52 protein-coding genes and 2 pseudogenes (1 of these 54 running past the window's edge) are annotated in these 57523 nt (G+C 69.6%); 23 read left to right on the plus strand and 31 right to left on the minus strand.

From position 1 onward, the window contains the following. Positions 1-62 precede the first annotated feature (62 nt). On the minus strand, positions 63-752 hold the full coding sequence (locus LCL61_RS15025; RefSeq protein WP_340687389.1) for a FadR/GntR family transcriptional regulator: 690 nt from the start codon (positions 750-752) through the stop codon (positions 63-65). A gap of 48 nt (positions 753-800) precedes the next feature. Between LCL61_RS15025 and LCL61_RS15030 the strand changes: the two genes are divergently transcribed. After that, positions 801-2048 carry an MFS transporter gene (locus LCL61_RS15030; protein WP_340687390.1) on the plus strand — a complete coding sequence of 416 codons (1248 nt, stop codon included), beginning with the start codon at positions 801-803 and terminating at the stop codon, positions 2046-2048. 93 nt (positions 2049-2141) lie between these two features. Next, the gene (locus LCL61_RS15035) at positions 2142-2615 is read left to right on the plus strand and encodes a hypothetical protein (protein WP_340687391.1); all 474 of its coding nucleotides are present in this window, start codon (positions 2142-2144) and stop codon (positions 2613-2615) included. A gap of 33 nt (positions 2616-2648) precedes the next feature. Here the strand turns inward: LCL61_RS15035 and LCL61_RS15040 are convergent, their stop codons facing one another. Beyond that, on the minus strand, positions 2649-4043 hold the full coding sequence (locus tag LCL61_RS15040) for a mycothione reductase (protein WP_340687392.1): 1395 nt from the start codon (positions 4041-4043) through the stop codon (positions 2649-2651). Between the two features lie 76 nt (positions 4044-4119). Then, positions 4120-4650, minus strand: coding sequence for a M15 family metallopeptidase (locus LCL61_RS15045; protein WP_425342044.1), 531 nt, complete (start codon positions 4648-4650; stop codon positions 4120-4122). Positions 4651-4953: 303 nt separating this feature from the next. Between LCL61_RS15045 and LCL61_RS15050 the strand changes: the two genes are divergently transcribed. Further along, positions 4954-5787, plus strand: a complete 834-nt coding sequence (locus LCL61_RS15050; RefSeq protein ID WP_340687393.1) for a serine protease — start codon at positions 4954-4956, stop codon at positions 5785-5787. A 33-nt stretch (positions 5788-5820) separates the two neighbouring features. After that, the gene (locus LCL61_RS15055; protein ID WP_340687394.1) at positions 5821-6303 is read left to right on the plus strand and encodes a GNAT family N-acetyltransferase; all 483 of its coding nucleotides are present in this window, start codon (positions 5821-5823) and stop codon (positions 6301-6303) included. Here LCL61_RS15055 and LCL61_RS15060 read toward each other — a convergent pair. Together LCL61_RS15060 and LCL61_RS15065 are read right to left on the minus strand one after the other, a co-directional pair. Beyond that, entirely contained in the window at positions 6269-7456 is a 1188-nt protein-coding gene (locus LCL61_RS15060; protein WP_340687395.1) for an 8-amino-7-oxononanoate synthase, read from the minus strand. The genes LCL61_RS15055 and LCL61_RS15060 overlap by 35 nt on opposite strands. A 203-nt stretch (positions 7457-7659) precedes the next feature. Further along, positions 7660-10485 (minus strand): ATP-binding protein, encoded by a 2826-nt coding sequence (locus LCL61_RS15065; protein WP_340688588.1) that lies wholly within the window; start codon positions 10483-10485, stop codon positions 7660-7662. A 311-nt stretch (positions 10486-10796) separates the two neighbouring features. On the opposite strand from LCL61_RS15065, the gene LCL61_RS15070 reads away from it, so the two are divergent. From LCL61_RS15070 to LCL61_RS15080, 3 genes and pseudogenes are all read left to right on the plus strand, one after another. Further along, complete coding sequence (locus LCL61_RS15070; RefSeq protein ID WP_340687396.1) at positions 10797-11960, plus strand: S8 family peptidase; 1164 nt, start codon at positions 10797-10799, stop codon at positions 11958-11960. Continuing rightward, a complete protein-coding gene (locus LCL61_RS15075; RefSeq protein WP_340687397.1) occupies positions 11960-13507 on the plus strand; it encodes a S8 family serine peptidase in 1548 nt (515 codons plus the stop codon). Before LCL61_RS15070 ends, LCL61_RS15075 begins: the two co-directional genes overlap by 1 nt. A 72-nt stretch (positions 13508-13579) precedes the next feature. Beyond that, a pseudogene (locus tag LCL61_RS15080) lies at positions 13580-15094 on the plus strand (phytoene desaturase family protein); the annotation flags it as partial. 130 nt (positions 15095-15224) lie between these two features. Here LCL61_RS15080 and LCL61_RS15085 read toward each other — a convergent pair. Then, a complete protein-coding gene (locus LCL61_RS15085; RefSeq protein ID WP_340687399.1) occupies positions 15225-16676 on the minus strand; it encodes a trypsin-like serine protease in 1452 nt (483 codons plus the stop codon). 87 nt (positions 16677-16763) lie between these two features. Further along, entirely contained in the window at positions 16764-17519 is a 756-nt protein-coding gene (yaaA, locus tag LCL61_RS15090) for a peroxide stress protein YaaA (RefSeq protein WP_340687400.1), read from the minus strand. 59 nt (positions 17520-17578) lie between these two features. Here yaaA and LCL61_RS15095 point away from each other — a divergent pair, with 59 nt between their 5' ends. Together LCL61_RS15095 and LCL61_RS15100 are read left to right on the plus strand one after the other, a co-directional pair. After that, the gene (locus tag LCL61_RS15095) at positions 17579-18547 is read left to right on the plus strand and encodes a GNAT family N-acetyltransferase (protein ID WP_340687401.1); all 969 of its coding nucleotides are present in this window, start codon (positions 17579-17581) and stop codon (positions 18545-18547) included. Between the two features lie 73 nt (positions 18548-18620). After that, positions 18621-19556 (plus strand): aminoglycoside phosphotransferase, encoded by a 936-nt coding sequence (locus LCL61_RS15100; protein WP_340687402.1) that lies wholly within the window; start codon positions 18621-18623, stop codon positions 19554-19556. Between the two features lie 222 nt (positions 19557-19778). Here LCL61_RS15100 and LCL61_RS15105 read toward each other — a convergent pair whose 3' ends face one another. Both LCL61_RS15105 and LCL61_RS15110 read right to left on the minus strand, forming a co-directional pair. Further along, positions 19779-20693, minus strand: coding sequence for a 2-hydroxyacid dehydrogenase (locus tag LCL61_RS15105; protein WP_340687403.1), 915 nt, complete (start codon positions 20691-20693; stop codon positions 19779-19781). A gap of 28 nt (positions 20694-20721) precedes the next feature. After that, the gene (locus tag LCL61_RS15110; protein ID WP_340687404.1) at positions 20722-21078 is read right to left on the minus strand and encodes a VOC family protein; all 357 of its coding nucleotides are present in this window, start codon (positions 21076-21078) and stop codon (positions 20722-20724) included. A 126-nt stretch (positions 21079-21204) separates the two neighbouring features. Here LCL61_RS15110 and LCL61_RS15115 point away from each other — a divergent pair, with 126 nt between their 5' ends. After that, complete coding sequence (locus LCL61_RS15115) at positions 21205-22953, plus strand: proline--tRNA ligase (protein ID WP_340687405.1); 1749 nt, start codon at positions 21205-21207, stop codon at positions 22951-22953. Further along, on the plus strand, positions 22953-23879 hold the full coding sequence (locus LCL61_RS15120; protein WP_340687406.1) for a hypothetical protein: 927 nt from the start codon (positions 22953-22955) through the stop codon (positions 23877-23879). Before LCL61_RS15115 ends, LCL61_RS15120 begins: the two co-directional genes overlap by 1 nt. A 32-nt stretch (positions 23880-23911) precedes the next feature. Here the strand turns inward: LCL61_RS15120 and LCL61_RS15125 are convergent, their stop codons facing one another. The 4 genes from LCL61_RS15125 to LCL61_RS15140 all read right to left on the minus strand — a co-directional run bounded on the left by LCL61_RS15125 (position 23912) and on the right by LCL61_RS15140 (position 28652). Continuing rightward, positions 23912-26125 (minus strand): DUF2156 domain-containing protein, encoded by a 2214-nt coding sequence (locus LCL61_RS15125; protein WP_340687407.1) that lies wholly within the window; start codon positions 26123-26125, stop codon positions 23912-23914. Between the two features lie 71 nt (positions 26126-26196). Then, the gene (locus LCL61_RS15130) at positions 26197-27048 is read right to left on the minus strand and encodes a hypothetical protein (protein WP_340687408.1); all 852 of its coding nucleotides are present in this window, start codon (positions 27046-27048) and stop codon (positions 26197-26199) included. Next, positions 27045-27956 carry a hypothetical protein gene (locus tag LCL61_RS15135; protein WP_340687409.1) on the minus strand — a complete coding sequence of 304 codons (912 nt, stop codon included), beginning with the start codon at positions 27954-27956 and terminating at the stop codon, positions 27045-27047. The genes LCL61_RS15130 and LCL61_RS15135 overlap by 4 nt, the downstream gene beginning before the upstream one ends. Before the next feature lie 9 nt (positions 27957-27965). After that, on the minus strand, positions 27966-28652 hold the full coding sequence (locus tag LCL61_RS15140) for an HAD hydrolase-like protein (protein WP_340688589.1): 687 nt from the start codon (positions 28650-28652) through the stop codon (positions 27966-27968). Positions 28653-28779: 127 nt separating this feature from the next. On the opposite strand from LCL61_RS15140, the gene LCL61_RS15145 reads away from it, so the two are divergent. After that, the gene (locus tag LCL61_RS15145; RefSeq protein ID WP_340687410.1) at positions 28780-29778 is read left to right on the plus strand and encodes an ABC transporter permease; all 999 of its coding nucleotides are present in this window, start codon (positions 28780-28782) and stop codon (positions 29776-29778) included. On the opposite strand, the gene LCL61_RS15150 is transcribed toward LCL61_RS15145, so the two are convergent. The 3 genes and pseudogenes from LCL61_RS15150 to LCL61_RS15160 form a co-directional block, all read right to left on the minus strand. Then, entirely contained in the window at positions 29716-30126 is a 411-nt protein-coding gene (locus LCL61_RS15150; RefSeq protein ID WP_126736027.1) for a secondary thiamine-phosphate synthase enzyme YjbQ, read from the minus strand. The genes LCL61_RS15145 and LCL61_RS15150 overlap by 63 nt on opposite strands. Positions 30127-30131: 5 nt before the next feature. Next, positions 30132-30829 (minus strand): annotated as a pseudogene (locus LCL61_RS15155) (DUF3626 domain-containing protein). A 10-nt stretch (positions 30830-30839) separates the two neighbouring features. Then, entirely contained in the window at positions 30840-31403 is a 564-nt protein-coding gene (locus tag LCL61_RS15160) for an XRE family transcriptional regulator (protein ID WP_340687411.1), read from the minus strand. Positions 31404-31434: 31 nt separating this feature from the next. On the opposite strand from LCL61_RS15160, the gene LCL61_RS15165 reads away from it, so the two are divergent. After that, positions 31435-31965, plus strand: a complete 531-nt coding sequence (locus LCL61_RS15165; protein ID WP_340687412.1) for an N-acetyltransferase family protein — start codon at positions 31435-31437, stop codon at positions 31963-31965. Positions 31966-32283: 318 nt separating this feature from the next. Here the strand turns inward: LCL61_RS15165 and LCL61_RS15170 are convergent, their stop codons facing one another. The 5 genes from LCL61_RS15170 to LCL61_RS15190 all read right to left on the minus strand — a co-directional run bounded on the left by LCL61_RS15170 (position 32284) and on the right by LCL61_RS15190 (position 36817). Continuing rightward, on the minus strand, positions 32284-32928 hold the full coding sequence (locus LCL61_RS15170) for a response regulator transcription factor (RefSeq protein WP_340687413.1): 645 nt from the start codon (positions 32926-32928) through the stop codon (positions 32284-32286). Between the two features lie 8 nt (positions 32929-32936). Beyond that, positions 32937-34199, minus strand: a complete 1263-nt coding sequence (locus tag LCL61_RS15175) for a sensor histidine kinase (RefSeq protein WP_340687414.1) — start codon at positions 34197-34199, stop codon at positions 32937-32939. A gap of 186 nt (positions 34200-34385) precedes the next feature. Then, on the minus strand, positions 34386-34586 hold the full coding sequence (locus LCL61_RS15180) for a hypothetical protein (RefSeq protein WP_340687415.1): 201 nt from the start codon (positions 34584-34586) through the stop codon (positions 34386-34388). A 10-nt stretch (positions 34587-34596) separates the two neighbouring features. Continuing rightward, positions 34597-35712 carry an acyl-CoA desaturase gene (locus tag LCL61_RS15185; protein ID WP_340687416.1) on the minus strand — a complete coding sequence of 372 codons (1116 nt, stop codon included), beginning with the start codon at positions 35710-35712 and terminating at the stop codon, positions 34597-34599. 13 nt (positions 35713-35725) lie between these two features. Continuing rightward, positions 35726-36817 (minus strand): ferredoxin reductase, encoded by a 1092-nt coding sequence (locus tag LCL61_RS15190; RefSeq protein ID WP_340687417.1) that lies wholly within the window; start codon positions 36815-36817, stop codon positions 35726-35728. Between the two features lie 89 nt (positions 36818-36906). Between LCL61_RS15190 and LCL61_RS15195 the strand changes: the two genes are divergently transcribed. The 5 genes from LCL61_RS15195 (at position 36907) to LCL61_RS15215 (ending at position 41262) form a co-directional block, all read left to right on the plus strand. Further along, on the plus strand, positions 36907-37563 hold the full coding sequence (locus LCL61_RS15195) for a TetR family transcriptional regulator (RefSeq protein WP_340687418.1): 657 nt from the start codon (positions 36907-36909) through the stop codon (positions 37561-37563). A 180-nt stretch (positions 37564-37743) separates the two neighbouring features. After that, positions 37744-38850 carry a Re/Si-specific NAD(P)(+) transhydrogenase subunit alpha gene (locus LCL61_RS15200; RefSeq protein WP_340687419.1) on the plus strand — a complete coding sequence of 369 codons (1107 nt, stop codon included), beginning with the start codon at positions 37744-37746 and terminating at the stop codon, positions 38848-38850. Continuing rightward, complete coding sequence (locus LCL61_RS15205) at positions 38850-39149, plus strand: NAD(P) transhydrogenase subunit alpha (protein ID WP_007032801.1); 300 nt, start codon at positions 38850-38852, stop codon at positions 39147-39149. The genes LCL61_RS15200 and LCL61_RS15205 overlap by 1 nt, the downstream gene beginning before the upstream one ends. Then, positions 39146-40531: an NAD(P)(+) transhydrogenase (Re/Si-specific) subunit beta gene (locus tag LCL61_RS15210; protein ID WP_340687420.1), complete on the plus strand. Its 1386-nt coding sequence runs from the start codon at positions 39146-39148 to the stop codon at positions 40529-40531. The genes LCL61_RS15205 and LCL61_RS15210 overlap by 4 nt, the downstream gene beginning before the upstream one ends. Further along, complete coding sequence (locus tag LCL61_RS15215) at positions 40528-41262, plus strand: lipoate--protein ligase family protein (RefSeq protein WP_340687421.1); 735 nt, start codon at positions 40528-40530, stop codon at positions 41260-41262. Before LCL61_RS15210 ends, LCL61_RS15215 begins: the two co-directional genes overlap by 4 nt. Positions 41263-41412: 150 nt before the next feature. Here the strand turns inward: LCL61_RS15215 and LCL61_RS15220 are convergent, their stop codons facing one another. Then, positions 41413-42141, minus strand: coding sequence for an Lsr2 dimerization domain-containing protein (locus LCL61_RS15220; RefSeq protein ID WP_340687422.1), 729 nt, complete (start codon positions 42139-42141; stop codon positions 41413-41415). A 156-nt stretch (positions 42142-42297) separates the two neighbouring features. Here LCL61_RS15220 and LCL61_RS15225 point away from each other — a divergent pair, with 156 nt between their 5' ends. Then, positions 42298-43671: an NAD(P)/FAD-dependent oxidoreductase gene (locus LCL61_RS15225; RefSeq protein ID WP_340687423.1), complete on the plus strand. Its 1374-nt coding sequence runs from the start codon at positions 42298-42300 to the stop codon at positions 43669-43671. On the opposite strand, the gene LCL61_RS15230 is transcribed toward LCL61_RS15225, so the two are convergent. After that, the gene (locus LCL61_RS15230; RefSeq protein ID WP_340687424.1) at positions 43668-45113 is read right to left on the minus strand and encodes a hypothetical protein; all 1446 of its coding nucleotides are present in this window, start codon (positions 45111-45113) and stop codon (positions 43668-43670) included. The two genes, LCL61_RS15225 and LCL61_RS15230, sit on opposite strands and share 4 nt — an antisense overlap. A 193-nt stretch (positions 45114-45306) precedes the next feature. On the opposite strand from LCL61_RS15230, the gene LCL61_RS15235 reads away from it, so the two are divergent. Then, positions 45307-46779, plus strand: coding sequence for a S8 family peptidase (locus LCL61_RS15235; RefSeq protein WP_340687425.1), 1473 nt, complete (start codon positions 45307-45309; stop codon positions 46777-46779). Positions 46780-47093: 314 nt separating this feature from the next. Here LCL61_RS15235 and LCL61_RS15240 read toward each other — a convergent pair whose 3' ends face one another. Next, positions 47094-48056: a hypothetical protein gene (locus tag LCL61_RS15240; protein ID WP_340687426.1), complete on the minus strand. Its 963-nt coding sequence runs from the start codon at positions 48054-48056 to the stop codon at positions 47094-47096. Between LCL61_RS15240 and LCL61_RS15245 the strand changes: the two genes are divergently transcribed. After that, complete coding sequence (locus tag LCL61_RS15245; RefSeq protein ID WP_340687427.1) at positions 48033-48338, plus strand: hypothetical protein; 306 nt, start codon at positions 48033-48035, stop codon at positions 48336-48338. The two genes, LCL61_RS15240 and LCL61_RS15245, sit on opposite strands and share 24 nt — an antisense overlap. Before the next feature lie 2 nt (positions 48339-48340). Here the strand turns inward: LCL61_RS15245 and LCL61_RS15250 are convergent, their stop codons facing one another. The 5 genes from LCL61_RS15250 to LCL61_RS15270 all read right to left on the minus strand — a co-directional run bounded on the left by LCL61_RS15250 (position 48341) and on the right by LCL61_RS15270 (position 53253). After that, positions 48341-49591 (minus strand): beta-ketoacyl-[acyl-carrier-protein] synthase family protein, encoded by a 1251-nt coding sequence (locus LCL61_RS15250; protein WP_340687428.1) that lies wholly within the window; start codon positions 49589-49591, stop codon positions 48341-48343. Between the two features lie 40 nt (positions 49592-49631). Then, positions 49632-49877, minus strand: a complete 246-nt coding sequence (locus tag LCL61_RS15255) for an acyl carrier protein (protein WP_004559006.1) — start codon at positions 49875-49877, stop codon at positions 49632-49634. A gap of 68 nt (positions 49878-49945) precedes the next feature. Then, positions 49946-50929, minus strand: coding sequence for a beta-ketoacyl-ACP synthase III (locus LCL61_RS15260; protein WP_340687429.1), 984 nt, complete (start codon positions 50927-50929; stop codon positions 49946-49948). Next, entirely contained in the window at positions 50926-51804 is an 879-nt protein-coding gene (locus LCL61_RS15265; RefSeq protein WP_340688590.1) for an ACP S-malonyltransferase, read from the minus strand. The genes LCL61_RS15260 and LCL61_RS15265 overlap by 4 nt, the downstream gene beginning before the upstream one ends. Before the next feature lie 234 nt (positions 51805-52038). Further along, positions 52039-53253: a helix-turn-helix domain-containing protein gene (locus LCL61_RS15270; RefSeq protein ID WP_340687430.1), complete on the minus strand. Its 1215-nt coding sequence runs from the start codon at positions 53251-53253 to the stop codon at positions 52039-52041. Positions 53254-53734: 481 nt separating this feature from the next. Between LCL61_RS15270 and LCL61_RS15275 the strand changes: the two genes are divergently transcribed. Then, positions 53735-54472, plus strand: coding sequence for a mechanosensitive ion channel family protein (locus LCL61_RS15275; protein ID WP_063271853.1), 738 nt, complete (start codon positions 53735-53737; stop codon positions 54470-54472). A gap of 216 nt (positions 54473-54688) precedes the next feature. Continuing rightward, on the plus strand, positions 54689-55330 hold the full coding sequence (locus LCL61_RS15280; protein WP_340687431.1) for a nicotinamide mononucleotide transporter family protein: 642 nt from the start codon (positions 54689-54691) through the stop codon (positions 55328-55330). A 74-nt stretch (positions 55331-55404) separates the two neighbouring features. Here LCL61_RS15280 and LCL61_RS15285 read toward each other — a convergent pair whose 3' ends face one another. Both LCL61_RS15285 and aceE read right to left on the minus strand, forming a co-directional pair. Then, a complete protein-coding gene (locus tag LCL61_RS15285; RefSeq protein ID WP_340687432.1) occupies positions 55405-56616 on the minus strand; it encodes an alpha-hydroxy acid oxidase in 1212 nt (403 codons plus the stop codon). A 125-nt stretch (positions 56617-56741) separates the two neighbouring features. Next, positions 56742-57523 carry the 3' end of a pyruvate dehydrogenase (acetyl-transferring), homodimeric type gene (gene aceE / locus LCL61_RS15290; RefSeq protein ID WP_340687433.1) on the minus strand. 2014 nt of this gene lie beyond the right edge of the window, so the window shows 782 of its 2796 coding nt (coding positions 2015-2796); its start codon lies off the right edge, out of view; it ends in the stop codon at positions 56742-56744.

The raw sequence follows: 57523 nt of genomic DNA on the forward strand, positions 1-57523 counted from the left end.
GATGTCGGCATCCGATGCGGTGAAGGGCCCTTTCGTCTCGTCCTATGCGGGGAAAGTCCCCTTCAGCTCTCGTCCTGCTCCACGCGGGCCAAGAGCTCGTCCAGGAAACCGCACGCCTCGCTGGCGGCCCGGTCGGCGTCGCGGTCGGCGATGGCCTCGGCGAGGCCTTCGTGCCCTATCTCCGGCAGGTACTCGCGCCCCGGCGTCACGTTCGACGTGGCGGCCACGCTGGCCGTGATCACCTCGGTGAGCCCGCGGTACATCTCGGTCAGCAGCGTGTTATGTCCACTTTGGACGACGGCGAAGTGGAATTCCGCGTCGAGGCGGGCGAAATCCTCCCAATGGCCATCGCGCAGCTCGGCGTTGCGGCGTTCGAGCAGTGTCTTCAGCTCGGCGACCTCCTCGTCGGTCCGCGACGCGGCCGCGAGCCGGGCGCCTTCGACCTCGAGGATGCGCCGCACCTGCAGCACCTCGCGCAGTTCCGAACCGCACAACCGCCGGATGGCGCCCGAGACCTCGCTCGTCGCCCGCACGTAGGTCCCGTCGCCCTGCCGGACCTCGAGCAGCCCCGTGTGCGCGAGCGCGCGCACGGCCTCGCGGACGGTGTTACGCCCGACGCCGAGCTGTCCTGCCAGCTCCGGTTCGGTCGGAATCCGCTGACCGATGGGCCATTCTCCCTGCGTGACGGCGTCACGCAGCTGCTCGATGACCTGATCGACCAGGCCGGCACGGCGCGTGGTGGCCAATGGCACAGCGTTGTCCCTTCATCCAATCATCCTATGTATGTGATACTAGCCGACGTGCGTGTCGACTCCCGAGAACCCGTTTCCCCGTTCGACGAAAGTCTTGAACTCGAAGGCTCGATCGAAACGGAGTGGCGGCCGGGGGTGATCACCGGCGGCGTGCTGCTCGGTGTCGCGGTGATCCTGGTGGCGCTCAACCTGCGCCCGGCCATCACCAGTGTCGGCCCGATCCTCGGCGAGATGCGCGACGACCTCGGTGCCACGGCGACCTGGGCCGGTGTGCTCACCACGCTCCCCGGCCTCTGTTTCGCCGCCGCCGGTCTCGCCGCGCCCCTGCTGGCCCGCCGATTCGGCATCGGCGCGGCCATCGCTTCCGCGCTTTCGGTGCTGGCCGTCGGCCTGGTGCTGCGGGTGCTCGACGGACCGTACGTCGTGCTCGGGGGAACCCTGGTGGCCACGGCGGGAATCGCCCTGGCGAACGTACTGATCCCGGTCGTCATCAAGGACTCCTTCCCGGCACGTGTCGGCATGATGACCGGCGTGTACACCGCCGCTCTGCAGGGCGGGGGCGCCCTGGGGTCCGCGCTCACCCCTCCCTTGGAGAACGCGTTCGGCGGCTGGCGCCAAGGTCTCGGCGCCTGGTCGGTACTGGCGGTGCTCGCACTCCTCGTCTGGATTCTCGCAGCCCGCGGTGCGGGGCGTGCGCCCGTTGTCGAGGCAGGCAAGCAGGGTAGCGGGCGATCGCTCCTGCGTAGCCCCCTTGCGTGGATGGTCACGCTTTTCTTCGGAACTCAGGCCTTTTTGGCCTACGTCGTGATGGGCTGGCTGCCGGAAGTGATGATCGACGCGGGGGTGAGCAAGGGGGATTCCGGGCTGCTGCTCGGCCTGATCTCGCTCATCGCCGTCCCGATCAGTCTCGTGGTGGCGCCGATGGCCGCGCGGCACAAGAGCCAGAGCCCGTGGATCGTCGGACTGGGTGTTCCCGGCTTCGTCGGCATGGTCGGCATGATGGTCGCTCCGGCCGCCTCGCCGCTGCTCTGGTGCATCCTCATCGGGCTCGGGATGAGCGTCTTCTCGCTCGCGCTGACGGTGATCGCGCTGCGGGCGCGCACCGGCGAGGACACCGCGCGGCTGTCGGGGATGGCGCAGGGCATCGGTTACCTGATGGCCGCCGTCGGGCCGTTCCTCTTCGGGCTGCTTCACGATCTCACCCACGGCTGGACCGTTCCCTGGATCATGATGCTCGCCGTCTTCGCCGCGCAGATGACCTTCGGCGCCTTGGCCGGCCGCCGCCGCTTCGTCTGAACGCGTTCAAAAAACATCTTGACCCGGCTAGGGGCGGAGCCATAGCCTGATTGAGTTGAACCTGTTCAAAACTCGGTTCTGGGGGTCGGCGCGGTGGAGGGACTGGCGTACGGGGCGGCTCTGGCCTGTTTCGCCGCGGTGTGCGTCGCCGTGGCGCCGGAGCGGCCCGCGGCGGTGGCTTCGCCGCACGAGTTCTACCGCGCCGTGGACCGGGTGTGCGTGTGGGTATGGAAGGACAGCGGCGCGGATATCGAGCGCTACTGGCCGGATCCGAAGGGGGACGCCGCGACGGAACTGCGCAAGTGGCAGCACTACGTCGCGACGCGGGTGGACGACGCCAAGGACGTCCTCAAGGGGGCGACGGGGGTCCGCGCGGTGCCAGGAGGGGCGGCATCCGCGCGGGAGGAGTTCTTGGCGGCGATCCGCCGGTACGTCGAGGCGGGCGAGCGGTTCTCGGAGGACGGGGCCCGCTCGGCCGTCTTGATGGGCGCCTCGGACGCCGAGATGAACGCGGTGAGCGCGCTCGCGGCGCGGAACGGCGCCCGCGCCTGCGATCGCGTCGTCTGAGAGCGCGTTTAGAGGACTAAATGCGGCGAAGGGTCAGTCCAGCGGAAGGTTCAGCAGCGCGTTCTCGACCAGTTCCGGCATCGCCGGGTGGATCCAGTACTGCCCGCGCGCCATGCTCTTCGCGTCCAGCCCGAAGCTCATCGCCTGGATCAGCGGCTGGATCACCGAGGACGCCTGCGGGCCGATGATGTGCGCACCCAGCAGCTGCCCGGTGGCCGGGTCGGCGAGCAGCTTCGCGAAGCCGGTGGTGTCCTCCATCGCCCAGCCGTACGCGATGCCCGCGTAGTCCTGGTGCGACGTCACGTACGAAACGCCACGCTCGCGCGCCTCGCGTTCGGTCAGCCCGACCGAAGCGACCTGCGGCGAGGTGAACACCGCGTGCGGGACGAACCGGTGGTCGGCCTCGATCCGCTCGTCCGGGTGCAGCAGGTTGTGCTGCACGACGCGCTGCTCGTGGTTCGCGACGTGCTTCAGCTCGAAGACCGACGAGATGTCGCCGAGCGCGTAGATCCCGTCGACCACGGTCTGCTGGTACTCGTCGACCACGACGTGCCCGCGCTCGCCCGTGGTCACGCCGGTGGCGGCGACGTCGAGGAGGTCGGAGTTCGGCGTGCGGCCGGTGGCGACCAGGAGCACGTCGGCCTCGACAGTCTCGGCGCCTTCCGGGCCTTCGAGGTCCAGAGCGACGCCCGACGCGGTCTTGCGCGCGCGGACGGTCTTCCGGTCGAGCCGGACGTCGAACCGCTGCGACGCCAGTTCGGTGAACCGGGCGCTGACGTCGTCGTCCTCGGAGCGCAGCAGCGCGCCGGACCGGTTGACCACGGTCACGTTCACCCCGAACGAGGCGAAGACGTGCGCGAACTCGGCCGCGATGTACCCGCCGCCCAGAATCACGATGCTCGACGGCAGCTCGGCGAGCCGCATCACCGTGTCGGAGGTGTGGTAGCCGGTTTCGGCGAGACCGGGGACGTCCGGGATCACCGGGCGCCCGCCCGCGGCCAGCACGAACTTGTCGGCGGTGATCGTCTCGGCAGGGCGGCCGTCGGAGTAGGAGACCCGCAGCTCCTTGTGCCCGGTGAAGCGGCCTTCGCCCTCGTACACGGTGACGTTCTTGTTGTCCTCGTGCTGGACGCGGTATTCGCGACCGCCGGCGGCGATCGGATCGATCCGGCCGAAGATCCGGTCGCGCACGTCGCGCCAGCGGACCCCGGTCAGCTCCTCGTCGACGCCGAACTTCGACGACGTGGCGGGCGTGGCCGCGACGTTGGCGGCGTGCACGAACATCTTCGTCGGGATGCAGCCCACGTTCAGGCAGGTCCCACCGAACGTGCCCTTCTCCACGATCGCCGTGTTCCAGTCCGCGAAGCGCGGGTCGAGGATCGAGTTGCCCGATCCGGTACCGACGATGACCAGGTCGTAGTGGGGCACGCTGTCTTCCTTTGCGGCGGGGGAGCGGGTGGTTCCGACTCTAGCCAACTTGTCACGGCGTGCGGTTGTTCCCGGTTCAGCGCCCGTCGGCGCTGAAGTGCATCCGGTCCGTCGGCGTCGTCCAGGTGCCGCCCCAGGTCCAGCCGATCGCGGAGAAGGCGGCCACGGTCCGGTCGCCGGCGGTGATCATCCCCGGCCGCCGGTTTCCCCGGTCGAGGTACGCCGACGCCAGCTCGGGCAGCACGAGGTCGCCCTTGGTGTACGGGTTGCAGAAGGGGTCGACGTCGATCGCGAGCCCGTAGGCGTGCGCGGACCAGTTCGTCTGGCCGCGCGCCGCGGCGAACAACTGCCCGAATACGGTGATTTCCCCCGTATGCGCACGGCCGTCGAAACCCCAGAACGAGAGCGTGAGATAGCTCAGTTCGCCTGCCGAGACGGGGCAGTCCGCCTGCCAGCTGCTGCGCGCGAGCACGTCGGCGGGAACGGGATTCACCGTGCCCGAGAACCGGTTTCCGGCGGGCGGCGGAAGCAGGTCGGTGGTCGGCAGGGAACGGTTCGCCAGCACAGGAGGAGTCGGGAGGATCTGCCCGAAACCGTCACCGCGCAAGGGAAGCGGCTTCGCGCCGACCTGCCAGGCAGGTGCGGCCGATGTGGACGGTGCGGGTGCCGAGGCAGGCGGGGCGGGACCGGAACACGAGAAGAGCAGAAGGGCCGTAGCCGCCAGAACCGTCGCCGTAGCCCGCGCGGGTCCAGGGTGACAGATGCGTTCGGTGAGCACAGGTCCACCCGTTTCAGTGACACCACATCGGGCTTTCTCCGATTAGGGTATTCGCGATCGCTCGTGTACGCGCTGGAGTCGAATGACTTCCCAGGGTTTGACCGTACGTACGCCCCGGTGAAGGGACAGAACATGCCCAAGAAGTCACGTCGCACGCTGCTGCTCGCGGTCGGAGCGGTGCTCGCGACGGCCGTGATGGTGCCGGTCGCGGTCAACAGCGCGTCGGCGGACGACAGCTCGATGAGCGGCCCGGAACAGGCTGCCCAGCCGAGGATCGTCGGCGGCGGCAAGGCTTCGGTCTCGCAGTACCCGTACGCGGTGTATCTGGCCGATCGCGGCGGCAACCAGTACTGCGGCGCGGTGATCGTCAGTTCCACCACGGTCGCGACGGCGGCGCACTGCGCGGTCGCGGTCAAACGCGCCGATGTCCGCGTGGTGGCGGGGCGGGACAACAAGCGCTCCCGGGACGGCGTGGAACTGCGGGTTTCGCGGATCTGGGTCAGCCCCGACTACAGCGGCGATCCCGGCAAGGGTGACGACATCGCGGTGATGACGGTCAGCGGCCAGCTGCCGTACCGGCCCGCGAAGGTCGCGGACAACGGCGACGCCGACCTGTACAGCGAAGGCACCAAGGCGACCGTCCTCGGCTGGGGCCGGGTCGCCGAGGGCGGCGCGCGATCGGACTACCTGCGCAGCGCGGTCGTCCCGGTCGTCAGCGACAAGACCTGCCGCACCGCGTACTCGGGCTACGACCCGAGCGACATGGTGTGCGCCGGCTACCCCGAAGGCGGCGTCGACGCCTGCCAGGGCGATTCGGGCGGACCGCTCATGGTGGGCGACACGCTGATCGGGATCGTTTCGTTCGGTGAAGGCTGCGCGAAGGCGGGCAAACCCGGCGTTTACACCCGTGTCTCCCACTTCGCGGACGAGATCTCCCAGCAGAAGAACCGGGGCCTGATCGGCTGATCGATGCCTTCTTCACGTCCGATGTGCTAACAAGTGGGCGTGAGCACCGACACCCCGATCATCGAGACCACGTCGTTCCCGCTGTCCGTCGCCGGTGACGAGATCACCGCCGCGCAGCTGCACGGCATCCTCCGCCTGCGCGTGGACGTGTTCGTCGTCGAGCAGGACTGCGCCTATCACGAGATCGACGGGCGTGACCTCCTGCCCGGCACCCGGCATCTCTGGATCGGGGGTTCCGTCGCCGTCGACTCGTACCTGCGGGTGCTGCAGGACGCCGGCGGCACCTTCCGCATCGGCAGGGTGTGCACGGCCGTCCGCTCACGCGGCAAAGGCCTGGCGGGACGGCTGATGGAGACCGCGCTCGCGGGCATCGGGGACGCGCCGTGCGTCCTCGACGCGCAGACGTACGCGACGGATTTCTACGCCAAGTACGGCTTCGTGGTCGAAGGCGAAGAGTTCATGGAGGACGGGATCCCGCACCTCACGATGTGGCGCCGAGAGGCGCCGCGGCCGTGATCACCCCGACCGCGCGGTCCACGTCGGCCTCGGTGAGGTCGGCCCGCGCGGTCAGGCGCAGGCGGGAGATGCCGTCGGGCACGGACGGCGGGCGGAAGCAGCCGACCCGCACACCCTGATCGGCGCACGCGGCCGCCCACGCGACGGCCGATTCCGGTGACGGCGCCTGCACCGAGATCACCGCGGCGTCCGGGAGACTGACTCGGAAACCCGCCGACTTCAGCCGCATCGCGAGGTTTCCGGCGGCTTCGGTCACCTTGGTGGCCAGCTCGGGCTCGGCCTTCAACGCGCTGAGCGCGGCCAGCGCGGCGGCGGCACTGGCGGGCGCGAGGCCGGTGTCGAAGATGAAACTGCGCGCGGTATCCACGAGATGCTTGATCACCCGACGCGGCCCGAGCACCGCACCGCCTTGCGCCCCAAGGGATTTCGACAGGGTGATCGTGGTGACGACGTCCGGCGCGCCGGAGAGTCCCGCCGCGTGGACGGCGCCGCGGCCGCCCTCGCCGAGGACGCCGAAGCCGTGCGCGTCGTCGACCAGCAGTGAGGCGCCGTGCTCCCGGCAGACACCGGCGAGCTGCTCCAGCGGGGCGATGTCGCCGTCGACGGAGAACACGGAATCGGTGACGACGAGCGCGCGCGGTTTGCGGCGGGTCGCGAGCGCGTGCTTGAAGGCGCTCGGGTCGCTGTGCGCGACGGCGGCGATGTCCGAGCGGGACAGGCGGCAGCCCTCGATCAGCGACGCATGGATGTACTTGTCCGTGACGATCGCGGAATCCGCGCCGGACAGGGCCGTGACGGCGCCGAGGTTCGCGGTGAAGCCGGACGAGAAGACCAGCGCGGCCTGTGTGCCGCAGAAGCGGGCGAGCTCGTGCTCGAGTTCGGCGTGGACCTCTGTGGTGCCGGAGACGAGCCGGGAACCTGTCGCCCCGGCGCCCCAGCGCAACGCGGCCGCCGCGGCGGCACCGGCGACACGCTTGTCCCTGGCGAGCCCGAGGTAGTCGTTACCCGCGAGATCCAGCTCCGGTTCCTGCGCCTGCCGGATGCGCAGCTTGCGCACCAGCCCGGCCTCGGCCCGCTTCTCCGCCTCCACGTCGAGCCAGTCGAAGACCTGGTCGGGCGGGAGGTTCTGGGAAGCGGGGCCGGAAGAAGTCACGTCCCGCAGTCTCCCATCCGGGCCAGGGCGGCCGGTGTAGTGGTCCCTGCTGCGGATGCGATGAAGGGGCCTTTCATCGCGAAATCTGCGATGAAAGGCCCCTTCATTGCGGGCTAGGGCCGGANTTCGGCACCATCGGGTTCTAACCCGAATCGCCACTCACGACCACCCGCACCGAAGCCTCACCGCCACGCCCGAAGCCCCTATGCCGACCGCAGTCCCGCCAGCTCGCTCCGCGACCGCACCTTCAGCTTCCGCAGGACACTGGCGACGTGCTGTTCCACCGTGCGCCGGGACAGGAACAGCACCTCGGCGATCTCCCGGTTCGTATGCCCGGCGGCCAGCAGGCGGGCGACGTCGCGCTCGCGGGGGGACAGCTCGTCACCGTACCCACGGCGGCCGCGCCGCGACGGGGCCACCGCGCCGGTGGACCGGAAGGCGTGGCGGCAGCGCGCGGCGTCGCGGGTGGCGCCGAGGTGGTCGAAGGTCTCCGCGAGCGCCGCGAAGGTTTCGGCGACGTCCTCGTCGCGGGCCAGACGGCAGCGCGCGGCGCGTTCGGCGATCAGGGCCGCGTGATACGGCGCGGGGAGGGCCTCGAACCGGGTCCGAGCCTGCTCGAAGGCCTCGATCGCCTCCGTGTGCTCGCCCCGGGACGCCGCGATCAGGCCGCGGTTCGCGGCCAGCGCCGCCCGGGTCGACGGCGCGTCGAGATCGCCGATCTCGCGTTCGAACTCGTCGGTCAGCGCGTGCGCTTCGGCGTCCCGTCCGGTGGCGCAGTACGCGTCGACGGAGGCCATCAGCAGATCGGCGCCCCAGGCCCAGACACCCTTGGCGCGCAGGAGTTCCAGTCCCTTGTCGGCCTGCGCGACGGCGGCCTCGCCGAGATCCTGCGCGAGCAGCATGCCCGCCATCCCGGCGTGCGCGGCGATCGCGACCGGCGTGAACGCGTTCTCCGGCTGGTCCGCCGCGGTGCCGGCGAACCGGGCGGCGGCCTCGTCCCATTCGCCGCGCGCGGCGGCGAGCAGGCCGAGGACCAGGCACAGTTCGCTGGTCACCGGCAGGAGGTCGCGGTACTCGTCGATCAGCGCGCGGGCCCGTTCGGCGAGGCCGTCCCAGTTCCCGGTGAGCCAGTCGGTGTGGACGGCCGTCGCGCGGGCGGTGCTGACGACGTACGGCGCCCCGCAGTCGGCGGCCAGCTGCATCCCGCTGTGCAACAGGCTTCTGGCCCGCCGATGATGGCCCGTCCAGGCGCACGCGTCGGCGCTGTTGCAGTGCAGCCGCGCCAGATGCCGCTGTTCGTCGGCGGAACCGACGCTGGTGGGCGCCCGGTCCAGCATGTCCCAGCCGCGGGCGTCCCCGATGTGCAGCCGCGACGCCGCGTTGTTGGCCAGCAGGATGATCTTCAGCCGCCGGTCGGTGGCCCGCTCGATGAGCCCGTCCACCCGGTCCATCCAGCGCCGGTGCTCCCGCAGCGGGGTCGCGCCGACCCACGGCTGCGCGAGGACGCCCATCCCGCGTCCGGCCAGGTCGGGCCGGTCGGCGAGGTCGTTGACGGCGATCTCGATCTCGGTCCTCGCGGCCTCCAGCCCGCCTGCCTGGCGCACCAGCAGGAGCCCGAGCCCCAGCCGGACCTCGCCGCTCAGGCGTCCGGACAGCCTGCCGTCGGTGAGCAACCGCTCCAGCGCCGGGACGACCTCGGTCTGCGCGAGGCCGTTGCACGCCACCGAACTGAACTTGACCGCCAGCCTGTCCACATCGGACGGTTGCAGTCCCGGTTCGTCGAGCAGGGTACGGAGCAGATCCGTCGCGGTCGCGAGATCACCGACCGCGGACGCCTGGTCCGCGGCCGCTTCGCCGTATTTCAGGGCGCCGGCCCGGTCACCCGCCTTGCGGCAATGCTCGGCCAGCCGTACCAGGGATTGCGGGAGGCGGTCGCGCAGCAGCCGCGCGGCCCGCCGGTGCAGTTCCTGGCGATCGGGGCCGGGGATGGTGCGGTACGCGGCCCGCTGGGCGAACGCGTGCCGGAAGCCGTAGGTACCTTCACCGGTTTCCACCAGGACGTTGCGTTCGAGCGCGAGGACGAGCGCGCGGCGGGCACGCTCGGGGGTGAGCGCGGCCGCCGCGGTCAGCAGGTCCGAAGTGGACGGTGTGGCGAGGACCGCGGCGGCTTCGGCGATCCGCCGGGCGGCCGGTGGCAGCGCGACGAGGTGTTCGACCGTCGCTTCCCGCAGCAGCGCCGGGACTTCGACCGTGTCGAGCAGATGCCGTGCGGTCGCGCCGTCGGCGTGCACCGCTCCCTCGACGCCGCCGATCGCGTGCACGATCTCCTCGACCACGAACGGGATCCCCGCGGTCCGCTCGTGCAGCCGCGCGGCGAACTCGGCGGACACGTTCGCTCCGCCGAGCAGCGCCGAAACCAGCGCCTGGACGCCGTCGCGGTCCAACGGCCGGAGTGTGACGAGCGCGTGCGCGGTGCCGGGCACCGGCCGATAGGCGCTGCCGAGCGGGATACCGCCGGGCGTCTCTTCGCGCCGGTACGTGAGCAGGAGGGTCAGGCCCGCGGGCGGGTCGGTCATCAGGAACCGCAGCAGGCGGCGGGATCCGTCGTCCGCCCACTGGAGGTCTTCGACGAGGAGGACGTGCGGGCCCAGCGAGCCGAGCAGTTCCCGGACGGCGCGGAAGAGCCGGTGCCGTTCGGCCCTCGGATCTCCGAGCCGGGGCGGCGGCTCCGGCAGGAAGGCCGCGAGTTCCGGCAGATAGGGCGCGAGGACGCCGGTCACGGGGTTGAGGTCGCGTGCCGGGTGGATGTCCTTCAGCGCGTCGAAGACCACGCCGTACGGGAAGGGCTCGCGCAGCGGCTGGCAGGTTCCGGTGAGGACCGGCCGTCCGGCCAGTTCGGGGCAGGCCAGCAGTTCGGCGGCGAGCCGAGTCTTGCCCACCCCCGCTTCGCCTTCGAGCATGATCACCGACGGCGAGCGCATCGCGCCGTCGAGGAGTTCGCGTAGTTCCGCCTCACGGCCGACGAGCACGGGCGAGCTCGTCGTGCGTCGGCAGCCACCGATCACCATTGCCGGGTCACCCCCGCTTCACGAACCACACCGTTCGAGTGAACGCAGCTTAAGCGCCTGCTTAGTGATCACGGAACCCACTCGGACCGTCACAGAACTTTCGTAGGGCAGGGGGAGTTCGCCTATTAGATACGTAGTCCTACGGACTGTTGCCTCGCTTGTTCGCGCAGGTCCCGCCACCCGAAAGTGATTCATGCGTGACGGCACGTCACGGCACCGGCGTGGATCCCCGCCGGTGCGAACCACCTGTTCGAGTGAACGGAGCTCAGGAAATGCGTGGAGAACTTCGACGTCACCGGATCGCGGGTGCGGTGCTCGCCGGGGCCTGTGCGGCGGCCACCGTGGCCTTCGCCGGACCGGCCGCGGCCGCCGAGGGGCAGATCCGCGGCGCCGGTGTGCCGGGAGCCGTCACGGACGGGTACATCGTCTCGCTCAAGAGCGGCGACGCCGGCCTCGCGGCCAAGTACGGCGGCCAGGTGAAGGCGACCTACACCGCCGCGCTCAACGGTTTCTCGGTGAAGATGACCGAGGCGCAGGCGAAACGGCTCGCCGCCGACCCGAACGTCGACTTCGTCCAGCAGGACGCGGTCGCGCATATGACCGGCACCCAGACCAACCCGACCTGGGGCCTGGACCGGATCGACCAGAAGAACCTGCCGCTGGACAAGAAGTACACCTACCCGAACACCGGATCCGGGGCGACCGTCTACGTCCTCGACACCGGTGTCGACTACCGCCAGACCGAATTCGGCGGCCGCGCGACCAGCGGGTACGACTTCATCGACAACGACAGCGACGCCCGCGACTGCCAGGGCCACGGCACGCACGTCGCCGGTACCGTCGGCAGCGCCACCTACGGCGTCGCCAAGGGCGCCAAGATCGTCTCGGTCCGCGTGCTGAACTGCCAGGGCAGCGGCCAGTACTCGCAGATCATCAGCGGGATCGACTGGGTCGTGAAGAACGCCAAGGGCCCGTCGGTGCTCACGATGAGCCTCGGTGGCCCGGCCGACTCCGGTGTCGACGCCGCCGTGCGCCGCGCCGTTTCCGCGGGTATCACCAACACGGTGGCCTCCGGCAATTCCAACACGGACGCCTGCTCCACCAGTCCGGCCCGCGTCCGCGAGGCCATCACCGTCAACGCCACCCAGAGCGACGACCGCCGGTCCTCGTTCTCGAACTACGGCAGCTGCACCGACATCTTCGCGCCGGGCACCAGCATCACGTCGCTGCGCAACGGTGGCGGCACCCAGCAGATGAGCGGTACCTCGATGGCGACGCCGCATGTCGCCGGCGCGGCCGCGATCTACCTGACCTCGAACCCGTCGGCCACTCCCGCCGCCGTCGCCTCCGGTCTCGCCAACGCCGCCACCAACGGTGTCGTGACGAGCCCGGGCTCCGGTTCGACCAACAAGCTGCTGAACGTGGCGGGACTCTGATGCGGCGCGGCGTGCGGGCCGGTGTGGTGGCCGTCGCGGCCACCGCGCTGGCCGCGCTCGCCGCGGGCAACGCCCTCGCCGCGGAGGCGGAAGGCGTTGTCGTGCAGGCGAAGCAGCACTACGGAGATCAGTACATCGTGGAGCTCCACGATGTCGGCACCATGGCGGTCGAGCAGTCCTCGGCCGCGCTGACCGGCCGCTACGGCGGCGAGGTCCGGTCGGCGTACAAGAACGTGCTCCGCGGGTTCTCGGTCAAGGGCATGTCCGAGAGACAGGCCCGGCGGCTCGCGGCCGACCCGGCGGTCAAGGCGGTCTATCAGGACGGGACCGCGCGTGCCGTCGGCACGCAGACCAACCCGACCTGGGGCCTCGACCGGGTCGACCAGAAGAACCTGCCGCTGGACAAGAGCTTCACGTACCCGAACACGGGCGAGGGCGTCACCGCGTACGACCTCGACACCGGGATCAATCCGGAGAACCCGGAGTACGAGGGGCGCGCGTCCATCGGCAAGGACTTCGTGGGCGGCAACGGAAAGGACTGCAACGGGCACGGCAGTCACACCGCGGGCACCATTGGCAGCAAGACCTACGGCGTGGCCAAGAAGGTCAAGCTGGTCGGGCTGAAGGTGCTGGGCAACGACTGTTCGGGCAACGGCCCGGACTCCGCCATCGTCGACGCGGCCGAATGGATCACCGCGAACGGCACCAAACCGGCGGTGGCGAACCTGAGCCTGCGGATGGACCAGGTCGGGCTCGGCGACGACGTCATCAAGAAGTCCATCGCGGCGGGCTTCGTCTACGTGGTGGCGGCGGGCAACGAGAACCAGAACGCCTGCAACGTCAGCCCCGCCCGCATCCCCGAGGCGATCACGGTCGGCGCCTCGGACAGCAGCGACAACAAGTCCTCGTTCTCCAACCACAGTTCGTGCGTGGACATCTTCGCCCCTGGCAGCAACATCACGTCGCTGTCCACGTCCAACGGTGGCTCGGCGAACATGAGCGGGACGTCGATGGCCACCCCGCACGTGGCCGGGGCGGCGGCGCTGTACCTCGCCGCGAATTCCGGTGCCACCGCGCAGCAGACGCGGGACGCGCTGGTGAACAACGCCTCCGACGGCGTGCTCAAGGGACTGCCGTCCGGCACGGTCAACAAGCTGCTGAACGTGTCGTTCATCGGCGGCGGTGGCCCCACGCCGACGTGCGGGGCCAAATCCAACACGACACCGGTGTCCATTCCGGACGCGGGTGACGCGGTGACCAGTTCGGTGACGCAGGAAGGCTGCGAGGGCAAGGCGTCGGCGACGCTGCCCGTCAAGGTCGACATCGCGCACACCTACACCGGTGACCTGGCGATAGACCTGATCGGGCCGAGCGGCGCGGTGTTCGGCCTCAAGCAGGCGGGAGGGATCGGCGAGGCGGGCGGCGTGCACACGTCCTACACGGTGAACGCCTCGTCCGAACCGGCGAACGGGACCTGGAAGCTGCGGGTCCGTGACGTCTACCGGTTCGACAGCGGGACGATCGAAGGCTTCTCCATCACCTTCTGAGTCCTTGCGAACGGCGGTGCGCCGCGGTCACGATGACCGCGGCGCACTGTCGTTTTCGCTGGGAGGCTTTGCATGGAGTCCTACGACGCCGTGATCGTCGGTGGCGGGCACAACGGCCTGGTGGCGGCGGCCTACCTGGCCAGGGCCGGCCGCTCGGTGCTGGTGCTGGAACGGCGCGACGAGGTCGGCGGGGCGGCGGTGTCGTTCCGGGCCTTTCCCGGCGTCGACGTGCGGCTGTCGCGGTACTCGTACCTGGTGAGCCTCTTGCCACGCAAGATCATCGCGGATCTCGGACTGGGCCTCGATCTCCGGCGGCGACGGATGTCGTCGTACACGCCCGTCGGCGACGGTGGTCTCCTTGTCGACACGGGCGACGACGGCCGGACGACGGCGTCGTTCTCCGCGCTCACCGGGTCCACAAAGGACTTCGAGGCGTGGCGGCGGTTCTACGCGATGACGGCCCAGGCCGCGGAACGGACGTTCCCCACCCTGACCGAACCGCTGGTGTCCAGGGAGGAACTGCGTTCGGGCATCGAGCCGGAGGCGTGGGACGCGCTGTTCGAACGGCCGATCTCGGAAACGCTCACCGGGATGTTCGGCGACGACACCGTCCGCGGCGTCGTCCTGACCGACGCGCTGATCGGCACTTTCGCCGGAGCCGGTGACTTCCGGCAGAACCTTTGCCTGCTCTACCACGTGATCGGGAACCAGACCGGCGACTGGGACGTGCCGGTGGGCGGGATGGGCGCGGTGACCGGGGCGCTCGCGTCGGCCGCGCGGACGGCCGGGGCGCGGCTGGTGACCGGGGCCGAGGTGCTGTCCGTCGATCCCGGCGGGTCGGTGCGTTACAGGCTCGGCGACGACGAATACGCCGTGCGCGGCGGGCACGTGCTGTCGAACGTCGCGCCGGCGACACTCGCGCGATTGCTGGGGGAGGAGCCGCCGGAGGCGCCGGAAGGCGCACAGCTCAAGGTGAACATGGTGCTGTCACGGTTGCCGAGGCTGCGCGATGCGAGTGTCGATCCGCGGGAGGCCTTCGGCGGGACGTTCCACGTCAACGAGGGCTACGAACAGTTGGCGACGGCCTACGCGGAGGCCGCGGCGGGCCGGATCCCGTCGCTGCCACCGTGCGAGATCTACTGTCACTCGCTGACCGACCCGTCGATCCTCGGCCCGGCCGAACAGGCGGCCGGGGTGCAGACGCTGACGTTGTTCGGCCTGCACATGCCCGCGCGGCTGTTCGAGGGGCGAAACGACACCGCGCGAGAGGAGGCGTTGCGTGCGACCTTGTCCTCTTTGGACAGTGTGCTGGCCGAGCCGATCGAGGACTGTGTGCTGCGTTCGCCGGACGGCGGGTCGTGCGTCGAGGCGAAGACGCCGCTGGACCTCGAAGCCGAGCTGGGGCTGCCCGCAGGACACATCTTCCATCGCGATCTGTCGTGGCCTTACGCGGCGGATGCCGCTCAGGTGGGTCGCTGGGGCGTCGAGACCGCGCACGAGCGGGTGCTGCTCTGCGGTGCGGGTGCCGTTCGGGGCGGCGGTGTCTCCGGTATCCCCGGGCACAATGCCGCGATGGCGGTGCTGGCAAGCGCGCCGCCGCCGGTCATCACCGCGAAGCCCGCGTTCGCGAGNGAAGATCAGCGCCTTCAGCTCGCCGACCCAGAGGTCCGGCAGCTGGGCCAGCGCGGAGAAGCTCGGGGCCTTCACGCGCATTCGCTTATTGGACCGTGAGGGTGTAGGTCGCCGTGGCGGTCTTGCCCGCCGAGTCCGTCGCGGTGACGGTCACCGGGTACGTGCCGCGCTGGAACGGCGCGACCACCTGCATGGTCGAACTGCCGCCACTCGAGATCGTCTTCGGGCTGAAGAACGGCGCGAACGGCAGACCCTGCCCGGACGCCGACAACGTGATCGCGCCCGTGCCGCCGGTGGCGGAAACCGTGACGTTGCTGAAGAAGCCGGGCTGCGAGGTCCCGCTGGTGGGGCTCAGGCCCACCTTGAGTTCGCCGGGTTGGGGCGCGCCGTCGCCGACGGTCAGCGTCAGGTTCGTGGTCGCGGTGTCGATGGTGCCCTTGCCCGAGATCGTGACCGCGTAGTCCTTTTCGGCCGTACCGGCGGGAACCTCGATGCTCACCTTCGCCGACTCACCCGACGTGATGGACGAGGGCTGGAACGTCGCCGTCGCGCCATCGGGAAGTCCCGAAGCACTGAGATCGACCTTCTCCGCGCCGTTCTTGCCGGGCTTGCTGGTCACCGTGGCCGAAACGTACTTGCCGGGCTCGACCTTGAGCGCCGACGGCGTCACCCCGAGCGAGAACGTCTCCGGGTTCTGCGGCTCGCCGATCTGCTGCTTGACCCAGTCGCCCATTTCGTTGTTGAGCCTGCCGTACACGCTGTACCACTTGAAATCGCTGCGGCTCCAGGACGCCACACCGACGACCTTGCCGTCCACGATCAGCGGCCCGCCGCTGTCGCCGGGCAGGATCGTGACGCGGCCGTCGCTGTAGCCGCTGCAGATCATCGTGGCGTCTTTGAAGCCCGCGCCGACGCCGTTGCAGTTGCTGCCCTGGACGATCGGCAGCGTGAACTTGTGCAGTTCGACGTTGCGGGTGTCGTCGTTGTGGTCCTTCTTGCCGTAACCGAGTCCCAGCCCGGACTTGCCCGGCTGGTTCAGGTCCGTGTCGGCCGACGTCGCGACCTTCGCGTACTGGCCGCCGGGCACCGGGATGTCGGCGTCCGTGGTGACCACCGCGACGTCGTAACCCTGGTCGAAGTTGACGTACTTCGGGTGCTTCTCGTAGCTGACGACGCCGATCCGCGTCCCGCCACCGGCGTTGAGGTCGTCCAGCCCGTAAAGGAAGGACTTCTCGCCCGCCGCGTCCTTGCAGTGCGCGGCGATCAGGATCTTGCGCGGCGCGACGACCGATCCGGTGCATGTCTGGCCCTGCGGCCGTGTCCCGCCTTCGCGCAGGCCCGCGATGATGAACGGGTAGTCCCGGACCGAGGCGGGGGTGCCGCCGATGGAGTTCGTGTGCAGTCCACCGGGGACGACCGCTTGATCCGTCGGGGTGACGGCGGGCAGGTTCGCGGCGGCCGCCGGAGCGGGCAGGAGGACCGAGAGGCAGCCGAGGGTGGCGGTGGCGATCCCCAGTAGCAGTTGTCTTCTGTTCACGGTGGTTCCTTTCCAGGTGGCTGGAAATCACTTTCCGCATCCGCGCCTGGCGGAACAACCGAGGAAGGAGCCCGTAGGGGTACGGAACTAATGCGCCCCGTCGCCGGTGAGCAGTTCGATACTGTGGTCCCCGGTGCGCTCGACGTCGAGGCCCGCCTTCGTCAGGACCCGCATCAGCTGCTCCACAGTGGACGGTTCGCCGCGCGACTTCACCAGCTCCGCGGCCAGTCGCCCCTTGTACGCCTTGTTGAAGTGGCTCACCGTGGTCCGGTTGCCCTTCGCGTCCTCGGTCACGACGCGCACGGTCACCGCGTCCGGGCGGAGCTTCGCCAGCGCCGAGTAGGTCCCGGAGCGCAGGTCGACGACGAGCCCTTCGACACCTTGGAGCGCCGGTTCGAGGACTGGCTTCCACACGCTGCGGACCGTGCCGAGTGACGGCAACGCGTTGCCACCCGAAAGCCGGTACGCGGGGATCGGGTCGGTCGCCGCGACCACCCCGAACAGCGCCGAAGCGACGGCGAGGCGCTTCTCGGCCTTCGCCAGCGTCGCCCTGGTGAACGACTTCACGTCGAGCGCGTCGTAGAGGACCCCGGTGTAGCGGCGCAACGCGGGCATCGTGGGCGAGGTCCACAGCTCGGCGTTGCGGGCGACCTCCTCGGCCTGCCGCGGCGTGATGCCGAGCGCGGCGACACTGGCCGGGACGTCGACGGCCAGTTCGGTCAGCGCGTCGGCCAGCTTCGCCCGGGTCGGGTTCAACTCCGGGAACGACAACGCGTCGAGGTCCAGCGGCGCGCCGGTGCCGCCGGCGGCCTTGGTCTCGGAAGGGGGCAGGAGCACGAGCACCACGGAAGCGTAACTAAATGGAGTGCGTCACCCCGAGGCGCGGGCTTAGCCTCGTCCGCATGAGCCTGACCTGGCGCCCGCTGACCATGGACGACATGCCGCGACTGGCCGAGACCTTCGCCGAGGCGGAGCGTGCCGAGCCGATCGAGGAGCACTACAGCGCGGAGGATCTCGCCGAAGAGATCGGTACGCCGACCGTCGACCTGCCGACGGCGTCCACCAGTGCCTGGGATGGCGACACCCTGGTCGCCTACGGTCTGCTCCGGAAACGTGACGCGGCGGACCCGGTGCACATGATGCGGGTCGAGACCCTCGTCCACCCCGCGTACCGCGACGCCGCGATCGCCGCGCGCCTCACCGGCTGGTTCGAGGAGGCGGGCAAGAAGCTCCACGCGACGTCCCACCCGGACGTGCCGCTGGAACTGCACGCCGCGGCCAACACCAAACAGCGCTGGCTCTCCGAGGTACTCGTGGACGCCGGGTACGAGCACGCCCGGTGGTTCGTCGACATGCGGGCGGACCTCGGCTCGATCCCGCCGGTCAAACCGCTGCCCGAAGAGTTCCCGCTCGTCGCGTACGAGCAGAAGTACGAGGCCCTCACGCTGCGGTCCCGTAACGAGACCTTCGCGAACCACTGGGGGAGCACGGAGCAGTCCCCGGAAGCGTGGCGGCATCTGATCGTCGGCGCGAAGGACTTCCAGCCGGACCTGTCGTTCCTGCTGCTGAGCCCGGAGAGGGACCGGGTGGTCGCGATGGTGCTGAGCGCCCACTTCGCCTCCGATACGGCCGCCACCGGCGTGAAGGATCTGTACGTCAGCCACGTCGCGACCGACGCGAGCCTTCGCGGGCGCGGGATCGCGGGCGCACTGCTCGGGCACACGCTCACCCAGGCCAAGGCCAAGGGCTTCCAGCGGGCTTCGCTCAACGTCGACCAGGACAACACTCATCGTGCCCTCGGTGTCTACGAGCGTGTCGGGTTCAGCGAGTTCCAACGCTGGGCCGGGTACGTGAAGCCCGTTCCGACCTGACCGGTTGTCACCCGAAAGGGCGGATTTCGGTACAGTCGATCTTCTCGGAGAGATCGCTGGGGGTGGTAGGGCGTTGCCGGTTTCCGCACGCCTCGGCTGGCATGATCTGCCGTCGGCGACGCGTGACGCCGTGGAGCGTGAGCTCGGGTCGGTGGTCCGTCGCTCGTTGTGGCAGACCCCGGAGTTCGACGGCGGTGTCGCCGCGCGGCTCGAACTCGACCGCGGTCATCACTGGGTCTTCCTGAAGGCGATCCCGGCGGACAGCCCGCGCGCGGGCGGTTACCGGACGGAGGCCGCGATCGCGCGACGGCTTCCCCCGGAGGCGCCCACGCCGAAGCTTCTGTCCTTTGTGGATGGTGAGTGGCTGGTGCTGGCGTTCGCCGACTTCGACGGCACCAGGCCGAACCTGCGCCCCGGATCGCCGGACCTCTCCGCGGTGCTGGCCACCTTCGGCGCGCTCGGGCGCACGCTCACGCCGTGCCCGCTGCCCGACGTCCCGGACGCCCTCGACGATCTCGGCCCGCTCCTGCGCGGCTGGCACGAACTGGCGAAGGAACCGCCGGACGACCTCGACGGCTGGGCCGTCCGCAACCTCGACCGGCTCGTCCAGCTGGAGACGTCCTGGCATCCCTGGTCGGCAGGGGACACGTTGCTGCACAACGACATCCAGCCCGAATACCTGGTGCGGACCGGGCCGGGCAGGGTGCTGGTCACCAACTGGCGCTACCCGGCGCGGGGCGCGGGCTGGCTCGATCTGGTCGCGCTCGTCCCGTACCTGCTCGACGCCGGGCACGAGCCCGCCGACGTCGACCGTCTGCTCCGGCGGCGCCCCGTGCTGGCCGGTGTCCCGGTCTGGGCGGTCACCGCGTTCGGTGTCGCCCTGGCCGGGCACGCCGAACGAGCTTCCCGGCTACCGGAACCGCCCGCGACGACGGGTGTCCGCGCGGCGCAGCGCCGTCTCGCGGCGGCCATGCGGGGCTGGCTCGCTTACCGGACGCACTGGCAGTAGCGCCTCGGTTCGTGAGCGGTTGGTGCCGGTGGCCGTGAGTGGCGATTCGGATCAGAACCCGAATCGCCACTCACGACCACCCGGACCGGCCACGCTGCGGTGCCCGTAGCGCTGACCTGGCCACAAGGCTTGTGGAGGGCCTGTGCTTCACGTGCGTGGGGTACGCGGGGGCAGCACCTCTGGTCGGTCGGACGCGGCGGCTCGTGAGTGGCTAGGACGGTTCTAACCGTCCTTACCGTTCACGAGGTTCAGCGGCTCCTCGCCGGCGGCGTACCGGCGCAACTGCTCGGCGACCAGCCGCTTCGCGCGCGGGTAGAACGACGCCGACCCGCCCGCGATATGCGGCGTGATGATCACTCCCGGCGCGGTCCACAGTGGATGCCCGGCGGGCAGCGGTTCCGGATCGACGACGTCCATCGCAGCACGCAGCCGCCCGGAGATGGCCTCGGCCGTGAGCGCCGCGGTGTCGATCGCCGAGCCCCGCCCGACGTTCACCACCAGGGCGTCGTCCGGCAGCGCGGCGAGTTCCGCGGCACCGAACAGGCCCATGGTCGCGGGCGTTTCGGGCAGGATCAGGACCACGATGTCGGCGGACGGCAGCAGTTCCGGCAGTTCGGCCACACCGTGCACGCGTTCCGCGGGCCGGGCCGTGCTCGCCACCCTGGTCACGATCGCTTCGGCGGCGACCAGTTGCCGCTCGATGGCCTGGCCGATCGAGCCGTGGCCGACCAGCAGCACCCGGCTGTCGGCCAGCGAACGCGTGTGCTCGCGCTCCCACGACGCCGTCGCCTGCTGCGCGAACCAGCGTGGCAGATCCCGCTGCGACGCGTGGATCAGCGCCAGCGCGTGTTCGGCCACGCTGAGGTCGTGCAGGCCGCGGCCGTTGGCCAGCCGTACCCCCGCCGGCACCAGCGGGATCAGCTTCTCGACCCCGGCCGACAACGACTGCACGAGCTTCAGCGACGGAAGCCGGGAGAGCAGCTTCATCGGCTCGGCACCGGCGTCGTACGGCAGCACGTAGACCTCGACGTCATCGAGGCCCTCGTCCGGCAGCGGACCCCTGCCATCGTAGAGCCGCGCGCTCAGGCCCTCGGGCAGCTCGATGTCGGACCAGGGCAGGATGGCTCGCTCCGTCATGCCGCCATTCTGACCGTCGCGACCGGCGTCACCCTCCGTGGGCCGCGACGCAGAACTCGTTGCCGACGGGATCGGCCAGCACCGTCCAGGCGAAGCCCGGCATCTCGTGTCTGTCCAGCTTCTTCGCGCCCAGCCCGACCAGACGTTCCACCTCCTTCTCCATGTCTTCGGTACCGAAGTCCATGTGGACCCGGTTCTTGCCCGCCCGCTCCTCCGGCACGCGCTGGAAGGCGAACACCGGCCCGTTCTCCTTCTTGGCGTGCAGGATCAGGAACTCGCCGTCGTGGTCCTGATCCACCTCGACCCCGAGCGCCTTCGTCCAGAACTCCGCGAGCCCGCGCGGATCCGCGCAGTCGATCGTGATCATGCCCAGTTCGATACCCATTGCGGCACGTTAGCGGCGCCCACCGACAAAACCGGGCGCCCGCGATAACCGGTTGAACCGTCCCCGGGCGGGGTGACTACGCTGCGCAGAACGTCTCAGCACGTAATTCCAGCGAGGAGCCCAGAAGTGATCACCAGGATGTCGTCGTTGTTCCTTCGCACCCTGCGTGAGGATCCGGCGGACGCCGAGGTACCGAGCCACCGGCTCCTGGTACGCGCCGGCTACGTCCGCCGGGTGGCCCCGGGCGGCTACTCCTGGCTGCCGCTGGGCCTGCGGGTGCTGCGCCGTATCGAGAACGTCGTCCGCGAAGAGATGAACGCCATCGGCGCGCAGGAGATCCAGTTCCCCGCGCTGCTGCCGAAGGAGCCTTACGAGGCCACCGGCCGTTGGACCGAGTACGGCGACGCGTTGTTCCGCCTCAAGGACCGCAAGGGCGCCGACTACCTCCTCGGCCCGACGCACGAAGAGCTCTTCGCGCTCACGGTGAAGGGTGAATACAGCTCGTACAAGGATTACCCGGTCGTCCTGTACCAAATCCAGACGAAGTACCGCGACGAGGCACGCCCCCGCGCCGGCATCCTGCGCGGCCGCGAGTTCGTCATGAAGGACTCCTACTCCTTCGACCTCGACGACGAGGGCTTGACCAAGTCGTACGAGCTGCACCGCCAGGCGTACACGAAGCTGTTCGACCGCCTCGGCATCGAGTACGTCGTCGTGAAGGCGACCTCCGGCGCGATGGGCGGCTCGGCCTCCGAAGAGTTCCTCGCCGTCGCCGAGACGGGCGAGGACACCTACGTCCGCAGCACCGAATCGGGGTACGCGGCCAACGTCGAAGCGGTCACCACGCCCGCTCCCGAGGCGAAGCCGATCGAGGGCTTGCCCGAGGCGAAGGTCCACCACACGCCGGACACCCCGACCATCGAGTCGCTGGTCACGTTCCTCAACAACGCCGACCTCGGCCGCACCTTCACCGCCGCGGACACGCTCAAGAACGTCCTGGTGAAGACCCGCCAGCCGGGCGCGAAGGAGTGGGAGCTGCTGGCCATCGGCCTCCCCGGCGACCGCGAGGTCGACACGAAGCGGCTCGAAGCGTCGCTCGAGCCCGCCGAGTTCGAGCTGCTCGAAGAGGCCGACTTCGCCAAGAACCCCTTCCTCGTCAAGGGCTACATCGGCCCGAAGGCGCTGAAGGACAACGGCGTCCGCTACCTGCTCGACCCGCGCGTCGTCGACGGCACCTCTTGGGTCACCGGCGCCGACGAACGCGACCACCACGTGGTCGACCTGGTCGCGGGCCGCGACTTCACCGGTGACGGCACCATCGAGGCCGCCGAGGTCCGCGAGGGCGACGCGTCGCCCGACGGCAAGGGCACCCTGGTCGCCGCGCGCGGTATCGAGATCGGGCACATCTTCCAGCTGGGCCGCAAGTACGCGGACGCGTTCGAACTCGACGCGCTGGGCCCGGACTCCAAGCCCATCCGCATCACCATGGGTTCGTACGGCGTCGGCGTCTCGCGGCTGGTCGGCGTGCTCGCCGAGCAGAACCACGACGACCTCGGCATCGTCTGGCCGCGCGAGGTCTCGCCGTTCGACGTGCACGTCGTCATCGCGGGCAAGGACGAAACGGTCGCCGCGGGCGCGGAGAAGCTCGCCGCCGAACTGGACGCCGCCGGTATCGAGGTCGTCCTCGACGACCGCAAGGCCACCCCCGGCGTGAAGTTCGCGGACGCCGAACTCGTCGGTGTGCCGACGATCCTCGTCGTCGGGCGCGGCCTGGCGAACGGCGTCGTCGAGGTCAAGGACCGCCGCACCGGCGACCGCGAGGAGATCGCCGTCGACGCCGTCGTGGAGCACCTGGTCAAGCTCGTCCGTTCCTAATGTTCGGCAAGAAGCGCCGGGATTCCCCAGGCTACGAGGACAACGCGGCGCTGGACGGGTTCGGGGGCTATCAGCCCTCGGACTCGTCCGGCTACACGCCCGCTCCCGAGACCCCGGCTCCTGAACCGGAGCCGGAGAAGCCCGCGAAGCGGCCGATGTCGCGGAGCGGGCGAAGGGCCATGTACGGCTTCTTCGCGACGCTCGGCGTCATCACGGTCGCCGCCCTCGCGAACAACAGCGACAGGTCCTCGGACAGCAGCGCGCCGACCACCCGGGCCCCGGTCGTCTACACGCCTTCGCCTCGGGTCGTCGCGCCGCCGGTGACCGAAGGCTGGCAGTCGGTGGCCGGGAAGGACGGCGTCTACGCCTACGACGTCCCGCCGAACTGGACGCCGAAACCCGGCACGATCCACGGCTGGGAGAAGGGCACCCAGGTCCCGGGCATCACCATGGTCGCCAGCGCCTTCGTCGGCGAGGGTTACTGCCCGCAAGAGAAGCGAAGCAGGATCGGCGGCGCCGGCGTGGCCAACATCAAGCTCGCCGATCCAGCCGCCGCGGCGAAGAAGGCGGTCGACGATCTCGCCGTCAGCGCCTACAACCCGGAGAACGGTCCGCTGACCGCCAAGATCACCCCTGAACCGCCCCAGACGACCGAGTTCACCCTCGGTACCGGCAAGAAAGTCCCCGCGAGCATCGTCCTCGCGGAGGTCGTCACCCCGCCGGGACCGTGTGGCGCCCAGCGCGCCCTGGTCGGCGTGATCGCGCCGGAACTGGGCGACGCCTCGGCGGCCCTGGCAGTCTATTCGGGCCAGGACGCGCCGGGCGGTGCGGACCGCGAGCTGATCCTGAAGATCCTCAAGACCTATCGGGGTGTCCCGGAGGCCGACCGCAAGACCATCACGCCGCCGCCTTCGACCCTGCGCTGAGGCCGACGAACCCGCGCCGGCCGTAGGCTCCACTATCGCGGTGGCAGGGCGCCCTGTTCGCCCACCGCGACGTGGGCTACCAGCCCACGCCCTGCCGACGTCGATCGTGGACGCGGGTTCACCAACAGGCGCTGAGGTTTCTTGCCCGATCGCGCGAGTTTCGCCAGCCGCAGCAGCCCGGTGTTCGGCAGATACGCCCGCCCGAGCGCGATCCCGATCCGCGGCAGGTCCGCTTCGTCGCGGAACGCGAGGTACAGCGGCACGTGGCGCGGCTGGAACTTCGCCTTGAACGCGTGCAGCGAACGGAAGCCGTAGAACGGCTCCATCATCGTGCCGAGCGCGTCCAGTACCCGCTCGACGGCGTGCGCGGGTTCGCCGGAACTCGCCAGCGGGGCGCCGGACAGCGAGACGAACTTCGCGCCTTCCTCGCGGAAGGCCAGGCACGACGACGCGATCAGGAACTCCATCGACGGGCGGAATCCGTCGGCGCGTTTGCGCATGACGTCGAGTGTCCAGCCGCCGATCGCGCCCGCGCCGGTGTGGACCGGCAGCCACGATGTCACGCCGTGGACCACGCCGTCGGCGTCGACCGCGAGACCCACGCGGGTCTCGGGATCCATCGCCTCGTCGACGCCGCCGAGGGTGAAGCCCATTTCCGGCATGCCCTTGTCGCTGATCCACTCCTCGGAGATCGCGCGGACCTGCGAGATCACCGCGCGCGGCTGGTCGGCGAGCCGGACGAGCCGGAACTCGATGCCGTCCTTCTTGGCCCGGTTGAGCGCGGTCCGCACGTCCTGCCAGCGCTTGCCGCGGAACTCCAGCGTTTCCAGTTCGATCAGGGTGTCCTCGGCGACCTGGACCTGCTGCCAGCCGAGCTCTTCGGTCTTGGCGGTGGTGTCGCCGGTGGCGGAGAACAGGCACGGCACGAGACCGGTGTTCTCGCACATCGTGATGAACTCGGCGATCGTCCGGTCGGCGGCGCCGTCCGGGGCGATCGGGTCGCCGAGGGCGATGGCGACCCCGGCGTGCCGCCGGTAGGCGAGGTAGGACTTGCCGTCCGCGGCCACGAAGTACGAGTTCTGCGGCCAGGTCGTCATCCACGAAAGCGTGCTCCCGCCGTGGCGGCTGAGCAGCGTGCGGGCCAGCGCGGGGTTGCCCATCCGGCCGAGACGGCGGCACTTCCGCCGCGACGGCACCCGGAAGGCGCCACGCGAAGAGACCAGCAGCGCGAATTCGACCGTCCAGAGCAGGTTGTCCACGAAGAACAGCGGCGGATCCACCACGCCGGCGTCCTCACCGAAGATCTCCGCCAGCGTGAGCACCCCGCCGTAGACCATCACCTGGAGGATGACGAACGAGGTCAGGACCATCGCGCACCACCAGGCGACCTGGCTGCCTTTGCGCAGGCCGTTCATGATCGGCACCACGATCAGGCACAGGACGACGACTTCCCAGGTGGACAGCGAGAGCTCTTCGGACGAACCGAAGGGGCCGTTGCCCGGTACGAAGGACATCACCAGTTCGGCGACCGTCAGCACCAGCAGACCGGCCACGACGTAGAACCGCCACTCGCGCAGGCTCGGCCGCCGTTCACGCGAGGAATCCTTGGCACCGAGCAGCTTCCGGCCGAACGGCAGGGCGAGGACGAGGGCGAAGAAGTGCACGAGGTCGGCGAGCGTGCCGACGAAGATGATCGCGACCCCGGCGTAGACGCACAGCCCGGCACGCAACCGCAGGCGCCACGGCGGGCGCAGGGTGGCGCTGGCGACCGCGACCGCGGCGAGCGCGCCGCCGGAGAACCCGACGTCGAGGCTGCCCGCGACCCGTTCCGCCCATTCCCAGCCGGAGTTGCGGCTCAGCGCCAGGAACTGGACCGCCACGAGCACACTGACGAACTGGCCGCCGATGGCGACGGCCATCGCCCGCCGGGTGCCGAGCCGCCATTCCGCGAACCCGGCGAACAACGCGAAGCTGAGCACCATCGGCAGGTAGTACAGCGGGACGACCGCGAACAGCGGTCCGGTGAACAAGGTCCACCACCGGCCTGATTCGAGTGACGGCAGCCCATACGCGATGTACGGGTACACCGCGCGGTCCTCGGCGGCGGACCAGAGCGCGCCCGTGGCCAAGGCGAGCGCGAGCATGGTCAGCGTGACGAGGCTGGTGAAAGGCAGCCGGTGCCTCAGCACCGTGGCGATCTTGTGCGTCCGGCCCGGCGCGGCCGTCCCGCTTCCCCCTTTTGGCATGGAACCCAAATTAGGTCCGGGAGGTGCTCGGACACATCCGGCACGGGACCCATTTTTCCCTTAGGGGAGTGCTACTCGCGACGGATGCTCTCACCCATCTTGAGGACGACACCCCTGGCTATCGCGCCGGGGATCTCCTGGTCCGCCAGTACCAGGAGGACGTGGTAGCGGCCTGATCCGGGCAGCGCGCGCAGGGGGAGGGCGATCGCGGTGATCGCGACCGACGGGGCGGGGCACGGGCCGTCCGGGGCCGGGACGACGGTGGTGGTCACGGCGGTGGCGGTCGTCTCGCCGTCCAGGAGCGGCACCGGACCGGTTTCGCCGATCTCCGCCTTCGGGGAGCGTCCGTACGCCGCTTCGGCCCAGCGCAGCGTCGTTTCCTCGGCGGCTTGGGCGAGGCCGCCGACTTCACCCTCGTCGATGGTGGTGAATCCCGCCGTCGCGCGTGCCGAGAGATCGGTGCTGGGGCAGAAGGCGCGGCGGAACCGCGCGACCCCCTGCAGGGTGACGAGGTCCCCGGCCGGAGTCTCGTAGCCGATGGCGACGTCGGGCTCTTCGATCTTCCAATCGGGCGGGACGTCGTAGACGAACGGATGATCGTCGGACACCACCGGTTGCCAGCCCGCGATCACGGGCCGGATCCGCGTGGCGGGCGCCGGGTCGGACAGGACGAGATCGTGGGCGGACGGCGGTGGAGGCGCGGTCTTGGCCTGGTAGGTGGCCGTCGTGCCGACGGCGAGGACGACGGCCAGCGCGAGGACACCCAGCGTCGGCCTGATGCGGAAGCGGCGGCGCGGCGGGACGGCGTCCCGGACGACCGGGAGCGGCCTCGTCTGCTCGGCTTCGGATTCGAGCGGTTGCCCGGTGAGCGGATCGACGAACCACGGCCGAGGTTCGTCGATCCGCCCACCGGGGCCGGTCACTGCTGCGGCCTCAAACTCGCGAGTATCTTCTGGACGTCCGCCTCGGGCAGCGCGTCCGGTGTGCCCTGGTCGATGGCCATGACGAAGCAGATGGTCTGATCGCCGGACTTGAACGCGGCCGAAGTGACCTTCACGCTCGGCGCCCGGCAGTCCTCGGTTTCGGCCGGGGTGAACGTCCCGGTCGAGCTGACCGCCTGGATCGACCCGCTCGCGATCGGCACCTGCGTGATGGCGGGCATCGGGACGTCGGGCTTGCCGGTGGCGGACTGGATCCAGAGCCGGACGGCGCCCCTGGCGGCGTTCTCGACCGGGATCTGGTCCGCGGTGGCGAAGCCGACGACACCGCGGTTCGAGCCGCGGGCATCCGGGCAGGCGCCGAGTTTGTACGTCGACGCCTCGTGGATGACCATCTTGAACTCGCCCTCGTTGTAGCCGACGATCTGGCCCGGCTTGGTCTCCCAGCCCGACGGGGGCAGGTCGTAGGCGGTTTTGTCCTTCACTGACAGGATCCCCTGCCAGCCAGGCGTCGTCGAGGGCACTTTGTTGTCCTTCGGGGCACCACTGCTCGAGGACGGCGGCTTCGACGCCGAAGACGACGGCGGCACCGGCGCGGAGGAAGGCGGCGGCCCGGCCTGGGACTGCGGCTCTTCGCCGTCTCGCAGGACGAAGAAAAGTGTGGCGCCCACGGCGATCACCAGGACCAGCGCGCCGAGGCCGATCCACAGCCCCTTGTTGCCCTTCTTCGGCGGCTCCGGCGCGAACCCCTGGTACGTCTGCTGCGGGAATTGCTGGTAACCCTGGTACTGCTGCTGGGCATACTGGGGTGGGTAGCCCTGCTGCGGGGGTTGCTGCTGGTAGGGCTGTTGCGGTTGCTGCTCCGGCCAGCCGTTGCCGCCTGGGTATGCCATGAAGCGAGCTTAGTTAACGTCCCCGAGCACGGCCGCACGTACCGCTGCCAGGTCGGACAGGTCTCCGAGCACGGTGTGCGCGCCCGCGTCGGCCAGTTCCTCCGCGCTGAACTGCCCGGTCGCCACGGCCACCGCGACGGCGCCGTTGTCGAGCGCGGCCCGCACGTCGTCCGGGGTGTCGCCGATGACGACGACCGACGCCGGCGCGAATTCGGTGCCGTGTTTCGCCGAAGCGTGGCCGACGGCGGCGGGCACCAGATCGGGGCGGTGCGCCGAGAGCGAGCCGTAACCGCCGATCTCGAAGTCCACGTGCTCGTGCAGGTCGAACGCGGTCAGCTTGTGCACGGAGATCTCCGGCAGATTCCCGGTGACCAGTGTCTGGACGACGCCGCCATGCGTCGCGAAGGCGTTCAGGGCGTCCTTCGCGCCCGGGAGCGCCCGGCCGCTCGAAGCCAGCGTCGGGGCGTGGCTCTCGGAGACCGCGATCAGCGCGAGCCAGAGCCTGCGCACGTTCTCCTCGGTGGGCTCGACGCCGTGCGAGGTCAGGATGTCCGCGCTGATGGCGCGTTCGGTGCGGCCGCCGAAATTCGGCAACGCCCGCAGCTCGACGCCGGCGACCTCGGCGAGCGCGGTCGTGTACCAGGCGGCGCCGATGCCGCGCAGGTCCACGAGGGTCTGGTCGATGTCCCACAGCACGAGCCGGTGCGGAGTAGTCACGCGGTCGACGGTACCGGTGAGCTTATTCAACGTCTGTTGACTTCTGTGGGTGAGACGCCTACCTTGGCAGCTAATTCAACAGATGACGAATAAATGGAGGACGGTCATGTCGAACCGTCGCCCCGCCGGGGCCTTCGCCTTGCTCGCCGCGGTGGCCGGTGCGCTGGTCGCCGTCGTGCTCGGCTTTCTCACCTTCGGCGCGCAGGCCACCGTCGCGCCCGACGGGCTGCCCCTCGCCGTTGCCGCACCCCCGGGCCCGCTCGAGGCGGCCGCGCGGGGGATCGCCTCCCATGGCGGCGGCCAGGTCTCGTGGCGGGTGACCTCACCCGAGGAGGGGCGGAAACTGTTGGCGGACAAGGAGGTCTACGGCGTTCTCGAACTGCCGTCGACGGTCGTGGTCTCCGGCGCGGTGAATCCGTCCGGAACGCAGATCGCGCAGCAGGTACTGACCGGCGCCGCGCAGGCACTCGGCGGGACGCCGAAGGTCGAAACGCTGTATCCCGCGAGTGCGGCGGGCCGGGTCGCGCCGCTCGCGTTGAGTGCGCTCGCTTGGGTCGGCTGCCTGGCCGCGGGTGCCGTGCTGATCCTGGCCGGACGACGGATCGGCCGGGACGCGGGAGCCGTCGCACGTTTCACGCAGATCGTTTCGGCGGGTGTGCTGGTCACCGGTGTGCTGGCCGGATTCTTGAAGCTGTGGGACTCCGCGCTCCCGCTCGGCTGGGACGTCCTGGGCTTTCTTTTCCTGTCCTCGACCGCGTTCGCGGCCCTGCAGACCGGCCTGCTGCGACTGCTCGGCGTACGGGCGATGGCGATCCTCGGCCCGCTGTACCTGGTCGCGCCCGCCGTCGCGGGTCAGGTGCCGGAACTGCTGAACCCCGCGTACCGCGCGGTGCTGTGGTCCTGGACGCCGTTCCGGTTCGCCGCGGAAGGGCTCCGGAGCCTGCTGCAGGGCGTGCCCGGCGCGACGGACGTCACGACCGGGGTGTGGGTGCTCGGCGGACTGCTCGCGGCGGGGCTGGCGCTCGCGCTGTGGCCGGGCCGGTCAGCCCTCCAGAAGGCTGAAGCGGACACGCCGGACCGGGTTGTCCAGGTTGGTGTCCACTAGGCAGACCGACTGCCAGGTGCCCAGCGTCATCACCCCGCCGAGCACCGGGATCGTCGCGAACGGCGGCAGCAGCGCGGGCAGGACGTGGTCACGGCCGTGACCGGGACTGCCGTGCTGGTGCCGCCAGCGGCCGTCGCGGGGAAGCAGTTCGTCGAGCGCCGTGAGCAGGTCTTCGTCGCTGCCGGCGCCGGTCTCGAGGATCGCCAGCCCGGACGTCGCGTGCGGGACGAAGACGTGCAGGATCCCGTCCTCGGCGTCCGCGTCGCGCAGGAAGGCCTCGGCGTCCTTGGTCAGGTCGTGCACCACGGCCACGCTGCCGGTGCGCACCTCGATCTCCGTGGAATACATGCTCTTCACGGTAGTGCCCCGAAGCGCGCCACGTAGTGCCAGACGCGTTTGAGGGCCTGCTGGTCGACGTCGCGGGCTTCACCGAGGACCCGAGGGTCGAGGTAGCCGTCTTCGGCCAGTGCCAGGCCGAGTTCGACGAATTCGGGACCGCGGTATCCGGGATGCCGTTCGAGTTCTTCGGTGGACAGGCGGAAACCGGGATGCCATTCGACCGGGCAGCCGAGCCTCGACGCGGCCTTTTCGACGTCGGTGCCGCGGTGGCTCGGGTCGAGAACGAGGGCTTCGACGTCCTTCGTGAGATCGACCGGACCGTGGACGTGTGCCTCGATGTAGTCGTCGAGAGGATCGGAGTCGTCCTGCTCCGCCGGCCCGATCAGCGCGGAAACCCTGGTGCCGCAGCCGAAATCCGCCGGACTCAGCACGCTGTCCGGGTAGCAGAACGTCGTCCGCGCGACCGTGTGCGCGGCCATCCGGAAATGGGCGGAGCCGAATCTCGGCGCGCCGCCGGCCGCGCGGTGAGCCCTCCGTCGCTCGTCCCGGTTTCGAACTGGTTGCGGTAGAACCCGTCCTCGGCCATCGCCGCCAGCGGCGGACGTCCGTCCATTGTGGACCTGTCCGGATGGAAGTGCAGCGTCACCGGCAGCCCGGCCTCGTGCCCGCCGCGTTCTTTCGCCGAGACGTACGCAAGTGCCCACTGGTTCATCAGCCGAGTATCAGGCGTGCCGCCGGGCGAGGGCGACCAGATATCGGACCGGTTCGCCGGTCGGGTTGACGTAGGCGCACGGTTTGGGGGTGCCGAGCTGAAGGCAGTCGCCGGCGTCGAGTTCGTGCTCGACGTCGCCCTCGCGGAAGCGCAGATGCCCGTCGAGCACCCAGATCTGGTGATGGGTCAGCGCATAGATGTGGGCGGGGAAGGCGACCTCGGCGCCCGCGGGCAGCACGACCTCGACCAGTTCCAGCGGCCCGCCGAGCGTGGGCGACACCGCGCGGCGCACGTACCCGGTGTCGGGGTCGGTCCAAGTCGGCTGATCGGCGGCGCGCACGACGCGCCGGTCGCCGTGTTCGGCGCGGGCGATCAGCTCGGACAACGTCATCCCGAGCGCGGCGGAAAGCCTGCTGAGCAGGACCGCCGTCGGCTGCGCCTCGCCCCGTTCGATCTTGCCGATCATCGCCCTCGACACGCCCGACATCTCGGCGAGGGCGTTGGCCGAAAGGTTCTGGTCGAGTCTCGCGGACTGGAGCGTCGCGGCGAGCGACGCGGACAAGGGATCGGACATGCTGCTCACTATAGTGGCAGTCTCGGTTACTATGGTCTCCATGGTGATCAGGGATGCGACGGAAGCCGACGCGACGGCGTGCGCGGAGATCTACGCGCCGTATGTCACCGACACGGTGATCTCGTTCGAGACCGAGCCGCCCAAGCCGGACGAGATGGCCGAGCGCATCGCCAAGGCACAGCGCTCACACGCATGGCTTGTGCTCGAAGACGACGAAGGCCGTGTCGCCGGCTACGCCTACGGAGGCCCCTTCAGCGGCCGCCCTTCTTATCGGTGGTCGTGTGAGGTCAGCATCTATCTGGAGCTCGGCCGCCGGAGGACAGGCGGCGGACGCGCGCTTTATCAGGCGCTGCTGGACAGGCTGGCGTCGCGCGGCTTCCGGAACTTCTGCGCGGGAATGGTGCTCCCGAACGACGCGAGCGCCGGGCTGCACCGCGCGCTGGGCTTCGAGCCGGTGGGGACGTACCGGCGGATCGGGTACAAACACGGGGCATGGCGCGATGTCGCGTGGGTGCAGCTGTGCCTGCCGCAGCCGGACGGGGTTCCGGTGGAACCTCGATAAGCCGGGCCGAAGGGACTTTCCCCGCATGCGATGACGCTGTCGGCGAATTCGTGGCCTGGCGGTTCACGTCGACGGACATCATCCGTGATCGGACACCGATCTCGCGTGGCCGGTGGCGGAACTCGCCCACGGCCGGATCCGCCGTGAGTTCCGTGTCCGATCACGCGAGATCGCCCTCCAGTCACGCGTGTTCGCCTTCAGATCACGCGACGACCGGGGATCCTCCGCGCAGCCACGAACGCGCCAACAGGCTCGTGCGATGCAGCGAAAGGGCCCTTCATCGCACGAGACGCGGGAAGGTCGCCTTCGGCCCTCTTCTCAGGACTCCAGATACCGCAGCACGGCGAGAACCCGTCGGTTGTCCCCTTCGGACTGGGGCAGCGCCAGCTTCCCGAAGATGCTCGATACGTACTTCTCCACCGAGCCCGCAGAAAGGAACAGCGCCGCCGCGATGGCCGAGTTCGACCGCCCTTCGGCCATCAAACCCAGCACTTCACGCTCCCGCGGCGTCAGACCGGCGAGCGCGTCCGTCTTCCGGGTGGCGGTGAACAGCTGGCTGACCACTTCCGGGTCGAGCACGGTCTCGCCGTCGGCCACCCGCCGGAGCGCGTCGAGGAAATCCGACACCTCCGCGACGCGGTCCTTCAGCAGGTAGCCGACACCGCCCGCGCGGTCCGCCAGGAGTTCCGTCGCGTACTGCGTCTCGACGTACTGCGAGAACAGCAGAATCGCGCATCCCGGCAGTTCAGCGCGCAGCGCGATGGACGCGCGCAGCCCCTCGTCGGTGTGCGACGGCGGCATCCGGATATCCACAATGGACACATCGGGGCGGTGTTCACGCACCGCCGCGCACAGGCTGTCCCCGTCGGCGACGGCCGCGACGACCTCGTGCCCCCGAAGGTTCAGCAGTTCGACGAGCCCCGCCCGGAGGATGGCCGAATCCTCCGCGATCACGACGCGCACGCCGCCCCCTATTTCCGTATCGGTATTTCCGCGCTGATCACCGTAGGCCCTCCCGGAGGGCTGTCGATGTCGAGCCCGCCGTCCACCGTCGCGAGCCGCTCGGCGATCCCGGCGAGCCCTCCGCCGCGTACCGGCCGGGCCCCGCCTTCGCCGGCGTCGCGCACCACGAGCCGCAGGTCTTCGCCGACGATACCCACGTCGACCTCGATCGCGGAGGAAGTGTGTTTGGCGGCATTCGTCAGCAGCTCGGCCACGGTGAAGTAGGCGATGGTCTCGATCGACGGCGAAGGCCGGTCCGGCAGGTCCACGGTGATCCGCGCGTCGATGCCCGAGCCCGCGGCCAAAGTGGACAGAGCGACGTCGAGGCCCGCGTCGAGCGCGGCGGGATGGATCCCTCGGGCGAGGTCACGCAGCTCGACCAGGGCTTGTTTCGCGTTGGCGTGCGCGGCTGTGACCAGGGCGGTGACCTGCTCGATGTCGCCGCCGCCCGCCAGTTCGTCCTTCGCGATGCCGAGCTTCATCGCCAGCGCGACCAGCTGGGCCTGCGCGCCGTCGTGCAGGTCGCGTTCGATCCGGCGCAGCCGCCGCGCCGCGTCGTCGACCGCGGTCGCGCGGCTGCGTTCGAGGTCGCGGACGCGTTGGGAGAGGTCCTCGGCGCCGAGGACTCCGCGCACCAGCAGGCGGTCGAATTCGGTGAGACCGTGGACCACCCACGGCATCGCCAGGAGGACGGCCAGCCCGGTGACGGCGAGCGGCAGGGTGAGGGGCCAGATGTCGACGCGGAGGTCGAACGTCGGCATGGCCTCGCCGTTCAGGGTGAACCAGAACAGCGGATAGCTCAGCGTGCTCACGGCGTACACGAAGAGGGTCGCGACGAGGAATAACTCGATCAACGACAGCGGCAGCCGGATCATCAGATAGGCGATCGACCGCCAGCCGAGAGGATCCCCGAGCCGCCCTTTCACGCCGTTCCAGAGGCCTGGCCGCGGTTCGGGCCGGGCAGGCGCGGTGACCGTCGTCCCGAGCAGGGCACGCGCCAGGCCGACGTGGGCGATGCCGATCAGCCGCGCGCCCGCCAGGACGCCGATGAGCACCGGCAGCCCGATGGTGAGCAGGCTCAGGCCGAAGCCGAGGAGCAGCCCGACGACGACGAGCACCACGGACGCCAGCGTCAGCGGCGCACCGAGGATCACCCATGCCAGCTCGGCCCAGTACACGCGGCTCAGCTGTGCGCTGAGGACGCGTCGAGGCAGGGCGAGGTGAGTGATCACGGCTTCAGCCTGCCGTGGCCACCCGGTTCGTGCCCATCCGGTTTTCCGTAATCTTTCGTCTTGAACTCACTCCGGCGCGCTCGTGCCGTCACCCGACAGCGATCACGACTGTGTGGATTTCGGGTCATCCAACGTCCCGAAATCCACACAGTCACGCATAGCCGACCTCAGCCGGGCGCGACTCCGCTAGTCTTCGCGGCTCTCGTCCGCCTGCGCCCGCTGGGACGCCTCGCGCATTTCGATGACGTCCGTCAGCCAGTCGCCGGTCTCGCGGGCGATGTCCCGGATCGCGCCGGTGATGATCGTCGCGATGTTGCCGATGTGGGTGGCCGCGGACTCGGTGACCTCTTGGACCACGTCCTTGGTGCTTTCGAACTGACCGACCATGTCAGACACCTTAAGCCGCTCGGAGGGTCTTGTCGCTCTCCACGGTAGCCGGAGTGCGGGGCTCACCGTTCCACGGAAGGGCCAGTTTCACGATCTTCTTCGCCACCGAGAACAGCTGCTTGTGCAGGGGGCCGGTGTTGTACGGCAGGCCGTACTTCTCGCAGATCGCCCGCACCTCGCCCGCGATCTCCGGGTAGCGGCGAGCCGGGATGTCCGGGAACAGGTGGTGCTCGATCTGGTGCGAGAGGTTCCCGGTCATGATGTGGAAGAGCTTGCCGCCGGTGATGTTCGCCGAGCCGAGGATCTGCCGCAGGTACCACTGGCCCCGCGACTCGTTCTCGGTCTCCTCCTCGGTGAAGCTCTCGACGTCGGCGGGGAAGTGCCCGCAGAAGATGATCGAGAACGCCCACAGGTTGCGGGTCAGGTTCGCGGTGGCGTTGCCGAGGAAGGTCAGCGGCGCGAGCGGACCGGTCAGCAGCGGGAAGAGCACGTAGTCCTTGCCGACCTGACGGCCCGCCTTGCGCACGATCTTCCGCAGCACCGGCTTGTTCTCGGCCCAGGTGCGTTCGCCCTTGACGACCCGGTCGACCTCGAGGTCGTGCAGCATGACGCCCCACTGGAAGAACAGCGCGAGCAGCGTCGCGTACACCGGGTTGCCCAGGTAGTACGGGTTCCACTTCTGCGCCGGGTCCATCCGCAGGACGCCGTAACCGATGTCGCGGTCCTTGTCGAGGATGTTCGTGTACGTGTGGTGGATGTAGTTGTGGGAGTGTCGCCAGTTCTCCGACGGCGCGACGGTGTCCCATTCGAACTTCTGCGAGCTCAGCGCCGGGTCGCGCGTCCAGTCGTACTGGCCGTGCATGACGTTGTGGCCGATCTCCATGTTGTCGAGGATCTTCGCCACCGAGAGCGCGGTCACCCCGGCGACCCACGCCGGCGGGAAGAACCCGGCGAACAGCAGCCCGCGGCCGGCGACCTCGAGCGCGCGCTGGGTCTTGATGACGTTGTGGATGTAGTCGACGTCGGCCTGGCCGAGATCGGCGACGATCCGCTGCCGGACCTCGTCCATCTCGCGGCCGAACTCCTCGACCTGGGCGGGGGTGAGCTTGTCCTGCAAGCCGGTCATCACGGGCTCCTTTCTAAGCGTTGATCTCGACGTCCCCGACCGGGACGGAGATGCAGAGCTGGATCTCTTCGTTCTCTTCGCTCGAGGTCTCGCCGGTCTTGGCGTTGCGCACACAGCCGGAGGTCTTGATCTGCGTGCAGGAGAAGCAGATGCCCATCCGGCAGCCGTGTTCCGGGCTGAGCCCCGCCTCTTCGGCCTGCTCCAGCAACGGTTTCCCGGAGTTGGCGAACTCGCGGCCGCTGCGCGCGAACCGCACCTGCCCTTCGGCGTTCTCGGTGTCGAAAGTGAGCGCCGGCGGAGTGAACTCCTCGGTGTGCAGATGTGCACCCAAGCCGTCCGCCTCGAACACTTCGCGGACCGAATCCATCAGCGGCTTCGGACCGCACAGGAAGGTTTCGGCGTCGGGGTACCACGGCGCGGTCTCGGCGAGGTGTTCCTTCGAGAAGAACCCGTGCAGGTCGCCGCCGGTCTTGGCGTGAGTGAACGCGTGTACCACCCGCAGTCCCGGCAGGCGGCGCGCGAGGTCGGCGAGCTCGGCGCGGTAGAGCGCGTCTTCGGCGCCGTTGGAGTAGTGCAGGAAGGCGAGATCGCCCTCGTGCTTCTCGTCCGCCAGCGTGCGCAGCATCGACAGGACGGGGGTGATCCCGCTTCCGCCGCTCAGCAGCAGGATCCGCCGGGGCCTCGGCGATGGCAGGGTGAACTCGCCGTCCGGAGTGGACAGTCCGAGCACCGAACCGATGGTGACCGTGCGGTTCAGGTGCCGCGAGACGAGTCCCTGCGGGTCGGCCTTGATGGTCAGTTCCAGTGATTCATCGTGCTCCGAACCGGCGGGCGAGTAGCAGCGGGTCCGGCGGACGCCGTCGATCTCGACGGTCACCCGCACGTACTGGCCCGCGATGTGTCCGCGCCAGGCGCGGCTCGGCCGGATGGTCAGCGTGACCGTGTCGGGCGTCTGCCGCCGGACGTCGGTGACCAGGCCGCGGATCTCACGGCGGACCAGCATCGGATCGACGAGTTCGAGGTAGCGGTCCATGCCATGGGGCGTGAGCAGGGCCTCGGCCAGCGAGGCCAGCCGCCTGGCCCTGCGCGGTACCAGTGCCGTCATCACTTCTCCCAAATTCAGTGAACGCTTGTACACTCAATAGTGAAGTGGTGATGGTCGCGCTTGTCAACGCGAGAGGAGGGCGATGTGACGTGAGTGATACCGCCGAGGCGATTACGCTGTCCGTCGTGACAACGGAGCCCGTTTCCCGGCAGGAGCGCAAGCAGCGCACGCGGCAGGCGCTGCTGGACGCCGCCCTGGATCTGGTGGCGGAACGAGGGTTCTCCGGGCTCAGCCTGCGCGAGGTGGCGAAGCAGGCCGGGATCGTGCCGACGGCGTTCTACCGCCATTTCGCGTCGATGGACGAACTGGGCGTGGCGCTCGTCGAGGAGTCGATGCGCACGCTGCGCACGATGATCCGGTCGGCACGCACCAAACCGGCCGCGTACAACGACATGATCAGGACGTCCGTGCGCATCCTGCGCGAGCACGTACGCGCGCACGAGGACCACTTCCATTTCCTGACCAGGGAGCGTTACGGCGGCACGGGACCGGTCCGGCAGGCGATCGCGTTCGAACTCAAGCTCTTCGTCAGCGAACTCGCCGTCGACCTCGCGCGGTTCGACTTCCTCCGCGACTGGAGCACCGAGGATCTGCATCTGCTCGCCGACCTGATCGTGACGACCATGCTCACGACGGTGCTGGAGTTGCTGGAAACGCCTTCGCGTGACGACGAGATCGTGCGCACGGCCGAACGGCGGTTGCGGCTGATCTTTCTGGGGGTGCCGAACTGGCGCAGCGTTCCGTGATGCGGAAAGCGTTGCCGTAGTGCGCTTATGACGTCGCGCACCTGGATCGATGGCTGGATCGATCGTGATGATCGATGTCACGGAAAGATGCCGTCCGGATACGTTGAGCCAGGAAAGTTGTCGGTCGGGCGTGGTAAGAAGTGCGGGTTCGTGTGGTCCTCTCCAGCGAGGAGGTCGCCTGTGGCGGCAGAGAACGAGCAGCTCACGGTCGGTGTCGTCCGGGAAACCGGACAAGGTGAACGCCGTATCGCGCTGGTACCGAAACTCATCGAGCGCGTCTCCGGACGCGGACTGCGGGTGGTGGTCGAGCCCGGCGCGGGCGCCGGCGCGCTGCTCGCCGACGAGACCTTCGAGCAGGCGGGCGCGGTGATCGGCGATCCGTGGGATGCCGACATCGTGGTGAAGGTGGCGCCTCCGAGCGCGGCCGAAGTCGCGAAGCTCAAACAGGGCACCATTCTCATCGGCTTCCTGAATCCGAGGGGTGATCCGGAGGGGATAGCGGCGCTCGAATCGGCGGGGGTCCGCGCCTTCGCCGTCGAGGCGATCCCGCGGATCTCCCGTGCGCAGGCGATGGACGCGCTGTCGTCGCAGAGCAGCGTCGCGGGCTATCGCGCGGTCTTGCTGGCCGCGGAGAAGCTCACCCGCTTCTTCCCGATGCTCACCACCGCCGCCGGGACGGTGCCACCGGCGAAGGTGCTCGTGCTCGGCGCCGGTGTCGCCGGGCTGCAGGCCTTGGCGACGGCGAAACGGCTCGGCGCGCAGACCACCGGGTACGACGTCCGGCCCGAGGTCGGCGAGCAGGTGAAGTCGCTCGGCGCGAAATTCCTCGACCTCGGCATCGAGGCGGTCGGTGAAGGCGGGTACGCCCGCGAGCTGACCGACGAGGAAAAGGCCGAGCAGCAACGCAGGCTCACCGAGGCGATCACGAGGTTCGACGTCGTGATCACCACCGCGCTCGTCCCCGGCCGCCGGGCGCCGGTCCTCGTCACCGCCGACGCGGTGAAGGGAATGCCCGCCGGCGGTGTCGTGGTCGACCTCGCCGGAGAGTCCGGCGGCAACTGTGAACTGACGAAACCGGGTGAGGAGGTCGTCGAGCACGACGTCACCATCTGCTCGCCGCTCAACCTCGCCGCGGAGATGCCCGCGCATTCCAGCGAGCTCTACGCGCGCAACGTCACCGAGTTGCTCGAACTGCTCGTCGACAAGGAAGGCAAGCTCGCGCTCGACTTCTCCGACGAGATCGTCGCCGGGGCCTGCGTGGCCGGAAAAGAAGAAGGAGGCGAGTGATGCTCGTAGGCAGTTTGGCGATCCTCGTACTCGCCGGATTCGTGGGCTTCACGGTCATCTCCAAGGTGCCCAACACGTTGCACACCCCGCTCATGTCGGGCACCAACGCGATCCACGGCATCGTCCTGCTCGGCGGGCTGATCGTGCTCGGCCTCGGGGTCGACGGCGTACTGAACAAGATCCTGCTGGTGATCGCGATCGCCTTCGGCACGATCAACGTGGTCGGCGGCTTCCTCGTCACCGACCGGATGCTCTCGATGTTCAAGGCGAAGAAGCCGGAAGACGGTGGTGACAAGTGACGACCTTCATCGCCGTCCTCTACATCATTTCCTTCGCGCTGTTCATCTACGGCCTCATGGGCCTGACCGGTCCGCGCACCGCGGTGCGCGGCAACTGGATCGCCGCGGTCGGCATGGGCATCGCGGTGATCGCGACACTGCTGACGCCGGGCATGGGCAACTGGCTGCTCATCGCGCTCGGCGTCGCGATCGGTGTCGTCGTCGGCGTGCCGTCCGCGCGCAAGGTGAAGATGACCGCGATGCCGCAGATGGTGGCGCTGTTCAACGGCGTCGGCGGCGGAGCGGTCGCGCTCATCGCGTGGGTCGAGTTCCGCACCACCGAGGGCTACGCGCACGAGCCCGCGTACGTCGCGATCGCGTCGTTGTTCGCCGCGATCGTCGGTTCGGTGTCCTTCTGGGGCTCGAACATCGCGTTCGGGAAACTGCAGGAACTCATCTCCGGCCGCCCGATCACGCTGGGCAAACTGCAGCAGCCGGTGAACGCCCTGGTGCTGATCGCCGCGATCGTGCTCGCGGTCGTCATCGCGAGCGGCGGTGACGCCGAACTGCTGATGATCGGCCTGCTGGTCGCGGCGGGCGTGCTCGGCGTGGTGGTCGTGCTGCCGATCGGCGGCGCGGACATGCCGGTCGTCATCTCGTTGCTGAACGCGCTCACCGGATTGTCGGCCGCGGCCATGGGGCTCGCGCTCGACAACACCGCGCTGATCGTGGCGGGCATGATCGTCGGCGCTTCGGGTTCGATCCTGACGAACCTGATGGCGAAGGCGATGAACCGGTCGATCCCGGCCATCGTCGCCGGCGGGTTCGGCGGCGGCACGGCGGTCGCGAGCGGTGGATCCGGCGAGGTCCGGCCGGTCCGCAGCACCAGCGCGTCCGACACCGCGATCCAGATGGCGTACGCCAACAAGGTCGTGGTCGTGCCCGGCTACGGCATGGCCGTCGCGCAGGCGCAGCACGTGGTCCGCGAGATGGCAAAACTGCTGGAGGCCAAGGGGATCACGGTCGCGTACGCCATCCACCCGGTGGCGGGCCGGATGCCGGGGCATATGAACGTGCTCCTCGCCGAGGCCGACGTCCCGTACGAGCAGCTCAAGGAGATGGACGAGATCAACTCCGAGTTCGCCCAGACCGACGTCGCGCTGGTGATCGGCGCGAACGACGTCACGAACCCGGCCGCGGAGACCGATCCGGGCTCGCCCATCTACGGGATGCCGATCCTCAAGGTGAACCACAGCCGGTCGGTGATCGTGCTCAAACGCTCGATGAGCTCGGGCTTCGCCGGCATCGACAACGAGCTCTTCTACGATGCGAAGACCAGCATGCTCTTCGGCGACGCCAAATCGTCGGTGGGCGAGATCGTGGAGGAACTCAAAGCACTGTGATCGGTCCCTCGGAAGTCGTCGCCTCGTTCGACGACCCGGCCGACAACCTCGCGTTCGACGAAGCCCTCCTGCGTGCCGCACCGGAGGCGCCGGTCCTGTGGATCTGGCGCAACACCGACTGTGTGGTCGTGGGGCGGGGGCAGAAGATCGAACGCGAGGTCAAGGCCGACGTCTGCGCGAGCGACGGCGTCCCGGTGCTGCGCCGGGCCAGCGGCGGCGGCACCGTGTTCCACGATCCCGGCAATCTCAACATCACGCTCGTCCTGCCGGGACCGTCGGACAGACCGTTGGAAGCACTCGGGGAACTGATGACCGCGACGGTGGCCGAACTCGGGCTGCCGTCGCGGCTCGGTGATCGCGGCCTGTTCGTCGGTGACGCGAAGCTGTGCGGTTTCGCCGTGTTCCGGACGAGAACGGGCTTGCTCGCGCATTCCACGCTGCTCGTCTCGACCGCGGCGGAACGGGTCGGCCGGTATCTCACTTCGGCACCCTCGGATCCCCGGCCGCTCGACTCCCATCGGAGCCCGGTCGCGTCGCTCGCCGAGCATGGCCTGCGCAAAGGTGTTGCCGAAGTCACGGCCGCGGTCCGCGTGGCGGCGGCCGCGCGACTGGGTGAACTCACCATCCGGAAGCCCTCGGCCGAGGAGCTGGAGCGACACCGCTCGCTCCAGTACACGCGGTACCACTACCAGGAATGGCATGCCAAGGGCGCTCAGCGTTCGGGCTCGTGAGTGGTAATGACGGTTACAACCGTCCTTACCACTCACGAGACTTGACATAAAGCGGCCCCCGTGCCGCCCGCCGATGGCGTTGGCCTCCAGGACCAGGTNGCGGCCCCCTTCGCGCGATTACGCGAAGGGGGCCGTTCGTATTTCGTGGAACTATTTTTCCGTGGCCGAGAAAGTCACGGCGGGCACCTTGCGGGCTGTGCGCGTGGTCTTCTTCGGCTCCGCGGCTTTCTTCACCGGAGCCTTGGCGGCGGCCTTCGGTGCGGCCTTGGCAGCCGTCGTCTTCGCGGCAGCTGCCTTCGGAGCGGCCTTCGCGGCTGTCGTCTTGGCCGTGACCTTCGGCGCCGCCTTGGCCGTGGTCTTGGTCGCGGCGGCGGTCTTCGCGCGACCGGCCGGAGCCTTGGCCGAGGTGGCGGTCTTCGCCGCCGTGCCGCGGGCCGACTTCGCCTTGGCGGCAGTGGCTTTCGCCGTGGTCTTGGCAGGAGCCTTGGCCTCCGCCTTGGCGGCGGTGGTCTTCGCGGCGGCGGTCTTGGGAGCGGCCTTGGCGGCGGGCTTGCGGCCCGCGACACCCTTCGAGGCGGGCTTGCGGCCCGGCTTCGCGGCCGTCTTCGCCTCGGCCTTCGCGGCGGTGGCCGCGGTCTTCGGGGTCGACTTGGCCACGCGCGCGCCCTTGGGCCGCTGCACGACCCGCGGCCGCAGCTTGCGTCCGCCGATCCGGCGGCCGTTCTCCACATAGGCACGCAGGATTTCCCGGAGTGCGGTGGCGTTGTCGGCCGACAGGTCGATGTCGTAAGCGATTCCGTCCAAACCGAAAGCGACCGTTTCTTCGGCCGCCTCGCCGGTCAGATCATCCAGCAAATGCACAGCAGTGTTCCTGGCCATGAAAAAACCTCCCGCGCTCGATCGTTCTACTGCGTAACCGGCACGGCGAAACCTGACCCGCGGCTGATGACTCACGCAGCGACACGAGGATAGCGGCAGGTTGCGCGAAGCTGCGCGGTGGTGTGCGCTGAATGCATGTCAGCACAGGATTTTGACGTGATCGTGATCGGAGGCGGCCCGGTCGGCGAGGTGGCCGCCGAACGGGCAGCGCGGGGCGGCCTGCGGGTCGCGCTCGTCGAACACGAACGCTTCGGCGGCGAATGTTCTTACTGGGCCTGTATTCCGAGCAAGGCACTGCTGCGGCCGGGGAACCTCCTCGCCGCCGCCAAACGGGTTCCCGGCGTCCCCGTTGGCGACACGGTCGACCCGGGCGAGGTGTTCGCGCGCCGGGACTGGTTCACCGGCAAGGGAGACGACACCGGACAGGTCAAGTGGGCGGAAGGCGCCGGGATCGTCCCGATCCGCGGCCACGGGCGGATCACCGGTGAGCGGGAGATCACGGTCGACGGCGGTGACGTGCTGACCGCGCGGCACGCCGTGATCGTCGCCACGGGCAGCGTCCCGCGGACACCGTCGATCCCCGGGCTGGACACCGCTTCCCCGTGGGGTTCGCGAGAGGCGACTTCGGCGGAGAAGGTTCCGGGCCGCCTCGGCGTACTGGGCGGCGGTGTAGTCGGTGTCGAAATGGCACAGGCCTTCGCCACGCTCGGCGCCGAAGTCCACCTGATCATCTCGGGTGAACGTCCTTTGCCTCGGCTGCCGGAGTTCGCGGGAGACGCCGTCGTCGCGGGTCTCCGTGAAGCCGGGGTCACCGTGCACACGGGTTCCGGTCTCGACTCCGTGTCCGCTGTGGACGACGGTAAGGAATTGGCCTTGAAAGGCGGTGAGCGGTTGGTCGTCGACGAGTTGCTCGTCGCCACCGGGCGGCGCCCGGCGACCGACGGACTCGGCGTCGAGACGCTGGGGCTCGAAGCGGGCGCGCCGCTCACCACGGACGACAACGGCCGGGTGTCCGCTGTGGACGGTGGCTGGCTGTTCGCCGTCGGCGACGTCACCGGCCGGGCGCCCCTGACCCATCAGGGCAAATACGCGGCCAGGGCCGCGGGCGACGCGGTTGCGGCGCAGGCCGCGGGCAAGCCCGTCGACTCCGCCGCGTGGAGCGCGCACAGCGCCACGGCCGATCACCACGCCATCCCGCAGGTCGTGTTCACCGACCCGGAGGTCGCTTCGGTCGGGCTCGCCGGGCCGGAGGAGGGCAAGCCGCACCGCGTCGTCGACATCGACATCGCGGTGGCCGGTTCGTCACTGCACGCGGACGGTTACGCGGGCAAGGCGCGGATCGTCGTCGACACCGAACGCGGCGTCCTGCTCGGCGCGACCTTCGTCGGGCAGGACGTGGCGGAACTGCTGCACGCGGCGACGATCGCGATCGTCGGCGAGGTCCCGCTGTCGAGGCTGTGGCACGCGGTCCCGTCGTTCCCGACGATCAGCGAGGTGTGGCTGCGTCTGCTGGAGGCGTACGGGCTCTAGCCGTTCACGGGCAGTTCGAGCGCGGCCTTCGCGCCGCGCACGAGGCCGGGGTCGTCCGGAGTGGACGGTCCCGGCACCCACACCACCTGGACCAACCGGACCGACTTCCCGTCCAGGCTGCTCTGGTAGGCGGCGCCCTCGAACACCGGGACTTCGCCCTGCCACTGGTTGGTCTCGGTGGCGAGGTCGAGGATGCCGCCCCCGCCGGGGGTGTCGGCGGTGGCCTTGAACGCGGTCGCCTGGTCCGTGCTCGGGAATTCCACGACGGCGATCGTCACCGCGGCGGCCCGGCCGTCGATGGAGCTGGCGAAGCTGGCCCGTTTCACCGCGGAGCAACTCGTCTGCTGAAGGCTCGCCTGGACGTCGCCGTACGCGTGCGACGCGCACTTCTGGTCCGCGGCGGACGCCCGCGACGTGAATTGGATGTTCTCCACCGCGCTGCTGCTCGGCGGCGGCGGACTGGTGGCCGGGGTCGGCGGCGGGGGAGTCTGCGTGGACGCGGTGTCGTCACCGCCGGAAGCGACGCTGATGGCCGCGACCAGCAGCACGATCAGCAAGCCGATCGCGGCGACCGGGAGCCATTTCACCGTCTTGGACTGGTGCGACGTCTTCGGGCGGGGCTCGGCGGGGACGGCCTCCGGTGACGGGGCCTGCCGGGCGGGTTGCACGGCGACGGCCTGCTGAACAGGAGGAACCGGCGGAGTGGCTTGCACCGGCTTGGCGGGCGGAGCGGGAGGAACGGCCGATTTCGTGGGTCTCTTCCCCGGATGCTGCACCGGAACCGTCTGCGCGATCGCGACGAGCGGGTTCTCGCGGATCACCGTCGGCTCGTCGTCGGAGTAGGCGCTGAACCCTTCCCCGAGCAACATCTCCTCGGGCATCGGCGGCGCGTCCGGGGCGAGCGCGGCGATCAGCTCCCGCGCCTGCTGGACCGAGCGGGGGCGCGGGGCGGTGGCCAGGGAGACCGTCGCGGCGAGCATCGTCGTCGCCGTCGGGTAGAGGACGCGGACCGAGCCGGCGAGATCCGCGGCTGGCTGGTCGACCGTCTCCACATACGGCCCGACGGCGATGATCGTGCCGATCGGCCCGGCGCCGGGGGCGACGTCCGCGATCTTGTGGGTGCACGCGGCGGACAGCGAGAGCGCGTCCGTGGCCGGGTTGATCGAGGTGTCGCCGTGGACCAGCGGCCAGCCGTCGGCCTTCCACGGCCCGCCGAGCGGGGCTTCGAGTTTCAGCGCCGGATCCGGCAGGTCGACGCCGATGACGATGAGGACACCGTTCGGCATGACCACGACGGCTTCGACGGGCCTGCCGTCGACCGGGCTGGCGCCGATCAGGGCGACCCCGCCGACGACGTTGCTGCCCCGGCCGAGTGATGCCAGCGCGGCGCGGACGTCCTCGGCCACCCGGGACGGCTGCTGAGCGAGGCGAACGAGTCGCACCGAACCCCTCCCCATCTCGTCGGTCTCGGTGCACAAACTAGCGCCTCCATCCGGAGCAACGGGAAGACACGTCGCAGGTAGGCGAGGTGATGTTGCTCCGAAAAGTTGTAATGCGCGTGAGCACCGTCACCCGTCCGGGTGGTACTCGTTGGTAGGTGACAGTTTCCTGCCCCCTGTCACCAGGAGAAAACACATGGCCGCATTTCGCCACTGGCGTCGACGTGCAGCACTCGTCGTCGCCCTGCTAGCCGTCCCGGCCGCGGGGATGGCCCCCGCGCAGGCCGCGGGACCGCTCGCACCCGTCGCCCCCGGACTCTCCCGGCTGCTCTCGACCGCCACCGGCGCCACGGAGGTGACCGCGCTCGTGCACGCCGAGGACATCGCCACCGCCGAACGCGCCGCCCGCGCGGCCGGGCTCAAGAAGATCACCTCGTTCGCGAAGATCGGCGTCGTCGCCGTCCGGGGCACGGCGGACCAGGTGCGCGCGGTCCGCGGGGCCGCCGGGGTCACCTACGTCGAAGGCAACGAGAAGCTCAAGGCACACGGCAGCGCCGGCACCACGGCGACGCGAAGCCTCCAGACCCAGACGCAGCTCAAGGACGCCGGTGGCGCTCCCGTGGACGGCAGGGGCGTCTCGGTCGCGATCATCGACACCGGCGTCGACCCGACGCATCCGGCCTTCAAGGGCGCCGACGGCAAGACACGGGTGGTGCGCAACCTCAAGAGCCTCTGCCTGGACGGCACCACCACGAACTGCATCGTCGACGTCCCGACCTCCGTCGACACCGACACCCTCTCCTTGGGCGGCCACGGCACGCATGTCACCGGCATCGCCGCCGGGAACCGGCTGACGCTGGCCGACGGCACCAAGGTCGGCGGCTCCGCGCCGGGCTCGAAGATCGTTTCGGTCTCGACCGGGGCCGCGCTGCTCGTGCTCGGCACGGACGCGGCGCTGAACTGGGTGCTGGAGAACCACAAGGCGCCTTGTGGCGCGGGCGTCGCGGCGTCGGTGTGTCCGCCGATCAAGGTGACCAACAACTCCTACGGCCCGAGCGGCGGCGGCGCCTTCGACCCGAACTCGGCGACGGTGAAGCTACAGCGCGCTCTCGCCGCGGAAGGCGTCGTCACGGTGTGGGCGAACGGGAACGACGGCGGCGACGGTTCGGCGAACCTCTCCAACCCGCCGGGGCAGGACCAGACGCCGGGCGTGCTTTCCGCGGCGTCGTTCAACGACCAGGGCACCGGCACCCGCGACGGCACGGTGTCCGACTTCTCCTCGCGCGGCCTCAAGACCGACCAGGCGAGCTGGCCCGACGTTTCCGCGCCGGGGGAGAACATCCTCTCGGCGTGCCGTCCGACGCAGCCGATCTGCACGCAGGGCCTCCAGCCCAAGAACGGCCCGGGACTCCTGGATCTCGGCACCTACAACGTGATCAGCGGGACCTCGATGGCGGCGCCGCAGATCACCGGGATCGTCGCGCAGCTGTTCCAGGTCGCGCCGAACGCGAGCCCGGGTGACATCGAGGCCGCGATCAAGGGCACGGCGTACAAGTTCGCGAATGGCTCGCCGTACGTGGCCTCCGGGCCGTACACGTCGAGCTTCGACAAGGGAGCCGGCCTGGTGGACACCTTCGCCGCGGCGAAGTCCCTCGGCGCCCAGGGCTGACCGGGTGCGCTGGCAGGCAAGTCCGTGAAGGCCTCCTTGAGGGACCGGCTACGAGAGCCGGTCACGCCTTGAATGTCCACAAGGGACAGTTTCGGGTGGCGAAATGTCCGATTAACTCCGTATATGCGTTTTGGTGCGGAGGTCGTGAGTGGCGATGAGGGTTGGAACGCTCATTGCCACGCAGCTTAAGTTGATCTTGGGCGGGGTTGACAGGTGGGGTGAAGGCTCCCTTCGTTGCGTCTGATGCGACGAAGGGAGCCTTCGGTCGGGTTNATGCACCGAAAGTGGCCGGATCACTACTGTGTCCCCGCAGTTTAGGACGTCCTCGGTACGGTTCGGTTGCGCACCCGGGCGAGTGTGTGCAGCGGCGCGCACCAGGGCTGCGCGGACCAGGAGGGCGTGGCCCCCGTTTCGGGCAAAAGGAGCGCGGCGAGCTCGCCCGCCAGGCTCCGGTGCTGATCCTCGGTCAGATTTCGTTGGTGGGAAAGCAAATGGAGCAGTTCGGCCGCCGGTCCGGTTGGCAGCGCGCGGACGTTGTCGAGCAGCCACTGCGGGATCCAACGGGCCGTCAGCTCGTCGCCGACCTGGAGCAGCTGCTCGGCGACGCGGTCCGCGGGCGCGCCGGAGCCCGCCATGGTCGCGGCGATCTCCTGGTGCAGCACGGCGCGGATGGCGGGCGGGGTGTTCGCGGCGAACACCTCCCGCACCAGCGGGACACGGAACCGCAGCCGTTCTCCCTCGGTTTCCAGCACGCGCGCGGCGAGCGCCTCTTCGACCGCTCCGATGAGCGCCCGCAGCTCGCGGCCGGTGACACCCGTCAAGTCGGCGACCGTGAACGACGAGCCGAGCAGTGCCGCCGAGTTCAGCGTTCGCTTGCACAGCAAGGAAAGCGCGGCGAGATGATCTTCGACCACGGCGGCGAGCCTGCTGTGCGGCGTGACGTCGGGCTCGCGCCCGTCGGCGAATTCGGCGAACAGCTCGCACAGGTAGCCGACGTTCCCGGCGCTGTATCCGGCGGCGAACCCGAGGAAGTCCTCGCCCGGGTCCCTGGCCAAGGTTTCCTCGGCGAGCGCGGCGACGGCCGGGCCGTCGAACGGCGGCAGCGAGATGACGTCCCCGTCGAGCCGCGAGCGGAGGACTTCGAGGGTGCGGAGCCGGGGGAGAGGCCGCGCCGAGCCGATCAGCAGCAGTGGCAGGTGCGCGGTGAACCGGTGCAGCCGCTGCCAGGCGAGCAGGCTTTCCTCGTCGGCCCAGTGCAGGTCTTCGAAGACGAGCACCCACGGCCCGTCTTCGCACAGTTCGGTGACCGTTTTGCCGAGATCTTCGAGTGCTTCGCCGCCGAGGCTGTCGGCGATGAGGCTCAGCGGGACCGCGCCGGTCAGCTCGTCGGCTTCGACCCAGCGCGTGCGGCTCCTCGCGTCGGCGAGGGCCTCCGCCAGGAACGCGCTCTTGCCGCCGCCCGCCTCGCCGTCCAGCCAGATCGTCCCGCCGCGGCCTTCGTCCAGCAGCGCGGCCCCTTCACCGCGCTAGATGCGGCGAAGGGAGCCTTCACGTACTGAAATCAGGCCGCCGGGGTGAACAGCAGCGCCGTGTTGTGCCCGCCGAAGCCGAACGAGTTGCTGATCGCCGCGCCCAGCTCCACCTTGCGCGCCTCACCGGAGACGACGTCGAGCTGCACCTTCGGGTCCAGGTCTTCGAGGTTCAGTGTCGCCGGGATGAGCCCGTGGTAGATCGCCAGGATCGTGGCGATGCCCTCGACCGCGCCCGCACCGCCGACCAGGTGGCCGAGCGCGCCCTTGGGAGCGGTCACCACGACGTGCTCGCCGACGGCGTTGCGGATCGCCGCGGCCTCGCCGACGTCGCCGACGACCGTCGAGGTCGCGTGCGCGTTGACGTGGCCGACGTCGGCAGGGGAGACCCCGGCCATCGTCATCGCCTGCCGCATGGCGGCGATCTGGCCGACGCCCTCCGGGTGGTTGCCCGTGATGTGATAGGCGTCCGAAGTGATCCCGTACCCGCTCAGCTGCGCGTAGATCCGCGCGTTGCGGGCCTTGGCGCGGTCCGCCCGCTCGAGGATCACGACGCCGGAGCCCTCGCCGAGGACGAAACCGTCACGGTTCACGTCGAACGGCCTGGAAGCCTTCGCCGGGTCGTCGTTGCGGGTGGACACCGTCCGCGCCTGGGCGAAACCGGCGAGGGTGATCGGGTGGATGCACGATTCGGCACCACCGGCGACCACGACGTCGGCACGGCCCGAGCGGATCATCTCGTAACCGGCGGCGATGCCTTCCGCGCCCGACGCGCAGGCCGACGCGGGCGAGTGCACGCCGGCACGCGCCTTCAGGTCGATCCCGACGTGAGCGGCGGGGCCGTTCGGCATCAGCATCGGCACGGTCAGCGGGGAGACCTTGCGGAGTCCCTGCTTGTGCAGAAGGTCGTTCTGGGAGATCAGGGTGACCGGACCGCCGACACCGGTACCGATGGTCACCCCGAGGCGCTCGGGTTCCACATCCTGATGCTCGTCGGTCGGCTGTTCGAAGCCCGCGTCCGCCCAAGCCTGGCGGGCGGCGATCAGCGCCACCTGCTCACAGCGGTCCAGCCGCCGGGCCTGGACCCGCGGAAGGACTTCGGACGGGTCGACGGCGAGCATGGCGCCGATCTTCACCGGCAGTTCGAGTTCGTCGACCCAGTCGGCTTCGATACGGCGGATCCCGCTCGCCCCGGCGAGCAGGCCGTCCCACGTGGACGCGACGTCCCCGCCGAGCGGCGTGGTCGCGCCCATCCCGGTGATCACGACGTCGATGTTGCTCATTGGAGTCTCCCCAAGGTCGGCGCCAATCAAGAAGTCGGACTTACTTGGAGTTGGCCGACACGTAGTTCACCGCGTCGCCAACGGTCTTCAGGTTCGCCAGCTCGTCGTCCGGGATCTTGACGCCGAACTTGTCCTCGGCCTGGACAGCGATCTCCACCATGGACAGCGAGTCGATGTCGAGGTCGTCCACGAAGGACTTCTCGGCGGTCACGTCGTCCTGCGCCACACCGGCGACCTCTTCGACGATCTCGGCGAGGCCGGCGAGGATCTCTGCGTTGTCTGCCACTGGTTGTTCCCTTCTCGGTGATGCTTTCGGCTGCCCTGCGGACACGGTGTCCACAGGGGAAGTATTCATCACGGGCAGACGAAGGCCTGGCCCGCGTAGGAGAGTCCGGCACCGAAGCCCACGGCGAGCACGACGTCGCCCGGTTTGGCGGTCCCGGCCTTGCGCATATGGTCCAGCGCCAGCGGAATCGACGCGGACGAGGTGTTGCCCGAGTACCTGATGTCGTCGGCGACGACCATGTCCTCGCGGGCGCCCTTGGCGCGCAGCTTCTTGGCGATGGCCTCGACGATACGCAGGTTGGCCTGGTGCGGGATCAGCACGTCCACATCGGACGGTTCGAGCCCGGCGAGGTCCAGCGCCTGCATGGCGATCGGCGCGATCTGCGTGGTCGCCCAGCGGAAGACCGACTGGCCCTCCTGGTAGATCCACTTGTCGTCGCGCATGTAGATCAGGTCGACGTGCTCGCCCGCGCTGCCCCACGCGACCGGGCCGATCTGCGCGGTGTCGGCCGCGCCGACCACCGCCGCGCCGGCGCCGTCGGCGAAGATGATCGCGTTCGCGCGGTCGACCGGGTCGACGTGGTCGGTGAGCTTCTCGGCGCCGATGACGAGCGCCTTCTTCGCGCTGCCCGCGCGGATCAGATCCGAGGCGACGCCGATGCCGTAGCAGAACCCGGCGCAGGCGGCGTTGAGATCGAACGCGGCCGGATGCGTGATGCCGATCCGGTCGGCCACCTGCGCGGCGGCGTTCGGGATCTGGGTGGGCATCGTGCAGTTGGGCAGGATGACCGTGTCCACTTCGGACGGATCCACACCGGCGTCCGCCAGCGCGGCGGTGCCAGCCTTGACCGCCATGTCGACCAGCGACTCGTCCTTCTCGGCGAACCGGCGCTCGACGATGCCGACCCGCTCGCGGATCCACTGGTCGTTGGTGTCCATGATCTTCGAGAGATCGTCGTTGGTCACGATCTTCTCGGGCTGGAAGCTCCCGACACCGAGGATGCGGGTCCCGGCGGCGCCCGGCGCCTGCCGCAAAGTGGATCGGTCGGTCACGAAGCGTCCTCCTGCCCCTGAAGCTTCGCCAGCTCGGCCGGCGTCTTCAGAGCGATCGTGGTGGTCACGGTTCCCTTCAGCTGCCGCTTGACCAGCCCGGTCAGCGTGCCCGCCGGCGGGAGTTCGAGCGTCGAGGTGACACCCGCGGCGACCAGACCGTCCATGGTCAGGTCCCAGCGCACCGGGCTCGTGACCTGCTTGACCAGCCGGTCGAGGTACTCGGCGCCGCTGGTGACGATCTGGCCGTCGGCGTTCGACAGCAACGGACGCGTCGGGTCCGCCGGGGTGATCTTCGCAGCGTGGGCCGCCAGCGCTTCACGCGCGGGTGCCATGTAGGAGGTGTGGAACGCGCCCGCGACCTTGAGCGCGCGGACCTTCGTGCCCTCCAGCGGCTCGGCCACGATCTTCTCGATCGCGTCGGCGGCGCCGGAGGCGACGATCTGGCCGGCGCCGTTGCGGTTCGCCGCGGCGAGGCCGTGGCCCTCGAGCCACGCGACGACCTGCTCGGGGTCGCCGAGCATGACCGCGGCCATGCTCGTGGGCTCCAGCGCGCACGCCTTCGCCATTTCCGCGCCGCGGACGGCGGCCAGCGCGACGGCGTCTTCGGGGCTCAGCACCCCGGCGACGGCGGCGGCCGCCAGCTCGCCGACGGAGTGACCGGCGACCGGCGAGTCCGCGGCGACCGGGGCCTCACGCTGAAGGTGCTCGAACGCCAGCAGTGACAGCGCCACGATCAGCGGCTGCGTGATCGCGGTGTCCTGGATCTCTTCGGCGTCCGCTTCGGTACCGAGGCGGACGAGGTCGAGACCGGCACGCTCGGACCAGGCTTCGACGCGCGCGCGGGCGCCGTCGAGCTCGAGCCAAGGGGAAAGCATGCCTGGGGCTTGGGAACCCTGACCGGGGGCGAGGACTGCAACTGTCACCCCACTAGAGAACACTCTCGGCCACCATGGTCGTGATGCCGACGCTCACCAAGTCCGGCCGACGTAATTGTCGGAACCCTCCAAAAGTGCCTTCCTGATCTCCGCGCTTAACCCAAAAGCCTTGTCGGGTTCAACCAGCTTTCCCTATGAACTCCGTCACTGCGCAGAGTCACCAACCGGGCGCCGTCACCAGAGGCCGCGGGCACGGGCCAGCCGCCCGACCGTCAGCGCCACCTTCAGCACCCAGGCGTCCCGCGATTCGGCGGCGTGGCGGCCGGTGAGTTCGGCCGCCTTCCGCAGCCGGTACCGGACGGTGTTCGGATGCACGAACAGCGTCCGCGCGCAGGTCTCCAGGACGCCGCCGCTGTCGAGGTAGGTCTCCACCGTCCGCAGCAGTGCCGGGCCCGCTTCCTCCAGTGGTCGCGCGATCTGCTCGACGAGCAGGCGCTCGGCCTCGGGGTCGCCGGACAAGGCGCGTTCAGGCAGCAGGTCGATCGATCTCGCGGGCCGCGGCGCGCCTGGCCAGCCGACGACGGCACGCAGACCGGAAAGCGCCTCTGTCGCGCTGTGGTGTGCTTCGGCGAGCGTGGGCACCGTCGGCCCGGCGACGACCGGGCCCTCGGCGAAGGCGACCGAAAGCTTGGTGAGGATCTCGCGGTCCTTGACGCTGCCGTCGGTGGGCCCGGCGACGACCACGACCAGCCGGGAGCCCTGCACCGAGAGCAAGACCGGGCGCCCGACCCGCGCGGCGCGGCTGCGCACCTCGAACACGACGGCGGGCGGGTCGTCCGACGTCGGGGTGCCGACCAGCGCGGTGGCGGGAGCGGCCGGATCCCAGCCGAGCGCGGCGGCGCGGGAGAGCACCGCTTCCTCGGCGTCGCCGCGGACGATGCCGTCGACGACCAGCGCTTCCAGCCGCGCGTCCCAGGCGCCTCGCGCCTCGGCCGCGGCCGCGTAGGAGTTGGCGGCGGCGAACGCGATCTCCCTGCCATAGCGCAGGATCCCCTCGATCAGCGCGGCGCGTTCCGCTTCGTTCGCGGCGAACTCGGGCAGCTGCTCCTCGAACACCTCGATCGCCAGCCGGACCATGCCGACCGCCTGCCGCAGGCTCACCCACCGGGAAAGCTCGGCGGGTGCTTCGCGGAAGGCTTCCGTGGTGAGGGAGAGGGCCTCCTTCGCGTCGCGAAGCCAGTCGACGAAGCCGGCGGCACCCGCCTGGGTGATGAGCAGGACGCTCGCGCGCTGGTCGGCGGGAAGCCGGGCGAACCAGCTCAGCCGCTCTTCCATCACCGCCACGCTCGCGCTCGCGAGCCGGCCGGAGGCGTGGTCGAGCCGCCGGAGGGTCTTGGCGGACAGCCCGTGGTGCTTGGGCACACGCCGTCCGGAGGTCGCATCAGCCATGGTCAGCCGATCCTAGGCCGTGTCCGGCAAGTGGCCTTCGCGCCCAGGTGGTCCCTGGATCACGAAGCCCATCGAACAGACCTACCGGACACGGCCCAGTCCGCCGGGCAAAGGGCGCCTTCATCCTGCGGCCTTTCGCCGTCCGTGTCCGAAGTGGACGGTCATCGGCGATGAATGGTGAAAGGTGTTCGCACAAAAACTCGAGGCCGCCCGGCGCTAGCGTTTTTCGCTGCGCCGGCTCCTCCCCCGCGCTCGTGCGCCAGGAGGCCTCGCCGGAGTAGGCGANGCGTTTTTCGCTGCGCCGGACGGCCTCGTCTCCCCGGTCCCCACCGGTGGAACAAGTATGGGACTTGTCGATCTTTTCCCGCTAGCTCACTCACTCGATCGTGGGGCGCCGAGTTGCCGGTGCGGGGCTGGTGATCAACGATCCCTCGCAAGCCGCACCGGGTAGGTCGCGGATGCGCAGAGGAGGGAGTTCGCCGTGGGCGAGCAGCTGAAAGACGGTCTGGGACAAGCATGGAACCTTGTCGCCACCTTCGTGCCGAAATTGATCGGTTTCCTGATCATCCTGTTGATCGGCTGGCTGATCGCGAAAGCCGTGTCGAAGGCATTGGGACTGGTTCTGTCGAAGATCGGTTTCGGCAAGCTCATCGAGAAGACCGGACTCACCGGAACGCTCAAACAGGCGAATGTCGACGCGGGCGGGATCCTGGTCAAACTCGTGTACTACTTCATTCTCCTGATCGCGCTGCAGCTCGCGTTCGGCGTATTCGGTGAGAGCAATCCGGTCAGCGCGCTGCTCAACGACATCATCGCCTTCCTGCCGCGGATCCTGGTGGCACTGGTGCTGGTGATCGTCGCGGCCGCCGTCGCGAAGGTCGTCCGCGACCTGGTGACCGGAGCGCTGTCCACCCGGCCCGCGGGACGGCTGCTCGGGACGATCGCCTACTGGATGATCATGGCGTTCGGCATCATCGCCGCACTCGGCCAGGTGAACATCGCGACCGCGATCACCGGGCCGGTCCTGATCACCGTCCTCGCCACCATCGGCGGCGTGATCGTCGTCGGCTTCGGCGGCGGGCTGATCAAGCCGGCGCAGGACCGCTGGCAGGGCTGGCTGGCCACCCTGCAGGGCCAGCTGGAGGCCGGGGACGGCAAGCAGGAGGTCCGTTCGGAGCCGCCGACTTCGCCCGTGGGCATCGGTCGCGTAGATTCCTGAGCATCCGCGCGGGCCCGGTGATCGAGGAAGGCACCGGGCCCGCGTGGAGTCGAAAGGGCCCGTCGCCGCGGAACACGCGGTGGAGGGTCCTTTTTCGCACCCTGTGAGATCTCCTCAGCGTCCCTCGAGCCGCCCGCCTGTTCCACACCTCACACTCACTAGGGAATGGGGCCGGAACGGAGCATGTTGGAGCGGTAGACGGAGAGGGGTGCGGACGTGGACTTCCTGCTGCACAACGGTGTCACGGTGCTCGGACAATGGATCTCGTTCGCCGAGCTGGCGGGCCAGATCTTCGCGCTGGCCGTGGTCTTCCTGGCGCAACGTCGCACGTTGTGGACGTGGCCGGTCCAGGTCGGCGCCACCGTGCTGTTGTTCTCGGTCTACCTCTCCGCGCATCTCGGCGGGCTCGCGACCAGGCAGATCGCGATCCTCGCCATCTCGATCTACGGCTGGTGGGCCTGGTCCCGCCGCAGCGACCCGGTCTACGGCGTGGTCGTCCGCAAGGGCAGGCTCGGCGAGCGCCTGGCGATGATCGGCGCGTTCGCGATCGGCACCACCGCGATGGCGCTGGTCCTCGACGCGCTGAACGCCTCGTGGGCGCCATGGCCGGACGCCGCGATCTTCGTCGGCACGCTGGTCGCCTTCGCCGCGCAGGGCGCGGGTCTCGTCGAGTTCTGGCTGGTGTGGCTGGTCGTCGACGCGATCGGCGTGCCGCTTCAGCTCTCTTCGGGCCTGTACTTCTCCGCGGCGGTCTACATCGTGTTCGCCGGGCTGGTCGTGCACGGCTGGTGGAGCTGGAACCGCACCGCGAAGCAGGTCCGCACCGCGCCGTCCGGAGTCACCACGGCCTCTGCCTGACCCCGCGTTCCGTCCTCTGGATGCGGTAGTCGCCGATACGAACTACCGCATCCAGAGGACGAAATGCGTGCGGGTCAGCGCATGGTGGCGTGCGACGGCTTGAGGTCGGCGAGCGTGCGGACGCCCAGCAGCTGCATCGTCCGGACCATCTCGGCGCGCAGGATGTCCACGCACCGCTGAACGCCGCGCTCGCCCCCGGCCATCAGGCCGTAGAGGAACGCGCGCCCGATGAGCACCGCGTCCGCGCCGCGCGCGATCGCGGCCACGATGTCGCCACCGGAGAGGATGCCGGTGTCGACCCACACCTCCGCATCGCCCTGGATCTCGTCGAGAACCGCCGGGAGCAGTTCGATCGGTGTCGGCGCGCGGTCGAGCTGACGGCCGCCATGGTTGGACAGCAGCACCGCGTCGGCGCCGTGTTTGACCACGTCCCGCGCGTCGTCGACGTTCTGGATGCCCTTGACCACGAGCTTGCCCGGCCAGGTCTGGCGGACCCAGTCGAGGTCGTCGAAGTTCAGGGTCGGGTCGAAGAGCTGGTTGAGCAGTTCGGCGACCGTGCCGTCGAACTGACTCAGCGACGCGAAGGTCAGCGGCTCGGTGGTCAGCAGGTTGAACCACCACGCCGGATGCATCGCGCCGTCGACGAAGGTCTTGAGGGTGAGCGCGGGCGGGATGGTCAGCCCGTTGCGAACGTCGCGCAGCCGCGCGCCCGCGACCGGGGTGTCCACCGTCAGCATGAGCGTGTCGAACCCGGCGGCCCAGGCGCGATTCATCAGATCTTCGCCCGCCTTGTGGTCGCGCCAGACGTAGAGCTGGAACCACTTGCGGGCCTCGGGGGCAGCCGCCGCGAGATCTTCGATCGACGTCGTCGCCATCGTCGACAGGCCCATCGGGATGCCGTTGCGCTGTGCGACACGGGCCACCGCGGACTCGCCCTCGTGGTTCATCATGCGGGTGAACCCGGTCGGCGCGAACGCGAACGGCAGCTCCGAACGCTTGCCGAGGATCTCCTTGCCGGTGTCCACATCGGACACTCCGCGCAGGACGTTCGGGTGGAATTCGATGCTGCGGAAGGCCTGCCGGGCGCGGCGGAGGCTGTCTTCCAGCTCCGCGGCGCCGTCGGTGTAGTCGAACGCCGCCCGCGGCGTGCGCTTGCGGGCGAGCATCCGCAGGTCGGCGATCGTGTGCGCGCCCGCCAGCCGCCGGTCGGTCGGGTTGAGCACGATCGGCTTCGGCCGCAGGATCTGCTTCAGCTCACTCGGCTTCGGCAGTCGACGCTTGGTCACTCTCGTTCACCCTTCCTGCTTACCCCCAGAAACATCCGATGTCTAACCCTAACCGCTTCGCGCCCGGACGCAATGAAGGGGCCTTTCATCGCAAATCTGCAATGAAAGGCCCCTTCATCTCAGCGTCAGGCGCTACCGGAGTCCGACAGCTGCGGACCCGCGGCGGCGACGTCGTCGAGGCGGTACTTCCGCGCCGCCTCGGCCACCTTCGCCCGGTCGAATTCGCCGCGCTTGGCGAGCGCGCTCAGCGTGCCGACCACGATCGACTGGGCGTCGACCAGGAACTTCCGCCGGGCGGCCGGGCGGGTGTCGGAGAACCCGAACCCGTCGGTGCCCAGCGTCAGCATGTCGTTCGGCACCCACGGGCGGATGAGGTCCGGCACGGCGCGCATCCAGTCCGAAACCGCGACGACCGGCCCGTTCGCGCCGGACAGCTTCTGCGTGATGTACGGCACACGCGGGGAGTCGCCCGGGTGGAGCAGGTTGTCGTGGTCGGCCTCCACGGCCTCGCGCCGCAGCTCGGTCCACGACGTGGCCGACCACACGGCCGCGCGGACGCCCCACTCCTCGGCCAGCATCTGCTGGGCGCGGAGCGCGTCCGGCATGGTGACGCCGGAGACCAGGATCTGTGCCTCCGGGCCCTCGCCAGACGGCGCGTCGGCGTACTTGTAGAGACCCTTGAGCAGGCCGTCGACGTCGAGGTTCTCGGGCTCGGCGGGCTGCTGGTAGGGCTCGTTGTAGATCGTCATGTAGTAGAAGATGTTCTCGCCGTTGCCGTCCGGCCCGGTCTCGCCGTACATCCGGCGAAGACCGTCCCGCACGATGTGGGCGATCTCGAACGACCACGCCGCGTCGTAGGCCACGACGGCCGGGTTGGTCGCCGCCAGCAGCAGCGAGTGCCCGTCGG

Origin of the sequence: Amycolatopsis coloradensis (assembly GCF_037997115.1) — a bacterium.
GTDB classification, from domain to species: domain Bacteria; phylum Actinomycetota; class Actinomycetes; order Mycobacteriales; family Pseudonocardiaceae; genus Amycolatopsis; species Amycolatopsis coloradensis_A.

Excerpts from the sequence above, each read along its gene's own strand:
- LCL61_RS15050 (WP_340687393.1), top strand. The coding sequence starts at position 4,954 with ATGCCCAAGAAGTCACGTCGCACGCTGCTGCTCGCGGTCGGAGCGGTG.
- LCL61_RS15070 (WP_340687396.1), top strand. The coding sequence starts at position 10,797 with ATGCGTGGAGAACTTCGACGTCACCGGATCGCGGGTGCGGTGCTCGCC.
- LCL61_RS15075 (WP_340687397.1), top strand. The coding sequence starts at position 11,960 with ATGCGGCGCGGCGTGCGGGCCGGTGTGGTGGCCGTCGCGGCCACCGCG.
- LCL61_RS15095 (WP_340687401.1), top strand. The coding sequence starts at position 17,579 with ATGAGCCTGACCTGGCGCCCGCTGACCATGGACGACATGCCGCGACTG.
- LCL61_RS15105 (WP_340687403.1), bottom strand. The coding sequence starts at position 20,693 with ATGACGGAGCGAGCCATCCTGCCCTGGTCCGACATCGAGCTGCCCGAG.
- LCL61_RS15110 (WP_340687404.1), bottom strand. The coding sequence starts at position 21,078 with ATGGGTATCGAACTGGGCATGATCACGATCGACTGCGCGGATCCGCGC.
- LCL61_RS15120 (WP_340687406.1), top strand. The coding sequence starts at position 22,953 with ATGTTCGGCAAGAAGCGCCGGGATTCCCCAGGCTACGAGGACAACGCG.
- LCL61_RS15125 (WP_340687407.1), bottom strand. The coding sequence starts at position 26,125 with ATGCCAAAAGGGGGAAGCGGGACGGCCGCGCCGGGCCGGACGCACAAG.
- LCL61_RS15135 (WP_340687409.1), bottom strand. The coding sequence starts at position 27,956 with ATGGCATACCCAGGCGGCAACGGCTGGCCGGAGCAGCAACCGCAACAG.
- LCL61_RS15145 (WP_340687410.1), top strand. The coding sequence starts at position 28,780 with ATGTCGAACCGTCGCCCCGCCGGGGCCTTCGCCTTGCTCGCCGCGGTG.
- LCL61_RS15150 (WP_126736027.1), bottom strand. The coding sequence starts at position 30,126 with ATGTATTCCACGGAGATCGAGGTGCGCACCGGCAGCGTGGCCGTGGTG.
- LCL61_RS15160 (WP_340687411.1), bottom strand. The coding sequence starts at position 31,403 with ATGTCCGATCCCTTGTCCGCGTCGCTCGCCGCGACGCTCCAGTCCGCG.
- LCL61_RS15165 (WP_340687412.1), top strand. The coding sequence starts at position 31,435 with ATGGTCTCCATGGTGATCAGGGATGCGACGGAAGCCGACGCGACGGCG.
- LCL61_RS15180 (WP_340687415.1), bottom strand. The coding sequence starts at position 34,586 with ATGGTCGGTCAGTTCGAAAGCACCAAGGACGTGGTCCAAGAGGTCACC.
- LCL61_RS15185 (WP_340687416.1), bottom strand. The coding sequence starts at position 35,712 with ATGACCGGCTTGCAGGACAAGCTCACCCCCGCCCAGGTCGAGGAGTTC.
- LCL61_RS15190 (WP_340687417.1), bottom strand. The coding sequence starts at position 36,817 with ATGACGGCACTGGTACCGCGCAGGGCCAGGCGGCTGGCCTCGCTGGCC.
- LCL61_RS15205 (WP_007032801.1), top strand. The coding sequence starts at position 38,850 with ATGCTCGTAGGCAGTTTGGCGATCCTCGTACTCGCCGGATTCGTGGGC.
- LCL61_RS15220 (WP_340687422.1), bottom strand. The coding sequence starts at position 42,141 with ATGGCCAGGAACACTGCTGTGCATTTGCTGGATGATCTGACCGGCGAG.
- LCL61_RS15235 (WP_340687425.1), top strand. The coding sequence starts at position 45,307 with ATGGCCGCATTTCGCCACTGGCGTCGACGTGCAGCACTCGTCGTCGCC.
- LCL61_RS15250 (WP_340687428.1), bottom strand. The coding sequence starts at position 49,591 with ATGAGCAACATCGACGTCGTGATCACCGGGATGGGCGCGACCACGCCG.
- LCL61_RS15265 (WP_340688590.1), bottom strand. The coding sequence starts at position 51,804 with ATGCTTTCCCCTTGGCTCGAGCTCGACGGCGCCCGCGCGCGCGTCGAA.
- LCL61_RS15270 (WP_340687430.1), bottom strand. The coding sequence starts at position 53,253 with ATGGCTGATGCGACCTCCGGACGGCGTGTGCCCAAGCACCACGGGCTG.